The sequence below is a fragment of the Oceanibaculum nanhaiense genome, assembly GCF_002148795.1.
Classification (GTDB): Bacteria; Pseudomonadota; Alphaproteobacteria; order Oceanibaculales; family Oceanibaculaceae; genus Oceanibaculum; species Oceanibaculum nanhaiense.
Genome location: NZ_MPOB01000007.1, coordinates 1 through 57,184, shown reverse-complemented (window position 1 = coordinate 57,184; position 57,184 = coordinate 1). Strand labels below are relative to the sequence as shown.

Genomic DNA, 57,184 nt, shown 5'->3' with positions numbered 1-57,184 from the left:
GCCGCGACAGGTGCCGGCTGATCACCGTCTGGTTCGTCGGATTATCCTCCGCGACCAGAATCACCGCCTGCTCCGCCCGCGCCTCGTCCAGCGTCGGCGGCTGCATTTCCTCGGCCCCGGCCAACATGTGTCCGCGCGTCTGCAAGGCCGCCCGCCCCATGGCGGCAGCGACCGCATTCCACAGCCGGGCCCGCCGCAGCGGATGTAGCAGCGTGACCAGCAGGCCGCGCCGTTCCGCCTCCGAGATCGTCGAGAACAGCCGGCGGGAGGCCACCAGCGCCAGTCTGGGGCCAGCCTCGCCCGGCGCCCCCTGCAGCGCGCGGACAAGGGCGAAGCCCGGCATGTCCGGCAGCGCCGCCTCGATCAGCACCAGATCGGCCTGCGGGTCGGCGCCGGTCAGCGCCGCCAGCGCGGCCGCGCCATCCGGGTAAGCGTGCGGTGCCGGCGCCCCGGCGAACCGCATGTAGCCGGCGATGGCGGCGTTGAGCGGTGCCGGCAGGCCGACCAGTGCCAGCCGGGCGTCGGCGATATCCACTTCCGGCCGGGGTGCTGCCGCCTCAATGACCGGCATCGGCAGCTCGACCCAGAACACCGATCCCTTGCCGGCTTCGCTGTCCACGCCGATGCGCCCGCCCATCATTTCCGTCAGCCGGTGCGAGATCGACAGGCCAAGACCGGTGCCGCCGAACTTCCGTGCAGTCGAGCTGTCGGCCTGCATGAAGGGCTGGAACAGCCTGCCCTGCTGCTCCGGCGTCAGCCCGATGCCGCTATCAATGATTTCAAGCCGGACCGGCACGGTGTCACCGGCGGCCGGCACGGCGTCATCCGGCAGGGCCACGCGGATGACGACATATCCGTCCTCGGTGAATTTCACGGCATTGCCGCCGAGATTGAGCAGGATCTGGCGCAACCGCGTCGGATCGCTCTGCAGTCGGCCCGGCAGGCGCGGGTCGATATCGACGACAAGATGCAGCCCCTTCTCCTCCGCCCGCAACGCCAGCAGGTCGCCGACATCCTCGACGATCTCCGACAGGTCGATGGACAGCATCTCGATATCCAGCTTGCCAGCCTCGATCTTGGAGAAGTCCAGAATGTCGTTGATGATGCCGAGCAGGGCCGCCGAGGATTGCCGGATGATCGCACTCATCCCGCGCTGCTCGTCGGTCAGTGGCGTCTGGTCCAGCAATTCGGCCATCGACATGACGCCATTCATCGGCGTGCGGATTTCGTGGCTCATGGAAGCGAGGAATGTGGACTTGGCCTCGGTCGCCGCCTCGGCCTGGCGCCGCGCCACCTGCAGCTCGGCATTGGCCTCGGCCAGGGCCTGGCGCTGCGCCTCGATCCTGGCGGCAACGCGGCGGCGCCATTCGAAGGCGCCCAGCATGAGGAGGATCAGGGCCGATGCGGTGATCGGAATGGCGCTTTCCTGAACCACCTGCACGGTATATCCGCCGGGCGGCGGCGTCAGCTCCAGACTCCAGGGCGCGCGGGTCAGGTCGATCAGCCTGGTATCCTGCGCCAAGGGCCGGCTGTCAAACCAGAACCGGCCCCCGCCACGGGGCACCAGATTCAGATAGCCATAATCGACCGGGAACCCATTCAGCAGCCGCAGCAGATGATCCAGCGTGATATCCACCGCGACGATACCTTCGAAGCGTTCGTCGATATAGACCGGGCGGCCGATGGTGGCGACCGGCCCCCGGCCGCCATCATCCTCATAGACCGGCGTGAAATATTCGGCTCCCCACGGGTTGAGTGCCGGCGTTCCGAGCTGGAAATAGGGCTTCTCCAGATCCTCGTCGGCATAGGTCAGCTCAGCCGACGGCACCCAGGGATAGACGAACTCGAAACGGCTGGCCGAGACGTAATAGATCCACGGGATATTCGGCAGCCGTTCCGCCGCCAGCCGGAATACCGTGTGCAGCGACAACGCCATCTCGACTTCCGCCAGGAAACCGTCGCCCCGCCCTTCCAGCCCGCCAAGGCCGGTGAGGTTGCCGATATCCAGCGGATTGATGCCGCGCGACGACATGTCGAGATGATAGCGGCCATCCGGCTCCTCCCGGAGCCCCAGATAGAGATCGCTTGGCGGTGAGAAATCCGGCCGGCTGGCGCGGTAATCGATGGCCAGCTTCTGCATCAGCTCGACCAGCACCTTCGCCGTGCCGATCATATAATCGACACGCCCCCGCACCTGCACCGCCTGCTCGTTGATGCGCTGCTCCAGCCGCGCCCGTTCGGACTGGATGCTATAGGCCGCGAAGCCGACAGCCCCGGCCGCCACCACCAGATATCCGACCGCCAGCAGAAACCGCGCCACCCGCATGCCATCAACCTCTTCGTCCAGATGCTGCCGGTCGAAATAATGAATTTTACTAAAATCGAGTGTGGCGCGCGGCGTCAAGCGCCTTGCGAAAGCGATTCCCGCTTGACCGAAATCCATATTTGAGAAATTTTCTCTTATATGGACAGCACTCTCACCGATACCCACACCATCGAGGACCGGCTTGCGCAGCGCCTGCGCGCCCTGCGCGGCGAGCGCGGCTGGACACTGGACGAGACGGCCGCGCGCAGCGGCATCAGCCGTGCCACCCTGTCACGCCTGGAAAAGGCCGAGGTCAGCCCGACCGCCAGGGTGCTGGGGCAGCTCTGCGCCGCCTATGGCCTGACCCTGTCCCGGCTGATGCATCTGGTGGAGGCGGAGTTCGCCCCGCTGGTGCCGCGCGCGGGGCAGCCGGTCTGGCACGATGCGGAAAGCGGATTCCACCGGCGCTCGGTCTCGCCGCCGGCACAATCTCTGGCCGGCGAAGTGCTGGAAGGCAGGCTCGCCCCCGGCGCACGGATTGCCTATGACCGCCCGCCGCGTCCGGGGCTGGAACACCATATCGTGCTGCTGGAAGGGGTGCTGGCCGTCACGCTCGGCGAGCGCACCCACGATTTGCAACCCGGCGACTGTCTGCGCTACCAGCTGTTCGGGGCCAGCGTCTTCGCCACGCCGCCACACAGCGGCGCGCGCTATCTGATCTTTATTCTATGAGGGCACCCATGCTGGCCACCGGGCAGACCGAAATCTCCACCCTTTCAGCCGAGATTTTTGCAGACCGCCTGGGCGAACTGGCTGATCTGCTGCATGCCTGTGTTGCCGCCGGGGCCAGCATCAGCTTCGTGCAGCCCTTCGGGATCGGCGACAGTGAAGTCTTCTGGCGGCGCAAGGTACAGCCCGGCCTTGCCGATGGCAGCCGGGTCCTGTTCGTCGCCCGGCATGAGGGGCGTCTTGCCGGATCGGTGCAGCTCAATCTCGACACGCCGCCGAACCAGCCGCACCGGGCGGAGGTGAACAAGCTGATCGTCCACCCCGATTGCCGCCGCCTCGGCATCGCCCGGTCCCTGATGCTGGCGCTGGAGGAAGCGGCCCGCGCACGCGGCCGCAGCCTCATAACCCTGGACACCCGCACCGGCGACAAGGCGGAGCCGCTCTACACGGCGCTCGGCTACCGCACCGCTGGCATCATCCCGGGCTTTTCCCGCGATGTCGCCAGCGACCGGCTGGACGCGACCACGATCATGTACAAGCAGATCTGACGCCCCCCACCACGGTTGAGCCGATACGGGTCGATCCTGCGCTGATAGGGTCTAGTTTATCAACCGGTAGCCTGCCGACGCGTAGCGCACCGGCATCTCAGGACCGTAGAGGGAGGACAGCAATCTCATGGCTGAAAAGATCGGTTTCATCGGCCTTGGCGTGATGGGCAATGGCATGGCCCGCAACCTGCTGAAGGCGGGATTCGCGCTGACAATCTGGACTCGCGACGCGGCCAAGGCGGAAAGTTTCAAGGCACTGGGCGCCGCGATCGCCGACACGCCGAAGGCCCTGGCGGCGCAGTGCAAGCTGGTGATTTCCTGTGTCCCGGACGCCGCCGCCGTGCGCGGTGTCGCCCTTGGCGAGGACGGGCTGGCAGCGGATGGCTGGAAAGGCGGGCTGCTGGTCGATTGCTCGACCATCGCGCCGTTCGAGGCGCAGGAGATCGCCGCCGGGCTGAAAGATGCGGGGGCGGATTTCCTCGACGCGCCGATCAGCGGCGGCAAGAAGGGCGCGGATGAGGGCACGCTAACCATCATGATCGGCGGCGAGGAAGCCGTGGTGGAGCGCGCCCGGCCCGCCTTCGCGGCAATGGGCAAGAACATCCATCATGTCGGCCCGCAGGGCGCCGGACAGGCGCTGAAGGCCTGCAACCAGCTGATGGTCGCAATCAATCTGATGGGGGTGTGCGAGGCCGTCGGCATCGCCCGCGCCGCCGGCATCGACCCGAAGCTGATGCGCGAGGTGGTCTCCACCGGGACCGGACGCAGCGGCGTGCTGGAAGGCCACGGGCTGCGCTATCTGGAAGGCACGCTGCAAGGCGGATTCCGCGCCGCGCTGATGAAGAAGGATCTGGGAATCGCCACTGCGGTCGGCGCGCATTACGGGCGCTACCAGCCGGCGACCGGGCTCGCGCACCAGCTGATGACCGGTCTGTGCAATGCCGGCCATGCTGATCTCGACAATGCGGCGCTGGGACTGCTCTACGACATGCTGAACGGCGGACAGGAAGACCCGTCGTAACCGTGGCGACCGACGGCGGCTACTTCATGGTGCCGGTCAGGCGGTCCTTCAGCTTGTACCAGTTCATCATCACCGGCAGGAACCAGGGCTTGCCGTTATAGAAGGGGATACGGCGGAGCGTGTCGCTGTAGAAGGCAGAAGTTTCTTCCTTCTCCAGTACAAGGGCCGCCGCCTTCATGCCCATCCAGCGCGCCCAGACCACGCCGGAGCCGCAGAAGCCGGTGGCATAGACGACGCCGTCATGGACCGTCAGCTTCGGCAGCTGGTCCATCGGGAAGGCGACGAAGCCGAACCAGTGGTGTGACAGTTTCACATCGTTCAGTTCCGGGAAAATTTCGATCAGCCCCTGGCGCAGCCGCTCGCGCGCCGCATCGGCATCGCTGGCATAGCGCCGGCCGCCCAGCAGGATGCTTTTGCCATCGGGCGATGGCCGATAATAATAGCCGAGCTGGCGGGTCTCACCGTGCATCTGGCGCTTCGGCATCAGGCTCTGCATCAGGTTCGGGCTGAGCGGTTCCGTCGCGATCATTTCGGAAATCACCGGCACCAGCCGGCGGCGCAGCCAGGGTAGGCCCTTGTCGGTGTAGCCGTTGGTGGCAACGATGACATGCGCCGCCTGGATCCTGCCTTTCGGGGTCGTCACTTCGAACGCGCTGCCAATACAGCGGATATCGGTGACGCCGATGCCGCTATAGATGCCTGCCCCCGCAGCCTCGGCAACACGGCGCAGCTCGCGGTGCAGCTTGGCCGGGTGGATGCCGCCGATATCGGCGCGGCGCACGCCGCCATGATAGAGATCGGAGCCGATCTCATCATGCACGTCCTGGCGCTCGACAATGGTCGGCTCGATGCCGACATGCTCGTGCAGCAGCGCCATTTCCCGTTTCATCGTGTCCAGGATTTCCGGCCGCATCGCGCCACTGAAGCGCCCAGTCGGCTGGAAATCGCAGTCGAGCTTCTCGGCCTCGATGAAGTCATAGAGTTCCTGGCGCGCGACGACGCCTTCGGCATAGAACGCCTTTGCCTGCTCCAGACCGTATTTCTCGATCAGGCTGGAAAAGGAATGCCGGATATTGCCGCTGGTGATACCGCCATTGCGGCTGGACGCGCCATCGCCCGGGCGGTCGCGCTCCAGCACGACGACCTCGCGGCCGGCCCGCGCCAGCGGAATCGCGGCCCCCATGCCGGTATAGCCGCCGCCGACGATCACGATATCGGCCCTGGCAGGCGGCGCGCCGGTTGCCGCTTCCGCAGGCTCGGCCGCTTCCCACCAATAGGGCATGTCGTTTCGGGCGCTCATCATGGGCCTCATCCGGTCGGGAGATATGTGGCAGGGCCGTGCGGATGCACACGCCCGATCCGGGGAAGTCTGCTTAGACTTTCAGGCAGGTGCAACGCCCTTTTCAGGCATAGGCGTATGACCGTCAGATCATGGACTGGGGGCCGCTGCCGGCTTCCCGTTCAGCGACCGCCGTTCAGCGACTTCTCGTGATGGGCGATATGGTCGCCGATGAAGCTGGCGATGAAATAATAGCTGTGGTCGTAGCCGGGCTGCATCCGCAGCTCCAGCGGATGACCGAGGCGCGCCGCCGCCGCAGCGAAGATCTCCGGCTTCAGCTGTTTTGCCAGGAAATCGTCGGCCTCGCCCTGGTCGATCAGGATCGGCAGCCGCTCCTTTGCCCCTTCCAGCAGGGCCGTCGCGTCATAGGCCGCCCATTCTGCCTCGTCCTCGCCCAGATAGGCGGTGAACGCCTTGCGGCCCCAGGGCACCTGCGACGGCGCCACGATCGGCGAAAAGGCGGAAACCGCCGCGTAGCGGCCCGGATTGCGCAGCGCGATGACCAGCGCGCCGTGCCCGCCCATCGAATGCCCCATGATGCCGCGCCTGTCGCTCACCGGAAAATGCGCCTCGATCAGCGCCGGCAGTTCCTCGACGATATAATCATACATGCGGTAATGGGCGGACCAGGGGGCCTGCGTGGCGTTCAGATAGAACCCCGCCCCCTTGCCCAGATCATAGGCCGGGTCGTCGGCGACATCCCCGCCGCGCGGGCTGGTGTCCGGCACCACCAGAACGATTCCATGCTCGGCCGCATAGCGCTGCGCGCCGGCCTTGGTGATGAAGTTCTGCTCGGTGCAGGTCAGGCCCGACAGCCAGTAGATTGCCGGCAGCCGTGCCCCCTCGGCATGAGGCGGCACATAGACGGCGACAGTCATCTCACAGCCGAGCGTGCTGGACTCGTGCCGCCAGACGGTCTGCGTGCCGCCGCAGATGAGGTGGCTTTCGGTGAGTTCCATATCGTTTCCTTGGGCGCAGCCGGTCGGTTATGGGTTCAGTAGTGGACCACCGAGCGGATCGACTTGCCCTCATGCATCAGATCGAAGGCGTCGTTGATCTTCTCCAGCGCCATGGTGTGGGTGACGAAGGGGGCCAGCTCGATCTTGCCCTTCATCGCATCCTCGACCATGCCCGGCAGCTGGCTGCGGCCCTTCACCCCGCCGAAGGCGGTGCCCAGCCAGCGCCGGCCGGTCACCAGCTGGAACGGACGGGTGGAGATTTCCTGCCCGGCGCCGGCGACGCCGATGATGACCGACTGGCCCCAGCCGCGATGCGCGCATTCCAGCGCGGCGCGCATGACATTCACATTGCCGATGCATTCGAAAGAGTGATCGACGCCCCAGCCCGTCATCTCGACGATGACCTGCTGGATCGGCTTGTCGTGGTCCTTCGGATTGACGCAGTCGGTGGCGCCGAACTGCTTCGCCAGCTCGAACTTGCCCGGATTGGTGTCGATGGCGATGATCCGCCCCGCCTTGGCCTGGCGCGCGCCCTGAATGACCGCGAGGCCGATGCCGCCCAGCCCGAACACCGCGACCGAATCGCCTTCCTGCACCTTGGCGGTGTTGTGCACCGCGCCGATGCCGGTGGTCACGCCGCAGCCCAGCAGGCAGACCTGCTCGTGATTGGCCTCCGGGTTGATCTTCGCCAGCGACACCTCGGCCACGACCGTGTACTCGCTGAAGGTGGAGCAGCCCATATAGTGATAGACCGGCTCGCCCTTATAGGAGAACCGCGTGGTGCCATCAGGCATGACGCCCTTGCCCTGCGTCGCGCGCACCGCGACGCACAGATTGGTCTTGCCCGAGGTGCAGAATTCGCATTTCCCGCATTCGGCGGTATAGAGCGGGATCACATGGTCGCCCGGCTTCACCGAGGTGACACCCTCCCCGACTTCCAACACGATGCCAGCGCCCTCATGCCCCAGCACGCAGGGAAAGAGGCCTTCCGGATCCTCGCCCGACAGGGTGAAGGCGTCGGTATGGCATACGCCGGTATGGCTGACCTGGATCAGCACCTCGCCCGCCTTAGGCGGGGCGACGTCGATCTCGACGATTTCGAGCGGCTTTCCGGGACCGAAGGCAACGGCGGCGCGGGATTTCATGATGCGGTCTCCATTCACTGGCTTCATTTATTGGCTGTCTGACAGAACGGCTCTCGTCAAGGGCGGGCGCGGCCTCACTTCAGGTAACTCCTGACGAGGGAGAGAAGTTCACTCCCCCGGGCTTCCGGTCCCTCCCCGGAATCGGGGAATTCCTCGCGAATATAGGTTTCCAGAACCTCGGCCATCAGCCCGTTGATGGCGCCGCGCACGGCCGCGATCTGCTGCAGCACCGGCCCGCAATCCGCCCCGGAATCGAGCGCGCGCTCGAGCGCCTCACATTGCCCGCGAATGCGGCGGACGCGGACCAGCACGCGCTTCTTGTCTTCCGGATCGTTCGGCATGACCGCTTCACAGGCCCCTCTATATACTCCGGTATAGTATATGGCACAGGCCGTCCGGCACAAGGGCCTCAAGGCATAGTGCCTGCCGGAGAGGGCCACGCCCCGGACAGACGAACGCCGCCAAGACATTGCATTGGCGGCATTTATTGGTTTCTGGACAGGATTTGCGATTGCCGCCCGGCGCTGTTTCGGCCGGCCCTATTTACTCGCCGCTGCCATATAGGCGCGCCAGCCCCCGAAATGGGAGATATCGGTTGCGCCCTTCAGCCCTTCAGCCTCGACAATGAAGCCTTTCGGCGTGGTGCCGTCGGCCAGTTGTGTGGTGCCGATACCCAGCGGCGATGGCACACCGGCGACGAAGCTGCCGAAAGCCCCGGCGGGCAGGGCCCAGACCTCGGTGTCGATGGCAACGCCCTCGCCCGCGGCCACACGCATCAGTCCAGGGCGGAAGGGCGGGCCGCCTGCGAGCGCGAAAAGCCGGTAATCGGGTTTCGTCGCAACAGCGCGCAGGAAACGGGCCTGGCGGCTGATCAGCTCGTGGTTCAGCGCCATGCCCGACAGATGCGCACCGACCACCATGATTTCGATCTCGTCCGGCCCGGCGGCGGGCGCGGCTTCCGCCGGCGATGGAACCGGGGTGTTTGTCGCCCCGATAGCGATCCCGGCCGCCGCATGGAGCTTGGCGCCAAACGCCGAAATCAGAGCATCGCGCCCCTGCGGGGCGATCAGCGTAACGCCTGAGGGGAAACCATCCGCCCGCCAGCGCGACGGCACCGCGATGGCGCACAAATCCAGCAGATTGACGAAATTCGTGTAGGTGCCCAGCTCGCTGTTCGGGCCGATGGGATCGGCATCCAGATCGGCGCGGGTGCGGGGGCGCGGATAGGTCGGCACGATCAGAACATCGATATCGCGCCAGAGACGTTCGGCCTTCCGGGCCAGTTCCTTCAGCCGGTACATGCCCGCGAAGGCATCCGCCGCCGAATAGTTCACCGCCCCGCCGATGATCTTCAGCGTGGTCGGATGCAGCGCCCCCGGCATCTTTTCGATGATGGGGCGGATCGCCTGGTAGCGCTCGGCCACCCAGGGACCGGAATAGAGCAGGTTTGCCACATCGAACAGCGGCGTCATATCGACCGGCACAGGAGAAACCGCGACGAGCCCCCTCACATCCTCCAGCGCGGCATCGAACGCCGCCTCGGACAGCGCATCGCCGGCAAATTTGCGGCTGGCGGCATCGGGAATGCCGACGCGCAGGCCGCCAGGTACTGCCGAGGGTTTCAGGGCCATCGGGATGTCGCGCGACCAGGGGTCAGCAGGGTTATAACCGCCCATCACGCGATAGACTGCCTCGGCATCGCCGACCGTGCCGGCAAAGATCGAAATCGTGTCGAGCGTCTGGCAGGCCGGCACCATGCCGTGATCGGAAATGACCCCCAGAGACGGTTTCAGCCCAACGATATTGTTCAGCCCGGCCGGTACCCTGCCGGACCCCGCGGTGTCGGTGCCCAGCGAAAAACTGACGAGCCCATGGCCCACCACGACCCCCGAACCGCCGCTCGACCCGCCCGGAACATAGGCCTCGTCAATCGAATTGCGCGGCACCGGCCAGGGTGTGCGCACCCCGACAAGGCCGGTCGCGAACTGGTCCAGATTGGTCTTGCCGATCAGGATCGCCCCGGCATCGAGAAGATTCTGCACCGAAAAGGCGGTTTCAGCCGGGGTATATTCGAACGCCGGGCAGGCCGCCGTCGTCGGCACGCCGGCCACGTCGATATTGTCCTTGATCGCGAAGGGAATGCCCCAGAGCGGTCTGGCGGGGTCGAAGACGCCAAGCGCCGTGGCGGCCGCTTTCGCCTCCTCCTCCGGAATCAGGGTGATGAAGATGCCCGGATCGTTGATCCCGGCCAGTTTCGCATGAATGCCGGCGACGAGGTCCGCCGGGCTCAGCCCCTTCGCATAGGCCGCGTGCAGCGACGCGATCGTGGGAAATTCATTCAGCATCCGGCACCTCTTCAGGCCTCAATCACAAGCAGCTTGTCGCCCGTGGCAACCGTACGGCCGGAGCGTGCATGAATTCTGGCCACCTTGCCCGAAGACGGGGCGGCAATGTGAATTTCCGTCTTCATCGCCTCCAGGATGACGACTGTCTCGCCAGCCACAACGGCCTGGCCTTCGTCAACCAGCACCTTCCAGACCGACCCGTGGATCTCGGCCAGAACCAGTTCGCCGGCCACAGCGTCCTCCTCCTCCGGCCCGTCTTCGTCGAGGGTCTGGATGTCCGCTTCCTCGTTCCAGCGGGCCACCTCGACGGTAAAGGCCTCCTGCTGTTTGGCCTTGAAGGCGGCGATGCTGTCCCCCTCGGCCTCCAGAAAGGCGTGATAGGCACCAAGGTCGAATTCCTCGGTCTCGATCCGGACCGCGGCGCGCCCCTCGCGGAAATCGTCGCGCAGAGTATCAAGCTCGGCCTCGCTGACCTCGTAGAACCGCACCTGGTCGAAAAACCGCAGCAGCCACGGTTCGCCGGCAGTGAATACCGGGTTCCTGGTGAACTTGTTCCAGATCGGCACGGTGCGCCCGATCAGCTGATAGCCGCCGGGGCTGTCCATGCCGTAGATGCACATATAGACCCCGCCGATACCGACCGTGCCTTCGGCGGTGAAGGTGCGGGCGGGGTTGTATTTCGACGTCAGCAGGCGGTGGCGCGGATCGATCGGCACCGCACAGGGCGCGCCCAGATAGACATCGCCCAGCCCCAGCACCATGTAGCTGGCCTCATAGGCGATCCGCTTCACCGCCTCGCGTGACGGCAGCCCGTTGATACGCTGGATGAAATCCACATTGTTCGGCATCCAGGGGGCGTTCGCGCGCACGGTTTCGCGGTAGCGGGTCTGTGCGTCAAGGGTGGCCGAATCCTCGAATGCCATCGGCAGATGCAGGATTCGGGTCATGATCTTCATCGACGCGATTTCTGGCAGCAGATTCTCGATCTTCAGCAGCCGCTCGACCAGGGTTTTCTGATGGATCAGCCGACTGTCGTAGTTGACCTGCAGCGAGCGCACGCCGGGCGACAGCTCCAGGATGCCAAGGATCGGATCTTCCTTCAGCGCCTCCATCAGCGCATGGACACGGAAACGGTAGCGCAGATCCAGCTCGTTCGGCCCGTATTCCAGAAGAATATATTTGTCGCCCGCCTGCCGGTAGGCCACCGCCGGGCGGTCGCCCTGGGCGGGCAGTTCGGCGATCACCGTGGCCGAGACGGTGGCCGCCGGCTCCAGCCGAACCGGAAGACGGCCGGGCAGTGCGGCCAGCGGCGCAAGCCCGTCAATGGCGGCATCCTGCGCCTGTTCAAGGGCGAGCGCGTCGTCGAACGCCATGGGCACAAACCGGATAGTGTCGCCGGGTTTGGCCTGGCCGATTTTCCACAACTCGGCCTTCGCGATGGTGGCGGGGCAGACGAAACCGCCAAGGCTCGGCCCGTCCCGGGTCAGGATCACCGGCATGTCGCCGGTGAAGTTGATCGCGCCGATGGCGTATTCGGTGTCATGGATGTTCGAGGGGTGCAGGCCCGCCTCGCCGCCGTCCGACCGCGCCCAGGACGGCTTCGGCCCGATCAGCCGAATGCCCAGCCGGTTCGAGTTGTAATGCACCTCCCAGTCGGTGGCGAAGAACATCTCGATGGCGTCGGCGGTGAAGAAATCGGGGGCGCCGTGGGGGCCGTACAGCACGCCGACCTCCCAGTGCCGGCCATAGGCGGGTATCAGTTCAGCCGGCGCCGGCCCCGCGGGCAGCGGCGTCGATGTGCCCAGCGGCACCACATCCCCCTTTTGCAGCACACGACCGCCATGGCCGCCGAACTTGCCCAGCACGAAGGTCGAACGGCTGCCGAGATAGAGCGGCACATCGAGCCCACCCGCGATGGCCAGATAGGTACGGCACCCGCTCTCCGCCTTGCCGATGGACAGCAGCTGGCCGGCCTTTACCGCGACCGGTGCCCACCACGCAACGGGCTCGCCATCCAGCGTCGCCTCGGCGCTGGCGCCGGTCAGGGCGATGGTCGTGGCGGCATGGAATTTCAGCACCGGGCCGGACAGGGTACATTCGATACCCGCCGCGTCCGCCGCATTGCCGACGATCCGGTTCGCAAGACGGAAGGCATAATCATCCATCGGCCCCGATGGCGGCACGCCGATATGCCAGAGCTCCGTGCGCCCCGGATAATCCTGGATCGTGGTGAAGGTGCCGGGGGCAACCACCTCGACCGCCCTGGGTGCATAGTCCAGTTGCCCCAGCGCCCGGGTCGAAACCTTGCCCGAGACAAAGAACCCGGCCTCCGCAATCGCCCGCAGATAGCCGAGATTGGTGGCGATCCCGCCGATCCGAGAGGCATCCAGCGCGCGTTTCAGCTTTTCGATCGCGGCCTCACGGGTAGCGCCATGGACGATCAGCTTGGCGATCATCGGATCGTAGAAGGGCGAGACGATTGCGCCGGTCGATACCCAGCCATCAAGGCGGACATCATCGGGGAAGATGACTTCGGTCAGTTCCCCCGCCGAGGGCTGGAAGCCGTGAAGCGGATCTTCGGCATAGACGCGCACCTCGATGGCATGGCCTTCGGGATCGGGCAGCCGGGTCATGTCAGGGGGCGTGCCGGCAGCGGCAAGGATCATCCATTCCACCAGATCGATGCCCAGCACAGCCTCGGTCACCGGATGCTCGACCTGAAGCCGGGTGTTGACCTCCAGGAAATAAAACGCATCGCGGGCGCGGTCATAGATGAACTCGACCGTACCCGCCGACTGGTAGCCGACGCTGGCGCCAAGGCTCTGCGCGGCTTCCATCATCCTGCTGCGCGTGGCGGCCGGCAGATCGGGGGCCGGGGTTTCCTCGACCACCTTCTGGTTGCGCCGCTGCAGCGAACAGTCGCGCTCCCCCAGCGCCACCACATGACCCTTGCCGTCGCCGAAAATCTGCACCTCGACATGGCGGCCCTCATCGATGCAGTGCTCCAGGAAAACCCCGGCATCGTTGAAGAAATTCAGCGCCTGGCGCTGCACGGTCTCGAAGGCCTGCGCCAGCGCGGCCGCATCGCCACAGCGCGTCATGCCGATCCCGCCGCCACCCGCCGTCGATTTCAGCATGACCGGATATCCGACCTGTGCGGCCGCCGCCAGCGCCTCATCCAGGTTGCCCAGAAGGCCGGTGCCCGGCACCAGCGGCACGCCCGCCGCCTCGGCCAGTTCGCGCGAGGTGTGTTTCAGGCCGAACCGGCGGATCTGGTCCGGAGTCGGCCCGACAAAGACGATGCCCGCTTTCGCGCAATCCTCGGCAAAACCGGCATTTTCCGACAGAAAGCCATAGCCGGGAATAATCGCCTCGGCGCCATGCGCGCGCGCGGCGGCGATGATCAGATCGGCGCGCAGATAGGTATCGGCAACCTTGTCGCCCGGCAGGCGGACCGCGACATCAGCCAGCGCCACATGAAGCGCCCCGTGATCGGGATCGGAATGCACCGCGACCGAGCGGATGCCCATGGCGCTGAGCGTGCGGATGATCCGGGCCGCGATCTCCCCCCGGTTGGCAACAAGGACAGTCTTGAACATGGCGCATGCCCCCGCTGTTCGCCGGACAGCGGCACGGGTGCCGGTTAGCGGAGGCCAGTATGCGGAGGCTCTCGCTGGCCGGATCGGGCATTGCTTGTCGGCATGATGGCGCTTTTTAAAAATCTGCCATGTTGCACCCTGTGACAAAATTGCTAAGAATTCACATATGCGGTTCCTAAAATGAACCGCTTATCGAAAAGTATTTATAAATGAAGCATTTGTACGATTTTCAGCTGATCGAAGCCGTAGCACGCACCGGGTCGATGCGGCGGGCAGCGGAGGATCTGAACCTGACCGGATCGGCCCTGAACCGCCGCATCCGACGGTTCGAGGCGGATTTCGGTTTCGATATTTTCGAGCGCCTGCCCGGCGGCGTGCGCCTCAATCCCGCCGGCGAACTGCTTTTGCAGCATTATCGCGGCACCCGCTCCGATCTGGCCCGCGTACGCTCGCAGGTTGCCGATCTTTCCGGCGAGCGGCGCGGCCATGTCTCAATCGCCTGTTCGCAGGCGCTGACGCCCTATTTCCTGCCCGAACAGATCGCCCGCTACCGCGCCCAGCATCCCGGCGTGACCTTTGCCGTGAAGGTCGGCGATCGTGACCAGGCCGAAGAACAGCTGGCAACCTTCGCCAGCGACCTGGCACTCGTGTTCGAGCCTGTCTATCTGGTCGATTTCAAGGTTATCCAGTGCGTCCCGCAACGGATTCACGCGATCCTCGCCGCCGATGATCCCCTGGCTGCAAAGCCCGAATTGCGGCTGCGCGATGTGTTGGCGCGGCCCTATGTGCTGCCCTCCGCCCGCTATGGCGTTCGCCACCTGCTGGAACTGGCCGCGCGGAAAAGACAGTGGAATCTGACGCCGGTCGTCGAATCCGACAGTTTCGACCTGATCCGCCACTATGCCCTGCACGAACGCGCGATCGGGTTTCAGATTCCCATCGGGCTGCGGCCTTCGGAAGACAATCGCCTTGTGTTCCGTCCCCTAGCGGAGAGTGACGTGCCGGCGGGAGACCTGTTTCTCGGCCAGAAACAGGGACGGACACTGCCCGTCGCCTCCGCCCGGTTTTCCATGCAGATCGCCGGCGCGATTGCGGAGATTTCCGGGTAGCCGGTGCCGGGACCAGCGAGCCCGCCCTTCCCGGCTGCACGCCGATCCGCTTCACCTTCAACGTGATGCGCCCCCGCCACCGCGCGCCCTCACGGCTGGCGGAGGCCTATCTGGGTCCTCTGCACAAAGCCATAGGGCGGAGGGCGGATACGCGGGGATGCCGAAGCGGACGGCAGCCTGATCGAGCTGAACCTGCCGGCATAGGCCATCCGCGCCCCCGGATCCCCCAGGAGCCGTATGAGCGCTCGACCTTGCTCAGGCGCGTTGCCTTCGGGGCTGCGTTTCACGCTGCCCCTCCGACCGAACCGTCATGTTCATTCACCGACCCCACGGAGAGTTGCGGGGGCGTAAAACCACCGAGAGTTGCGGCTGGTTGAATCGTCTACCCTTCAGATTGCCACCCGTAGAAGGCGGTGTCGATGTCAGCTATGGGGCCACATAGCGTCGTCGGGACGGCATTTCCCAGTTCGAGCGTCGCCGATCGGACAACCACCAGTGCGACGCTCGAACTGGGAATCGCGGCAAGCGCGACCATGACAAAAAGCAGGGACAGCGAGTTGGCAAGGGTCATGAACAGGCGGTCAAATCTGAAGGCAATCGATGCTTGCTCGGACATTACGTCGGCGCGCATCGAATCCCCAAATCTTCGTCGATCGACTTCGTAGCCAGACATCGGGCGCGCTACCGTCCGACAGGCTGCACCACCGCACCCTCGAGGGACATGCACAGGACGCTCCGGTTGCGATAGGCTTCGTCGACCTTGCCAAGGGAAGAGGATCCGATGGAACAAACAACTCGAACCAGGATCATCGGCGCGGCGGAGGCTCTGTTCTACGAGCATGGTCTGCGCAGTGTGAGCGTGGATGCGATCGCGGAACGCGCCGGCGTCACGAAACGTACGCTCTACTATCATTTTGCCAGCAAGGACGAACTGATCGCCGCCTATCTGGCCGCGCGGGACGCTCCCACGGTTGAACGATATCGCGACTGGCTCGGCGACGACGACCGGTCATTGCCCGATCGGATCACGGCGATGTTCTCCGCTTTGGCGGCGTTCGCCAAGCGCCCCAGATGGCAAGGCTGCGGGTTCACCCGCGCGGCGGTGGAACTCGCCGGTCAGCCCGGACACCCGGCCGTCGTGATGGCGGCGGATCACAAGAAACGCTTCGAAAGCTGGCTGACGGAGGAGCTGCGCGTTAGCGGTGTTTCAGACCCGGTCCTCGTCGGGAGGCAGGTGATGATCCTGCTGGAAGGAGCGATCGCCCTGATGCTGATTCACCGTGATGCCTCCTACGCGATGGCGGCTGGCAAGGCCGCGGCCGCTCTCGTGGCCGACGGGTTTCCGGGGACGCTCGAACGGGCTGCGCCGGCCGAGGCGCGGATGGCCTGACGCGGATCATGTATACTCACTAGTGAGTTTTCTATCCTCGCTGCGCCTCTATCGTGAAGCGCCACGCACGAGGAGGAAGCCCTTGCCAGACCCCCATGCCGGATCCTGGACGCCGGCGCTCATCCTGTCGCTTGTCGCCGCCGGCACCATTCTCTCCCTATCCATGGGCCTAAGACAGAGCCTTGGCCTGTTCATGGAGCCGATGGTTCGCGGCACCGGCATTACCGTCGCGACATTCGGCTTCGCCATGGCGCTCCAGAACCTGGCCTGGGGCATCGGACAGCCCTTCATGGGAGCCCTGTGCGACCGCTTCGGCGGGCGCATCGTCGTCGTCATCGCGTCGGCGCTGTATTGTGCGGGCCTTTATCTGATAACGACGGGCAGCCACATCGGGCTCTATCTTGGAGGAGGCCTGCTGATCGGGCTCGCGGTCGCGGGAACCTCGCACGGCGTGCTTGTCGGTATCGTGTCGCGTGTCGCCACGCCGGCTGTGCGCGCGACGGCCATCTCCATCCTCGCCGCGGTCGGCTCGCTCGGCACCTTCGTCATCGCGCCGGTCGCGCAGACGACGATCGATGGCTGGTCCTGGCAGGTGTCGCTTGGCGGGCTGGCGCTGCTTGCCGCATCGATGGCGGCGGTGACGCTGCTGTTCCGGCGGGGCAAGGTCGAAACCCCCGCAACGGCGCCTTCGCAACAGGTCGATGCCCGTCGCGCGATTGCGGAAGGGCTTGCCAACCGGACATTCGTCATCACGACCGTGGCTTTCTTCGCTTGCGGCTTCCAGCTCATATTCATCGCGACCCATCTGCCGAACTTCGTCGGCATCTGCGGACTGCCGCCCTCCGTCGGCGCACAGGCGATCGCGCTGATCGGCATCTGCAACGCCGTTGGCACCCTCGTTGCCGGCTATCTCTGCCAGCGTTGGGGCAACCGGAACGTGCTGGCGCTGATCTACCTGTTGCGGACCGCGTCCATTGCCGTCTTCTTCGCCTTGCCTGTCAGCATCGAGACGACACTGCTCTTCGCCGCGGCGATGGGTTTCCTCTGGCTGAGCGTCGTTCCTCCTGTCAGCGGCCTGATCAACGGCCTGTTCGGTCCGGCCAATTTCGGCACCCTGTTCGGCGTGATGTTCCTCAGTCATCAGGTCGGCGCCTTTCTCGGCGCGTGGCTCGGCGGCTTGAGCTATCAGTGGAGCGGCAGCTACTCGATCGGCTGGATCTCTCTTGTCATCGTGGGAACGCTCGCCGCGCTGCTGCAACTCACCGCGGATGGCGACAGGGAACCCCGCCTGCAAACTCAGTAGGCCGGGACCTCGGCGGCACCGCACTGTAACGCTACCGGCAAGCCGGAGCCCCGCCATGCGAGGCAAGCGGTCATCATAGGGTCTCAAAACCGCAGCTTTATGGTCACGCCGACGGGTCCTGCCCGCACCGAACTCGGCCTGGCCGAGGCGGCTGTTTGCCTGGGCGACTGTCGTCAGGAGAAATGCATGGCAGTCATCCCGAAGATTCAGAAATTTCATATTGCTATGTACGCTGGACATATGGGATTTAAAATCAATCTCAGCAGGATAGACGGTTCGGTGGAGAGTAATGTCGGGTGGCATCGTCGAATCCTTGCGCGTGGAGGATCTGTCCTACTCCTATGGGACAGGCTCTCTTGCGCGGGTTGTGCTGAAGAAAGTTTCCTTTTCGGTCAGTGAAGGCGAGGTGATCATCATCACCGGCCCTTCCGGATCGGGCAAAACCACCTTGTTGACGATCATCGGGGCGATGCGGCCGTTCCGCGAAGGCAGTGTGCAATTCCAGGGGCATGATCTGGCCGGCATGACCGAATCGCGGCTGCTCGATGTCCGCCAGCGCATCGGCTTTGTGTTTCAGCGCCATAACCTGCTGAAATCGCTGCCGGTGATCGAGAATGTCGAATCGGGTCTGCATCTGTTGCCGGAAACCGACAAGGAGATGAACCGCATGCGGGCCGAGGCGATGCTGGAAGCTGTCGGTCTGGGCGGCCGGGGTGCTGATTACCCCGAAAACCTGTCTGGCGGGCAGCAGCAGCGCGTTGCCGTGGCACGCGCCCTGGTTCGCATGCCCGATATGATAATAGCCGACGAGCCGACCGCGGCACTGGATGCCGAATCCGGCCGCAAGGTGATGGATGTGGTGCGTCATGTCGCCACCCAGCTTGGCTGCACAGTGCTGATCTCGACCCATGATGAACGCATCTTCGATGTTGCCGATCGGCGGCTGCATATCGAAGACGGCATGCTCCAGGCGGCTCATTGACATGCTCCGCCGATACAAACGCCATGGCGCGGTTTTCTTTGCCGCCCTGCTGATCGGCCTGCCTCTACTCCTGCTGGCGGGGCAGGATGCCGGCTCCCTCGCGACCGCCGCACCCGCCACCATGCAGGCTGGCGACCCCGTCGCCGTCATAGCGCGGGGACGGATAGAGCCGGTGGAGAGAGTGCATGTCGTCAGCGGGCCGTCCCTTGGCGGCACCATCGCCGAGCTGCGGGTCAAGGAAGGCCAGCGGGTCAAACGCCGCGACATCCTCGCCATCCTTGATACTTACGACACGCGTACGGCTTCCGTGATTGTCGCGGAAAAGAGCTTCGCCCTGGCCGAGCTGGAGCTGCAGCAGGTCCGCTGGGGGGCGAAGCAAGCCGATATCGAGGCGCAGAAAGCCCTGGTGGCCATGCGTGCGGCGGAGCTGAAGCGCGCGGAACGCCAGGTGGAACGCGGCCGTTCCCTGGTCGCCCGCGAGATCATCTCGGACGACACCAACGAACTGCGGTCCCTGGAGATGCAGCGCGCGCGCGAAAACCTGCGCCAGGCGGAAGCCAGCCTGCGGGCGCTGACCGAAGTGCGTGCCATCGACGAGCAGATTGCCATGGCTTCCATCGAACTGGCCGCGGCGGAACTGGCGCGCGCCAGGGCGGAACAGGACCAGGATATCATCCGTGCGCCCATCGGCGGCACGATATTGACCCTCACCGCCCGGCCCGGCGCGGCGATAGATGCCGAAGGCCTTCTCAGCATGGCCGATACCGATCATCTGATGGTCGTGGCCGAGATCGATGCGACGGATGCTCGCCTGGTTCGCCCCGGCCAGTCGGTCACCATCTCTTCCGATGTCCTGGCGGCACCGGTAACCGGAAAGGTCGCGCGGATCGCCAACCGGGTCTATCGCAGCGAAAGGCCGACCACCGACGTCCTGGCGGGCCGCGACGCCCGTATCGTCGAAGCCGAGATCGAGGTGGATCCGGCAAAGGCCCTGCCTCCGCTGATCGGGGCGGAAATGACAGTACGAATTCAGCTCACCGATTTCTGATGCGCATCGCCACGGCGTTCTCCACCCGCTTGGCCATCCGCCAATTGCGTCATATCGGGCTGCGGCTGTTCGGCACCTTCTCCGGCATCTGTGTCGCCATCGTGCTGGTCTTCGCGCAAGCCGGCTTCATGAACGCCCTGGTCGGCAGCGCGCTGAACCTGCCCCGTGCGCTGCAGGCCGACCTGTTTATCACCGGCCCGCAATTCGAAACCATGGCCTATTCGCCACCCTGGTTCGCGCGCTCCCTTATGGATAAAGCGCTTGCCGTACCGGGCGTTGCCGATGCCAGGCCGTTCTATGCGATTATTTCGCAAGCGCGTAATCCCTATGACGGCACGGCCATGTCCGCCCGGTTCATCGCTTTCGATCCCAGCCGGCCGGTGCTGGATCTGCCGGAGGTGATGCAGGCGCTGCCCTATCTGAAGCTGCCGGACGCCGCCCTGCTCGACAGCCGCTCGCGGCGCAAATTCATCCCGATCATCGATCGGCTGGAAAATGGCGGGGAACAGCGCCTGTACCTGCAAAGCCCCGGCGCCACACTGGCACCGGAGATGCGCGTGATCGGCCTGTACGGGCTTGGCCCGGACTTTACGATCGATGGCAGCTTCATCTTCAGCGACCTGAATTATTACCGGCTGTTCCAGCTGCCGCTCGACCGGTTGTCGCTCGGTTTGCTGACCATAGAACCGGGGGCGGACTTGCTTGGCGTGCGCAATGCCGTCGCGGCGGCCCTGGGCGATCGGGCAAAGGTGTTCACCCATGCCGAATTCATCGCCGGGGAACGGGATTATTTCATCTTCCAGACGCCGATTGGCATCATTCTCGGCTTCGGCCTGGCCGTCGGCATCTTCATCGGTGCGGTCTTCGTCATGCAGGCGCTCTACAGCATCATCGATATGAACATCTCCGAATATGCCGTGCTGCGCGCTATGGGGTATCGGGATATGTTCTTCATCGCGCTGGTGCTGCAAATCGCGGTGCTCATCGGCGTCGGCGCCTTTATCCCCTCCATCGGCATCACCGCGCTGATCTACGAGTTGGTCGGCGATGCGACGAGACTGCGTTTCACCCTGTCGCTCGATATTGTCGGCACGGTATTCCTGGCGACGATCGTCATGGGGTCTGTCGCCGTGCTGTTCGCCGTCCGCAAGCTTCGGCGCAACAATCCGCTCGATCTGTTCGGTTAACGTCTGTTCGCTCTCGTCATCGACAGCACGCTGTGCGGATGCGGTCCGGCCCAGATCAAGATCGGGGCTCTGGTCAGCGATGCACAGAGAGGCAGGAAGCTGAATTGGAAACACTCACGCGTCTCGAACCCAGCTTTGTAAAAATGATGTTCAAGCCCGGCTGTGCATGTGGCGGTCGATGGCGAGATCGAACAGTGCGCGATCCCGTAAACGGCCTTCCCGGTCCAGAAAGAAACGGATTTGCCATACCTGCCTGGGCTTCAGGGGGCGCTTGGCGCCCACCTGCCTGCCGGCGTTCCATGTCTTCCGGTTTCGTGCCGCAGGGCCGTATTGTGAATGTCCCATCACCGTTCTCCTTCGGCCACCATGGCCGACAGGAGAACAGGTGATAACAACCGGTCAGGCGTAGAAGGCCTGGTCGATGTCGGCAGTGGCGGGACTGTCAGCAGACTGGCTAATTTCAACATCAAGCCTAGGCGAACAGACGTCCTTAACCTGGTGAACTGCTCGCTTCTTTCCTCTTCTCGTACATCCTTTGTGCATGCACGCGCTACAGGTGGCGTTCGCATTTCCGGTTCCACGACCGTCGGGACTGAACGCCTATGCCCGCCCCCTATCCGGCTCGACGAAGAATTCCAGCCCCACCAGCCGTTCCAGCAGCATCACCATTAGCAGCGTGAACAGCACCAGCGTGGTGGAGATCGCCGCCACCACCGGCGTACCGCTTTCCTGGATGAAGGAATAGATCTGCACCGGCAGGGTGGTGACATGCGGGCCGACCAGGAACATCGTCACCGTCACCTCGTCGAAGGACAGGATGAAGCTGAACAGCAGCGCGGTGATGAGGCCGGGCCTAACCAGCGGGAAGGTCACCCGCCAGAAGGTCTCCCACGGTCGCGCGCCGAGGCTCATCGACGCCTCCTCCATGGCGCTGTCCAGCTTGCGCAGGCTGACCGAGATCGGCCGGTAGGCATAAGGCAGCGTCATAATGCAGTGCGCCAGCAGCAGGCCGGCGAAGCTGCCATAGACATGGAACATCGACACCAGCGCCAGCATCGCCACGCCCAGTGCGGCATGCGGAAACAGGATCGGCGTCAGCACCGCGGTCTCGAAGATGCTGGAAAACCGGGACCGCCGCCGGGCGACGACCAGCGCCGCCAGAAAGGCCGCCATCGAACTGATCACGGCGCCGGCCGCGGCCAGCAGCAGGCTGGTGGCGAAGCCCTGCATCCAGCGCGCATCGGACAGGAACTCCACATACCAGCGCAGCGACAGCGCGCCCGGCGGAAAGCGGATATAGCCGGCATCGCTGAAGGACGCGGCGATGACGATGATGATCGGGGCCGGCAGGAACAGCAGCAGGCTCCACAAGCCAACCTGGCTCCAGCGGATCGCGGTCATGGTTGTTTCCTTTCGCTGCCCGTCGCCGCCGACAGGCGCCGTTCCAGCGTCTGCACCGGCAGGATCACCGCCAGCCCGGCCAGCAGCAGCAGGAAGGCCAGCATCGAGCCTTTCGGGAAATTGAAGGTCTGGATCACCTCCTGATACATCTGCGTGCCCATCATCCGGTCCTGCACGCCGCCCAGCAGGATCGGCGTGACGATGGCGCCGGTGGACATCAGATAGACCAGCATCGCGCCGGAGACGACGCCCGGCAGCGACAGCGGCAGGGTCACCCGCCAGAAGGTGTAGAGCGGCCGACCGCCCAGGCTCATGCTGGCTTCCTCCAGCTTGCGGTCGAGATGCAGCAGCACCGACAGGATCGAGATGATCATGAACGGCACCAGCACATGCACCAGGCCGATAACCACGCCGGTGGTGTTGAACATCAGCCGCATCGGCGATTCGATCACCCCGACCCAGCCGAGGAACTCGTTGATCAGCCCGCGCGGCCCCAGGATCACGATCCAGCCATAGGTGCGCACCACGATGCTGACCAGCCAGGGCAGGATCACCAGGATCATCAGGTGGTTGCGGTTGCCCTTGTAGCGCCAGATGCCGAAGGCGATGGGATAACCGAGCAGGATCGAGAAGAACGTCACCAGAAAAGACACGCCAATCGTGCGCAGATAGATCTCGATATAGTCCGGCCGGGAAAAGAACTCCTGGTACAGCGCCAGCGTGAACCCGTCCCTGCCGGTGAAGGAGGTCGCCACCATCTGCACCACGCTGATGGCGAACAGCGCCAGCAGCAGCACGGCGGGCGCCAGCAGCAGCGCCTGCGACAGCGGCAGGCGGCGGCGCGGGCTCCCGGCAGCGGGGGCGGAGACCGGTATCGTGGTGGATCGGGACATCGCCATTTTCCTTACAGCCGCAGGAAACGCTTGGCGTTGCCGTATAGCCACTTGCGGCGCACATCCTCTTCCAGCGGCAGCGCCTCGATCTCGCGGACGGTGCGCTCAAGCGGCATCAGCGGATAGGCGGAGCCGAAGATGATGCGGTCCTGCAGGATGGTGCGGCCATATTGCAGCAGCGGCTCATAGCCCGACCCGGCAACCGCCAGATATTTCGGCCGCACCGCGACCAGCCCGATATGCACATTGGCATGCCGCCAGGCGACGCCGATCAGCTCGTGCACCCAGGGGAAGCCCGGTGGCGCGGCACACACCCGCAGCTCCGGGAAATGCACCATCACCTCGTCCAGCAGTGCCGGGCGGCCGAACTCCATCAGCGTCGAGGTGGCGAAATTGATGCTGCAATGCAGGTTCACCGGGATATCCAGCTCGATGCATTTGGCATAGAGCGGGTACATCTTCTTGTCGTTGATCGCCAGCTTGTGTTCGAAACATTGCAGATTGAGGCCGCGCAGCCCCAGCTCGCGCACCGCATGGTCCAGCTCGCGGACGGCAATCATCCCCTTGTTGGGATCGACGCCGGCAAAACCGACAAAGCGCGGTCCCTGCTCGCGACAGAAGGCGGCGACATCCTCGTTGGAGATGCGCCAGCCGAAGGTGGTCTCGAGGTCGCGCGCCTTCACCACGATATGTTCGGCCCCCAGCGCATCATAGGCGGCCAGATACTCCTCGAAGCTGTCCTGTCGGGCGGCCGCCTTCTCGCTGGACTGATAGACCGTGCGATAGCGCTGCAGGTGCGTGGTGGCGGTCTGCGCGAAGGCCGGGACCGGCGGCCGGCTGCCATAATCGATGATCATGCCGAACCCCCCGAGGCACCCGCTGCCCCGGCCAGCGCCGGCCAGTTCCCCTGCCAGGGCATCAGCGCCTGCAGGGCGGCGGCCACGGCGACGAGCCGCTGTTCGGCATGCCACGGCCCGACGATCTGCAACCCGATGGGCAGCCCGTCGCGGGTGAAGCCGCACGGGACCGACATCGCCGGATTGCCGCTGGGGTTGAACGGGATGGTGTAGCAGTACCAGGTCCGCCGCAGCGGTCCCAGCGGCTTGCCGTCGATCACCAGCGGTTCGTCGGCGCGCTGTGTCGCCGGCGGCGGCGGGGCGGCGATTGTCGGCGTGACCAGAATATCAGCATGGTCAAAGATCGCCTGCACCCGGCGATACAGCGCGGTGCGCTCCGGCAGGGCCTTCTGCAAGGTTCCGATGTCCTGCGCCAGCCCCTCCTCCAGCGCCGAAACCATGGTCGGGTCCATCCTGTCGCGCCATTTCTCAAGCACCTGGCCAAACCGGGCGGCCTGATAGCCGCGCATCAGCACCAGGGCGGACTCCAGGCTCCAATCCAGACTCGCCGGCTTGTCCACCAGTCGGGCGCCGGCATCGGTCATCGCCCCGACCGCTTTCGCGGTGTGCGCCTCGATATCGGGGTCGAGATAGTCGTTCACCATGCGCGGCATCCAGCGGATTTTCAGCCCCTTGAGGATGGAAAGCGGGTCGCCAGCAAGGGACAGCGGCGTGGCCGATCCCCCCAGCGACCAGGGGTCGCGCGCGTCCGGGCCGGCCATGACATTGTGCAGCAGCACCGTGTCTTCCACGGTGCGGGCCATCGAGCCGAGGCAGGTGAGATTGCCGAATAGGTCCGGCGAGGTTTCGTGCGGCACCCCGCCGACGGTCGGCTTCAGCCCGACGATGCCGCAACAGGCGGCGGGAATGCGCCCGGAGCCGGCACCATCGGTGCTGACGGCCAGCGGCCCGAAGCCCATCGCCACACCGACCGCCGCACCGCCGCTGGAACCGCCGCAGGTGCGGTCCAGCGCCCAGGGGTTGCGGGTGATGCCATGCATCGGGCTGTCGGTCAGCACCTTGTGGCCCAGTTCCGGCGTGGTGGTCTTGCCGAGAATGATGCCGCCGGCCTTGCGGATGCGGGCGACCGCCTCGGCATCCTGCGCCGGCACGTTGTCGGCGAAGATGTAGGAGGCCAGCGCCGTGCGCATCCCGGCGGTCGGCACCAGATCCTTCACCGTCACCGGGAGGCCGTGCAGCGCCCCCAGATCGTCACCGCGCGCGACCGCCGTATCGGCAGCATCGGCGGCCTTCAGCGCGCCTTCGGCATCGACCAGCGCGAAGGCATTGGTGTCGCCGTTCAACCGCTCGATCCGGTCCAACGTCGCCGACACCAGCTCCCGCGAGGACAGTGCCTTGCCACGGATCGCCGCCGCCAGTTCGGTCGCGGGCTTCTGCCAGAATTCCGTCATGTCTTCCTCCCCCTTGTCAGTCAGCGCCAGCAGCCATCGACGCGGTCATAGGCACCGACACGCAGATCGGCCTTCGCCTTGATCAGCTCGCCCTTGGCGATCTTCTCCGACGGCGTGCGCGGCAAGTTTTCCGTAAATTCCACGTAACGCGGTACCTTGAAGGCCGCCAGGTTCAGGTCGCAATGGCGCAGGATGGCCTGCAGCATTGCATCGTCCTGGCTTTGTCCGGGCTGCAGGACGATGTAGGCCTTCACCTCCTGCCCGCGCATATCGTCGGGGACCGGCACCACGGCGGCGTCCATCACCGCCGGCAGGTTCTTCAGCACCGCCTCGACCTCGCGCGCGGCGACATTCTCGCCGGCGCGGCGCACCATGTCCTTCAGCCGGCCCACGATGTAGAAATAGCCGCGCTCGTCCTGGCGGAAGAGATCGCCGGTGCGGAACCAATCGCCGAAATAGGAGTCACGGTTGGCTTCCGGCTTCTTGTAGTAGCCCTGCATCAGCCCCTTGCCGCGCACCACCAGCTCGCCGATCTCGCCCTGCGGCACATCCGTGCCATTTTCATCGACGATCCGGCATTCGCGGAACGCCGTCGGCTTGCCACAGGAACCGGAGCCGACCATTTCCGTCGCCTCCAGCGGCACGAACAGCGTCGGCCCAACCTCGGTCATGCCGAAGGCCTCCATCGCCGGCGCGTTGAAACGCTGGCGCAGATCGGCGTGGATTTCCTTGCGCACGCCATAGATGTTGGCGCGGCGCAGGCAGATATCGGCGTCACGCGGGCTGGGTGGCTGCTTGTAGACCACTTCCGGAAACAGGCAGAAATGGATGCGGTGCTCGGCCAGCCATCCGGCGAAGCGGCTGGCGCTCTGCCGGTTGGCGACAAAAAGTGTGCCGCGCTGGTGGAAGGCCAGCAACAGCAGCCATTGCGGGTCGAGATAGAAGAACGGCGTGGAGGCCAGAACGCGCTCCAGCCGCTTGCCGTCGCGCATCCCGTTCACCTTGCCGGCGCTCAGCCAGTACCGGTGGCTCAGCATGCAGCCCTTGGGGAAGCCCGTGGTGCCGGAGGTGTACTGGATGTTCAGCAGATCGTCGTGACCGGGCGCATAGTCCAGGGACAGCACCGGGGAATGGCCCGCCGCGATCTCCTCCCACCGCCGGTAGGGGCCGGCATCCTCCGCCCCCAGCAGCGCGATGCGCCCGGCCGGCAGGGCGAGCACCTGCTCCTCGCTGTCCAGATCCGGCGATAGCAACTCCCGGTAATCGGCATGGAGGATCAGGAACGCCGCCTCCGAATCATTCACGATGTAGCGCAGCTCGCGCCCGGTGTAGCGGACATTGACCGGCGCCATGACGGCGCCCAGCTTCGCCACCGCCAGCCAGATCGTCGGCATGGCCGGGATGTTGGGCAGCATCGCCGCGACATGCGTGCCTCTGGTCACTCCCCAGGCGCGCAGTGCGTTGGCCGTGCGGTTCACCTCTGCGGCAAGCTCGCTGTAGGTGGTGACGATGCCGGCCTCGAAGAAATTCCAGGCGGGCTTGTCGCCGACCTCCGCGGCCGCCTCGTCGAGCAGGGCGCCGACATTGGCGGGCAGAGGATCGGCCTCGATCGCCTTGCGGCGTTCCTCCGGCGTCATGCGCGACAGGCGGTCGATGAAGGTCTCTATGGGCAAGCGAAGAGTGCTCATGGTGGCGGTTCTGTCCATGAAAGAGAGAATTCAGTTCGGAAGCGGCTGGCCCCGGCGCCGAAAGACGGCAGCGCCGGGGCCCAGGCTCAGCGCGCTTCGGCGATGAGCTTTTCCAGCGTGTTGATGCGGTCGGTCTGGTTGTCGGCGATGAAGGCCCAGTCCGGCTGATAGAGCCTGGTCATCAGCTCGGCCAGGGTCATGCCCATCTGCTCCTCGGCTTCGGCCGGCAGCTTCGCCTTCGCGTTCAGCGGCAGATAGCCGCCGAGCACGGAACCGCGCAGCTGCGGCTCCGCCTTGGAGACGTAGTTCATGAATTGCTTCGTCGCCGCCATGTCCTTCGCATTCTTCGGCATGACCAGCAGATAGGGGATCATCAGCGCGCCCTCTTCCGGCACGACCATGGTGACGTTCTTCGCCCCTTGCTGACGCAGGTGCCAGACCCGGCCGGAATAGTATGGCCCGGCGACGATTTCGCCGCGCGTCAGCAGCCCGTTCATATGGGCGATGGAGCTGTAGGTGGTCAGGGCGTTCGGGACGATCTTGCGCAGGAGGTCGAGGCCCGGACCGGCATTCTTTTCATCGCCGCCCATCGCCTTCGACAGGATCGGCAGATCGTAGGAGGACAGATAGATCGGCCGGGTGATCGCCAGCTTGCCCTTCCATTTGGCGTCGCCAAGATTGGCCCAGGACTTGAAGTCCGCCGGCTTCGCCTCGTCGGTGTTCACGGCGATGCCGTAATACATGAAATAGGGGCTGACGCCGGCCAGCTTGCCGTCGGCATTCTTCATCAGGTAGCGCGGATTGGTGTCCGCCGTGTCCGGCAGCTCCGCCGGGTCCAGCAGTTCCACCATGCCGTCGCGCATCAAATTGGCGCCCTGCGGATAGGTCACCATGACGGCGTTATATTGCGGGTTGCCCGCCTGCGCGCGCAGCTGCGCCTCCGGCGTCGGTACCGGCACGATCTTCACATTAATGCCGGTCTCCTTGGTGAAGGGTTCGGCGAAGGCGGTTTCCCACACCTTCTCGACGCCGCCACCCCAGGTGGCGATCAACAGGTCGGTCGCCTGAACAGGCCTGGCTGCCATGACCGCGACAGCCGCAAGCGCGACGAGCGCCGGCATGGAGCGGACCGGCAGGGACCGGAAAGGACGTTTCGGCATGACGCTTCTCCCTTGGTTGTGTTGATGCAGTGCGACGTCAGTAACCGCGCAGGGCGGCAAGTGCCGGATTAGCCGGAGCGTCCGGTATCGTTTCGGATCGCTCTTCCGGCGGCATGACCATGGCATCGAGCGGCACCACGACCGCGCGTTCCGGCACCCAGCCGAAAACTGTCCGCTGGCCGGGCTGCAGGGCGGCAACGCCCGCGTCGGAATCCGCCATGACCGCGACATAGCTCTCGCCATCGGCCTCCAGCGTGTAGCGCGTGCTGGCGCCGATATAGCTGCGCTCCACGACCGTGCCCTCGAAGGTCAGGGCCAGCCCGTCCTGCGTTCCGGCCTTCACCAGATGCTCTGGCCGGATCGACAAGCCGACACGGGTTCCCGTCGGCAGGTGGTGCCTAGAGGAATCTGGAGCAGCTGCGGCAACGACACGGTCCAATCTGTCGAGGCGAATCTGCATGCCGCCGGGGCCGCTCGCGACGACACGGCCGGTCAGGAAGTTGGTGTCGCCGACGAACTGCGCCACGAAGGGCGTGCGCGGCCGGGCATAGACGTCTTCCGGCGTGCCCAGCTGCTCGACCTGCCCGCCCTGCATCACGGCGATGCGGTCGGACATGGTCAGCGCTTCCTCCTGGTCGTGGGTGACGAACACGAAGGTCGTGCCGACGCGCTGCTGGATGCGCTTCAGCTCCTGCTGCAACTGGCGGCGGAGTTTCAAATCCAGCGCGCCCAGCGGCTCATCGAGCAACAGCACCTTGGGACGAATGACAAGGGCGCGGGCCAGCGCCACGCGCTGGCGCTGGCCGCCGGAAAGCTCATGCACCCGGCGGTCTTCCAGCCCGGTCAGATCGACCAGAGCCAGCACCTCGGCAATTTGCCGGTGGATTTCCGCGCGCGCCATGCGCCGGATGCGCAGGCCATAGGCAAGGTTCTCGCCGACGGACAGGTGCGGGAACAGCGCCAGATTCTGAAAGACGATGCCGATGGGACGCTCGTAGGGCGGCACCTCGTTCATGCGCCGGCCGGCGATGCGAATCTCGCCCTCGCTCGGCGTCTCGAAGCCGGCGACCATGCGCAGCAGGGTGGTCTTGCCGCAACCGCTGGGGCCCAGCAGCGTCAGGAATTCGCCGACCCGGACCCGGATCGTCACATCCCGCACCGCATGATGCACGCCGAACCGCTTATGGACCCGGTCTATTTCCAGAATCGACGAATTGGTTATGTTTATATCCGACAAGGGTAGCTCCGGCATTCCCGTTCAGGATTCGCTTATTCCGGAGGTTTTTGGCTTCCTCTGGATAACTCGACCAAGGGAAGCACCCTCTTATTGGCATTTCAAATTGCTAATGATCACATTTTCATAAACAAATGTTATGTACTTTGCCCCAGGAGCCTTGCCGCATGCCGCTGTCCCACCGCCAGCTCGACGCCTTCCGCATGTTCATGGAAACCGGCTCCGTCACCGCCGCCGCCGAAAGGCTGCGCGTCTCGCAGCCGGCGGTGAGCAAGAGCCTGGTCGGGCTGGAATACGATCTCGGCCTCACCCTGTTCACGCGGGCCAGGAAACGCCTCGTCCCGACGCATGACGCGCAGCTCCTCTACCGCGAGGTGGAGCGGCTGTTTTCGTCATTGAACGACATCGAAAGCTTCGCGCGCGACCTGCGCTACCTGAAGTCGGGGGAGTTGCACATCGCCTCCGCCGCGTCGCTTGGCCATACGCTGGTCGCCGATTCGATCGCCAGCTTCGCCGTGGAGCATCACAAGGCGCGGATCGTCTTCAATGTCAGCACGACAGTCAGCCAGATCGTCATCAATCAGCAGGTCGATCTGGGCTTCTCGCTGATTCAGGTGCAGCATCCAGCATTGCTGAACGAACCGCTGTTCCACGCAAGGGGCGTGTGCGTGGTGCCGAAGGGCCACCGCCTCGCGGGGCGGGAGGCCATCACCGCCGAGGATTTGCGCGACGAGCAGTTCATCTCGTTCATTCGCGACAGCCGCATGCGGCACATCATCGACGCGACCTTCGAGCAGCAGCGCATCTCACGCTACCAACAATACGAAGTGTTCACCTCGGTGGAGGCCTGCGCCCTGGTCTCGCGCGGGCTGGGGGTCAGCATCGTGGAGCCGCTGGGCGTCGCCTACGCCCAGTGGCCGGATTTGTGGGTTGCCCGCTTCGACCCCGCCATCCGCTTTACCTTCAACGTGATGCGCCCCCGCGACCGGGCGCCCTCGAGGCTGGCGGAGGCCTATCTGGGGCATCTGAACAAGGCCATAGGGCGGATACGCAAGAACGCCGAGACCAGCGACGGCAAGATCGAGCTGAACCTGCCGGCATAGGCCAACCGCGCCTTCGGTCAAATCACCGGCAGCGGGGGCGCGAATCCACCGAGGGTGGTGATCAATGGCGATGCTATGGGCAATCCCGACCAATCACCGGTCAGCGCCGACGGTGGGACGCAAGCTCCGCCAGCAGGATGACGAGGCAGCACAATCCCATCAGGATTACCGAGGCCGCCGCCGCCGCCGGGAAGTCGGAGCCGGTCTCGGAAATCTTGCTGTAGAGGACCAGCGGCAGGATGGCGACCTGCGTGCCCACCAGCGCCAGCGCAGTGCCGTAAGCACCGATGGCGACAGCGGCGACCACCGAATAGGTCGTTACCAGTGCCGGCAGGATCTGCGGCAGCATGACCTCCAGCACCGCGCGAAACCGGCTCGCCCCGAGCGATTCCGCCGCCTGCATCTGTGCATAGTCAAAATTCGCCAGCACCGGCAGCATCAGCATGACGACGCGCGGGATCAGGTAATAGGCATAGGCGAAGCCGAGGCCGGCAGGGGAAAAGATCAAGCCGCCAATGGTGGCAGGATCGCCGCCCAGCGCCGCCAGCGACAGGGTGACGACACCAGAACGGCCGAATACCAGGATGAACCCATAGGCGACGATCAGCCCGGAAAAGGTGAGCGGCAGGGAAATCACCAGCAGCATCGGCACCCGGCGGCTTTCCGGCAGGCTGACCAGATGGCGTGCGACCAGCGTGCCGATAAGTAGGGAAAAGAGCGGCGCCAGCGTGCCCAGCACCAGCGTGCCGCGCAGCCCGGCCCAGAAGGCCGGATCGTCGAACACGCGCCGATAGGCGGCGATCCCTTCGGACGCGCTTTCCAGCACGACCACGCCCAGCGGCAGCACGAAGAAGAAAAGGAAGAAGACAGCGCCCGGCAGGGCAAACCCGCCGAGAAGTGCTCTGGAACGCATGCCTTCTTCCTCTCAAGTCACTCAGGAAACGATACTTACTGGCCGAGTACGGCCTTGGCCCAGGCGGCGTCCACTTCGGCCTTTTTCGCCTTGGCCTTGGCGACATCCACCGGCTTCAGCTGCGGTGCCGCCGGCAGCTGGGCAGCAACCGAGTCGGACAGCTTCACACCCGGCACGGACGGCCGCACATAGCCTTCCGCGAAGGTCGCCTGGCCGGCATCCGTCATGATGTAGTTCAGCCACAGCTTGCCGGCGTTCGGGTTCGGGCCGCCCTTCACCAGGCTGATGGCGTAGGGCGCAGCGGCCGAAGCCTCCTTCGGCATGATGACCGCGACATCGTCGCCCATGCCGTCCTTGTACTTGGCCTTCAGCCCGTCATTTTCGTAACCGATCCAGATCGGGATCTCGCCCTTCAGGAACTGCGCATAGGGCGTGGTGCCGACGGTACGCAGCACGCTGCCGGCCTTGTGCAGCTTTGCCAGATACTCAATGCCGGGGGTCACATTATCCATGCTGCCGCCATTGGCGAAGGCGGCACCGAACACCACCACCTGGCCCTGGCCGGTCGAGCGCGGGTCGAGATAGACGACCGAATTCTTGTATTCCGGCTTCGTCAGGTCGGCCCAGGATTGCGGCACATTCTTCACCAGCTTGGTGTTCACCAGGAAGGCGATGTTCAGCGTGTGGATGGTGAACCACTGGCCCGACGGGTGACGGAAGGGTTCCGGCAGCTTGTCGAAATTCACCGGCTTGAAATCGGCGACGACGCCCTTCTCCGCGGCATCCAGGGCGGAGCCGGCGAAGTAATAGGCGGTGTCGGCCTGCGGCCGGTTGCGCGCCTTGTCCAGTGCCACAACGGTGGCCGCCGAGCCGAGATCGTTATAGACCATCTCGACGCCGGGATAGCGCTTCGTGAAGGCCTTGAACTGCGCAGCCCAGTTGGCCCAGGTCGGGCCGGTGTCGAAGGACACGACCAGCCCTTCCTTCTGCGCGGCCTCGTAGAGCGCCTTCTCACCCTGATAGAGTTCAGGCCCGTCGAACGCGCTGGCGGCGAACGGCAGGGCAGCGAGGCTGACGGCAAGCGCCGCGCCCCGGAACCAGGTCTTCGTCATGTCGAACCTCTTGCGGTTGGTATGTCGGGAGGCAGGAGCCGGATGGCCTCCGGCGGGATCGAGACGCGGGAGAAGGCGCCCCGAAACGCGGTTTCGCCGAGGATCGCGCCGGCAGGCGTCGCGTAATCGTAGCGGCGGATAGATCCCAGGAACCGGTCGCGGCCGATCTGGCCGGAAAACAGGTTGGGCAGATCGCTGCCGGTCTCACCATCCGGCAACGGGCGCACCCTCTCCGGCCGCACCAGCACAGTGACGGCAGCGCCCGGCGCATGGCCGGCGGCATCGCAGGCCAGCACCCCCAGAGCTGTCTCAACCGTGCGGGCGTCGCGCACCCTGCCCGGCCACAGATTGGCGAGGCCGACAAAGGCGGCGACCCGGGCGTCGGCGGGCTGGTCATAGAGCGTGCGCGGGCTGGCGACCTGCAGCAGCCTTCCCTCCATCATCACCGCCACGCGGTCGGCGATGGACAACGCCTCCTCTTGGTCGTGGGTCACATGCAGCGTGGCGACACCGGCCAATTGCTGCACGCGGCGAATCTCGTCGCGCATCTCCGCACGCAGCGCCGCGTCCAGCGCCGATAGCGGCTCGTCCAGCAGCAGGCCGCTCGGCTGGAACACCAGCGCACGGGCCAGCGCCACACGCTGCTGCTGGCCGCCGGACAGCGAGGCGACGGCCCGGTCCTCGAAGCCGGCAAGGCCGACCGCGGCCAGCCCGGCCACCGCCCGGCGCAGCCGCTCCGTACGGCCCACACCCCTGATTTTCAACGGATAGGCGACATTCTCCGCCACGCTCATATGCGGGAACAGCGCGTAATTCTGGAACACGACGCCAAGATTGCGCCGGTTGGCCGGGACCGCCGCCATATCAGCGCCGCCGACGGATATCCGCCCGCTCCCCGGCAAGAGAAAACCGGCGATCAGCTTCAGCAGCGTGCTCTTGCCCGATCCGGACGGGCCGATGACCGCCAGCAGCTCGCCATCCCCGACATGAAGATCAATGTCGGAGACACCGGCTCCGCCGGCATACCGGTAGCTCACCTGGTCGAGTGTGAGGGCCATATCCGCCTCCTAACCCGCACGGCCGAGACGGGCGCTGGCGCCGCTGGCCGCCGAGGCGAGTGCTGCGAGCAGCAACAGCACCACGGTGGCCGCGCAGGCAAAGCCGGTCGCGCCGTAAAACGCCTGCAGCAGCACGATGGGATAGGTGCGGTCCAGGAAGCCCGCGACCAGGTTGGACAGCTGGAACTCGCCAACCGACAGCGCCGCCACCACGATCAGGCCGGACAGCAGGCTGTGCCGCAGGGACGGCAGCACGATGTCGAAGAAACGCTGCGGGAAGGAGGCGCCGAGGCTCATCGCCGCGCGCTCGTGCCCGTCGATATCCATATGCGCCATATCGGCGACCAGCGTATTCAGCAGATAGGGCATGGTCAGCACGACATGGCCGGCGATCAGCAGCCAGATACTGCCAAGCCAGGGCAGCGTGTTACTGGAGAACACCAGGATGAAACCGAAAGCCAGCACCAGCTCCGGAACCACGATGGGCATCAGCGAGACCATCCGCACGGCAAGCCCGATGCCGCGCTGCCGGGCGGCGTGCAGGGCATAGGCCAGCGGCACGCCGATCAGCGCGTCGATGACGCAGGTCGCCAGCACCACCTGCAGGCTGGTCAGGAAGGCGCGGCGGAAACTGGGGTCGTTATAGACTTCCTCATACCAGCGGGTCGTCAGGCCGGTCGGGAACAGCGTGTTGGTCCAGCTCTCGCCGAAGGAGCCGACCGCCAGCATGACGATCGGCGCCGCGAGATAAATCAGGTAAAGCGCGGTGACAATCCGCATCTGCCATGCCCCTCTGGCCCCGAAACCCCGCTGGCCCTGGGGCCACGGGGTGGGTGCCCGTTATCGGTCAATATACGACCGAAAACTTACATAGCAGGTATTGCTGACCGTTTTATGACACTGCGCTTGCGGCTTTGGGTCAGTTTGAGGCGTCAGTATCGCCGGCGCATCATCGGTCGAGCCGCAGAAGCCGATGGCAGGCGCGGTCCAGCGCCTCTTCCACACTGGCGCAGGCAATCGCGCCGGGGACTGCGGGGGCGTCGCCCAGGGTCAGCACCAGACGGTCGAAATGCAGGCCATAGGCCATCTCGGACAGGGTGCCATAGCCGCCGCCGACGGCGATCAGCACCTCGGCGGCGCGGGCGATGATGGCGTTGCGCGCCGGGCCGATGCCGGTCGCCAGCGGAATGGCGACATAGGGGTTGGCGGCGCTCCATTCCTCGTCCGGCACCAGGCCGATGGGCAGGCCGCCGGCCTCCAGACAGCCCTTGCACACGGCCTCCATCACGCCGCCCTTGCCACCGCAGAGCAGCTGCAGGCCCAGCGCGCCGATGCCCTTGCCAAGCGCTTCGGCGGTCGCCTGCTCTTCCGGCTTCGCATCACGCGGACCAATCACAGCGGCCGGGACGCGGCGCATCAGCCCGGCGCGCGCCAGCAGGGCGACGGCATCACGGGGGGCGACGGCAACCGCGTCCGCCGGCATACCGGACGCCTGCGGTGTCCAGCACAGTTTCCAGGGGTCGAAACACCCGGCATCGCCGTACAGGGCTTTCGCGGAGTCGCTGTAGAAGAGAGAAATCGGCACGTCAGTCTCCGGTGGCTGGTTCGCTTGGTTGCGAAAGAATGTAAAATTATGTAAGGAATATTCCAATATCTTCCTTACACCATGGAAGCATCCAAGGGGAATCATGCCACTATCGGGCCAGAACCTGACCTTGCCACCGCCATGGGGTGCCCTGGGCGGCGATGCCGATAGTGCCGGCGGCACCGCCGCGCGGCAGAAGGCGATCCTGGAGATCGTCGGCCAGAGCGGCTACGCCACCATCGAGAGCCTGGCCGCGCATTTCGGCGTTTCCGCCCAGACCATCCGGCGCGACATCATCACGCTGGATGAGCAGAAGCTGCTGCAGCGTTTCCGCGGCGGGGCGGGCGCGCGGGAAAATACGGTGCGGCTCGGCTACACCGAGAAGCGTGCCCGCAACCAGGAGGCCAAGGCGGCCATCGGCCGGCACGCGGCGGCGCATATCAACCACGGCGACAGCCTGTTCCTTGATGTCGGCACGACGGTGGAGGCGGTAACACAGGTCATTGCCGGCCTGTCCGGCCTGCGCGTGGTGACCACCAGCCTGGCCAGCGCCATGATCCTGGCCGAATGGCCGGAGATCGAGGTGGTGGTCGCCGGCGGCACGCTGCGCGGCGCCGACGGCTCACTGATCGGCGCTGCCACGGTAGAGACGATCCGCCAGTTCCGCTTCGATCATGCCGTACTGGGTTTTTCCGGCATCGATGATGACGGCGCACCGATGGATTTCGACCTCGCCAAGATCGCCGTGAAACGCGCCGCACTGGAACGGGCGGGGCAGTGCATCCTGGTCGGCGATCACAGCAAGTTCGCCCGGCCTGCCCTGGCCCGCATCTGCGAACCGGCGGAGATCGGGCTGCTGGTCACCGACCGTACGGTCGAGGCACCAATGCTGGAAAAGCTGCACAAGGCCGGCGTGAGAACGGAAGTCGCCGCGACATAGGTGCGGCAAAGAAGTAGCGGTGTACTGCGTCGTGGCCGCAGCCTTCCACCGCCGGACTGCCTCCCTTCCGGTGTAAGTATTGCCTTCATCCTTGACGATAGCGGCCCCGGATCGGCGGGTCAGAATGGCAATCGCGCGTTTTCCTTGACCTCCCTCATGACGAAGAAGGTCCGGGTATTCCGGACGCCAGGGAGGCCGATCAAGGTCTCACCCTGCAGTTTGTTGAAATCGGCTATGTCGCGGGCGCGGATTTTGAGGAAATAATCAAACTCACCCGCCACCAGAATGCAGTCGAGGATATCCTTCACCTTCAGCACGGCCGCTTCGAAGGCGTAGCGGCTGTCCGGCGTGGAGCGGTCGAGCATGACTCCGATCATCACGAGAGCGCCCAGCCCGACCGAGGCGGGTGCGACCTCCGCCCTGACCCCGGTGATGTGACCTTCATCGAACAGTCGCCGCGTCCGCCGGTAACAGGTGGCGGCACTGACACCCACGCGCGTTGCAAGCTCGGCATTCGTCAGCCGGCCATCTGCATGGAGCGCACGCAGGATCTTCATGTCGATGCGGTCCAGATTGCTGATGGAAGATTCTTTCATTTTTCTCTACTTGATGAAGAAAAACTCTCATTTCTATTCAGAAAATCACTTCTAAAACAAATCAGAAAGCAAAACTAGAGAGCACCATTCGTATCGGGTTTTCTATATTTGGCGCCGCCCCAAGTGTTGGCCCCCGCAAGAAAGGACTGGCAACATGATCAAAACCATTCGTACCACTGCCGCCGCGGCGACCGCCGCCGGTTTCATAGGCTATGCACAAGCGGAGCCTTTGCAGCCCATTCCCGACCTCCAGACGGTTCGAAGCGTCGTGCTGGTGCATGGCGCATTCGCCGACGGGTCGGGATGGCGCGGCGTTTATGAAGAGCTGGCGTCGCGCGGTTACAGCGTCACCATCGTGCAGAATCCGCTCACATCGCTTGCCGACGATGTTGCGGCGACGAGACGGGCGCTGGACCGTCAGACCGGCCCGGCGATCCTGGTTGGTCACAGCTGGGGCGGAACCGTCATTACGGAAGCGGGTGTCCACGCGAATGTCGCCGGGCTGGTCTATGTCTCGGCGCTGTCGCCCGATGCCGGCGAGACGACGGCCCAGCAATATGCAGGCTTCACCACGCCGCCGGAATTCGTCATCGACGCCCATAGCGACGGCTTCGGCTTCGTGAAGCCGGAGCAGTTCAAGGCCGGCTTTGCCGCCGATGCCAGCGATGCGGACGCCGCGTTCCTGCGTGATTCCCAGGTTCCCATCGCCCTGTCGGCCTTCGAAACCAGGCTGGAGAACGCCGCCTGGAGGACGAAGCCGAGCTGGGCCGTTATCGCCACGCAGGACAAGGCGTTCGATCAGAAGATGCTGCAGGCGATGGCAAAACGCATCGGCGCGGCGGTGACCGAAGTGCCGGCGAGCCACGCAGTTTTCATGACACGGCCGCAGGAGGTTGCCGACGTGATCGACGGGGCCGCACGCAGCTTTTCTCTGGCAAAGGCGAACTGAGCAGGATCATCCCACCAGGCCTTACGCACGGCAGGGTCATCCCACCGCCGAAATGGTAGTGAATATATAGACTGCGGAGCAGGACAGCTGAGGGCCGCCCTGCTCCGTTGTCTGCCAGCAGCGAATCATCGGCAGCATTACGAGGCGCAAGTGACTGCCGGCGCCCTGCCTCAGATTGTGCGTCTATCCCCCAGCGCGCGGCTGAAAAATCTCCAGCACTGAGAAAGCATTCTTAGATGCCAGGGATAGAAGCTATGGACCTCAAGGCAATCGGGTTGGAATATCTGCGGCGAGAGGCGTTGGCATAACTGCTATCCTGATCCACCTCACCGAGAAGACAGGCACGTAGCCAAACGATACTCCGGAGCCCACTGATGACCGACCATACTCACTATCTTCCACCCAAAGTCTGGACCTGGGACCAGGCGAGCGGCGGCGCCTTCGCCAGCATCAACCGCCCCATCGCCGGTGCGACGAAAGAACATGCGCTTCCCGTCGGCAAGCATCCTTTCCAGCTTTATTCGCTCGGCACGCCGAACGGACAGAAGGTCACGATCATGTTCGAGGAATTGCTGGCAGCCGGCCACAAGGAGGCGGAGTATGACGCTTGGCTGATCCGGATTGGCGATGGCGAGCAGTTCGGCTCGGGCTTCGTCGAGATCAACCCGAACTCCAAGATTCCGGCCCTGCTGGACCGCAGCGGCGCAACCCCGATCCGGGTGTTCGAATCCGGCGCGATCCTGATGTATCTCGCCGAAAAATTCGGTGCGTTCCTGCCGACGGAGCCGGCGGCGCGGGCCGAGACGCTCTCCTGGCTGTTCTGGCAGATGGGCTCAGCGCCCTTCCTGGGTGGCGGCTTCGGCCATTTTTATGCCTATGCACCGGCCAAGCTTGAATACCCGATCAACCGCTACGCCATGGAGACGAAGCGCCAGCTCGACGTGCTCGACCGGCGGCTTGCCGACAATGAATTCATCGCGGGCGATCACTATTCCATCGCCGACATGGCGATCTGGCCCTGGTATGGCGGCCTCGTGAAGGGCTGGCTGTACGACGCGGCGGAATTCCTCGCGGTCCAGGAGTACACGCATGTCAACCGCTGGGCCGACCAGGTCTTCGCGCGACCCGCCGTCGCGCGCGGCCGCAAGGTGAACCGAACTTCCGGTGATCCGTCGAGCCAGTTGCACGAGCGGCACGACGCCAGCGATTTCGACACCCGAACCCAGGATAAACTCAGCGCAACAAACCCATAAACATCGCCGGCAGGCGCGCCCTGATCCCAGCATGACTCCCGCGACATCGAAGGAAATAGCCCCACCTCTGCGCGCCTGGCTGTCGCAAGCGGGGCTTAGATTGCCATGGTAGGGGATAAATTTCAGGAGCGGTCACGACGCTGATGCATTCACCGCAGGCCCGCCCGGTAAGCCTGTGTGCTTACCTCTTTCTTGCCCGTTGGCCGTCTTGCCCCGAGCCCCGGACACGCGAACGCCGCCAAGCTGTTGCATTGGAGGTCTTTTATTTGGTTGCGGGGGCGTGATTTACCGCTTGTTCGCCTTGCTCAGGCGCGTTGCCTCCGGCCGCACCGGCTGGTTAATTCACCGACCCCGGCGAGCAACAAAAAAGCCTCCCGGGTGGGAGGCTGTTTTGTTGGTTGCGGGGGCCCGCAACGTCTTTTGTTATAACTTGGGGTCTGTTGCGGCTTTTGCGCCCGGAAACGATGTCGAGGATGTTCATCGCCTCGCCGCGTAAGGTGGCGTTGACCTCGCCGCGCTTGTCGCCGGGCTCAAGCACCACTTCGTCGACCAGCGCACGGAACGCCTCGGCGGCCTGATCGCGCAGTTCGGGATCGGCCAGAGCCTCGCTCAACTGCGTCACCTTGGCCTTGTAGATTTCGGCGATGTTGGGGTGGATGTCCGGGACATCCTCGGGCGCCTGTTCCATGCGCGCCAGGACATCCGCCTTCTGGCGTTCCAGTTCCTCCATCCGATCCTTCATGGCCGGCTGATACATGCCGTCCTCAATCGCTGCCATGATGCCGGCGATACCGCGTTCGATCTTCTCCAGCGCCTTACGGTCAAGCTCCACCTGCGCCCGGCGTTCACGGTTCTGACTGTTCAGCGCTTCGGCATAGGCGCGCACGGCCTTGGCGACCCGCTCGGCCGAAACCAGCCGTTCGGTAAGGCCGGACAGAATACGCTGCTCGATGTCATCGCGACGGATGGTATGGCCGTTGTCGCAGGTACCCCGCCGATAACGATTGAGACAGCCATAGCGGTCACGGGTGATGATGCCGTAATTGCCGCCGCAGCAGCCGCATTTGAGTAGGCCGGAGAACAGAAAGGCGGGGCGGCGCAGCTCGTTGACGTGCTTGGCACGATAAGCGCGCACGCCTTTGGTGACATTCTCGAACTGCCTGGAAATCTCCTCCTGCCGCCGCCGCGCCGCCTGCCACAGGTCTTCGTCGACGATGCGCAGTTCCTGCACCTCGGTCCTGATCCATTCGGCCTCCGGGTTGACGCGCGAGACGCGCTTTCCCGTCGCCGGGTTCTTGATGTAGCGGAGCCGGTTCCAGACCAGCACACCGGCATAGAGCTCGTTGTTGACGATGCCGGTGCCCCGGCAGACATGGCCGCGAATGGTGGTGTCTCCCCAAGCCTTGCCATTGGGACCGGGAATACCGTCGCGGTTGAGATCGGCGGCGATGGCCTTGGGGCTCTTGCCGGCGGCGAATTCGCGAAAGATGCGGCGGACGATCTCGGCCTCGGCCTCGTTGATCTTCCGTTCGCCGCGCACCTGCTCGCCATCGCCGTTGAGCCGCTTCACGACGTCATAGCCGTAGCAGAGGCCGCCGCCCGCCTTTCCCTTCTCGACGCGGCCGCGCAGACCGCGGTGGGTCTTGGCGGCGAGGTCTTTCAGGAACAGGGCGTTCATGGTTCCCTTGAGACCGACATGCAGCTCCGAGATCTCGCCCTCGGCAAGCGTCACGAGCGTCACGCCCGCGAATTTGAAATGCTTGTAGAGGATGGCGACATCGGCCTGGTCGCGGCTGATGCGGTCCAGCGCTTCCGCCAGCACGATCTCGAATTTGCCCGCCTGCGCGTCCTGCAAGAGCGCCTGAATACCCGGCCGCAAGGTGACGCTTGCGCCCGAAATGGCGGCGTCCTTGTAGACCCCCACCACTTTCCACTTCTCCCGCGCCGCCTGATCCCGGCAAATGCGGAACTGGTCCTCGATGGAGGAAACGCTCTGATTGTCCGAGGAATAGCGGGCGTATAGCGAAACGCGGGTCATAAGACTTTCCTTTCTCTCAAGGGCGGATTTCACCCGTCCGGTTCCCGCCCCTCTTCCTTTGGTCAGTTGTCGTTGGCCGCCCGCTTCCGCCGCTCCCGCTCCCAGGCCCTGATGTGTTCGCAGGCGATGTGGCGGCCAATGGCCCGCGCGATGGTGTCCAAGTGCCGCTCCGCTTCTTCCCTCGCCAGTTGCTCTGGCCCATTATCGTTCGCCGGAGGCGGGATGACCGCGGCCGCCTGGTCCTCCTTTTCCTTCATGGGTCGAACCTTTCCAGTATTGATGCATACTGGATAAGGATCGCGCAAAAGCAGCCGAGTTCTTATGGCCGTTATATACCCTGGTCTTCTCCCACGCCTCCTTTAGGCAAACAGCGCCTTCAACATTTCTCCCTGCTCGGCATGCTTGGCTGGATTTTCTGCCTTGAGCCTGCGCAAGTTGAGAAGCTTCCACTGGATGGCGGGGAGCCGTTCGCCCTGGGGCAGGTCGATGAGAGCGAAATCCGGTTCGGCGTTGTGAAGCGACATCAGGAATGCCGCTGCGTTGTCGGTCAGACGCCTTCGGACATCCGTGATCAGGCGCGTTCGCGCCGTTTCGAGATCGGACAGCGCGATCTCTTCCCGCGTCATCCCAACGAATTCCTCAGTGTACAGTTCTTCTATCGGGATAGCCGGTGGCGCCAGCAGTTCGTGCGGCGGACGGCCGGACGCGCAGACATAGACCAGAAAGACCCGGAACAAATCGTCCGTCAGCCCCTCATTCTCATAGAGCAGGTGGACATCGTAGAGATCGCGCGGGTGCTGGCGGTCGAGGGCGGCATGCAGCTTGCCGGCAAAGAGGTCCTCGAAGGCGAGCACCGGCATCTCGGCGAAGCCAAAGGCCTCCTCCACCGCGTCCGAAACCCTCATCGGCACCGGCGACAGCACCGTTCCGCGCATGACAGGCGAGGTCTCGATCTTCACACTCGCCGCACCGCGAGAGGCCATGATGCGGGTTTCCAGGTTCCCGCCGCCAGCGATGCGCTGGAGCCGCACATCCCTGTTGCTGCGGCCGAATGAGTCCATGATCCGGTCGAGCGTGGCATCGATTTGCTGAAGAGAGACGGCGCGATCCTCGATCGGCACATAGGTCAGATCGATATCGACCGACAGACGCGGCATGTCCCGGTAGAAGAGATTGATGGCCGAACCGCCTTTGAGCGCAAAGACCTCCTCAGCCGCAATGGCCGGCAGGAGGCGCATCAGCAAGCGGACCTGCTCGACATAGCGTTCACGCATGGCTCGCGTCCTCGTCCCCATCCGCAGGCAGAAGCGTCTCGGGCACATAGATCCGGTAGACCGGGTGCAGTTTTCCGCCCTTCACCAGCGCGCGCGGGCCGGATCCGAAATCGATGGCGCTCTTGTCAAGATGCTTCACCCAGGCATGGGCATGCCGGTCGGCGAACACGAAGAACAGGCGCTTAACCTTGATGCTTCGGCAAGCGCGCAGCAGGGTCATCAGGCGCTTGGGACGCAGGTTCGTCAGCCCCTGAAAGATCATGTCCAGATTGTCGAAGGTCGCGTGGGCTGGCAGCTCGTCGAGCGCTTCGAGGATGGCGCGCTCGGGGGACGAAACCTTGAGCGGCCAGCGCCAGGGGCTCACGGTCGGGCCATGTCCCGCCCCCACCCCCGGCGCGCTCTCGAATTGGTGCTCGGCATTCTCGACGCCGGCAAGGTCGTCACCGAACAGGACGCGCGAGCGAACGACGAACTGTGCCTTGCCCGGAAGGCGGGCCAGCCAGGAGGGAACTTCGCCATAGAGATAGACACGCTCCCCGCCGCCAAGCGGCAGATAGTGAGCGAGCCCATGGAAGCCGAGCGCGCTCAAGCCACCCAGATGGACGTCATGTTCCATGATCCATTGGATCGACAGCAGCGGGAGCTGCCAGTCGGTCTCCGGTCGGACAAGCGGGCGCCCTGCCTGATCGGTATGAGGCAGCGGCCGGCGGTAGACCCCGCGTACCACCCGCTCCAGCCAGCCCCGCTCGGCGTAATCGTGGATGGACTTGGGATCGATGCCGAAGCGCTTCAGCCATGCGGCGTCGACCAGGAAGCCGGGAGGAACGCGCTCCAGAAAGGGCTTCAGCCTTGGTGTTCTTTGATGGCTCATAACCATCAAATTCGCACATTTTGAAAATATGCGCAACTTTCATTTCCTATATATCCCCTTTTGATGGTCCATAACCATCAAAAAATGGAGACTTCAAAATTCTCTATGCCATTGCCGTCCGGGACGGGCGCACCGGCAGGAACGACCACGGACGCACCCCTTTTCGAGAGCCCGGCAGGACGATGATACGAATCCTCGGCACATACGCTTATGGTCCGAGGATTCGTAACAATCTCCCCTGCAGGAAGGCTCGCCTTGCCTTCCGCGACATCCACACGACCGCGAAGGGCGCGACTTCCGAATTCATGGGCAAAAGCCATCGCCGTCTGAAGTCTTTTGCGAACGATTTCGGAATAGAGCAAATCGGAGCAGTTCATCCCTCCCGCCGCCTGTTCCAGACGAGCTGCGCCCAGTCCCCCTCCTCGGAGGGGAACAGGGCGGCGGTGAAGGGTTCGGGAAGGCTCGGGTCGTCGAGACGGAGGCGGAGATAGTATTTCGGGTGATCACCCGTTGTCCGGGCATCCCAGGCGTCACCGATGCGGGCGTTGCCGACAAGGACTCGGAATGCCGGGGCGTTGTCATGGGTACGGTCGTCATTGGGGACGAGCCGGACTTTGGCGTCGATGGTGAGCGTGCGGATGGAACCGGTCCAGCCCCCGTCATTGGACAAAGTGAAGGTGCCGATTTGCATAGGTTACTCCTGGAATTGCGATGCGGATGAGACAGCGGGCGACGCCGCTTCGCTATCGCCCGCGCGGGGTGAGCGGGCGCGCCGCGCCGGTTTGTCGATGTTCGTCTCGGGCAACCCCTCCTTGCGCGCCTTGGCGAAGGCGCGGTCGCTGTCGAGGAAGGCCTCCAGCATGAAGGGAATGAGCTCGGCGACGGACTCGGCCTCGCCATAGGTGGCGCGGTAGAGGATCGCATAATCCCGTAGCGCCTGGTTCAGGTCGGCGCCGACGGTGATGGTGATCTTCGCCGGCGTGCGGTCGGGCAGTTTTCCGAGTTTCAGATTGGCCATGATCGATCCTCCTTTGCTAAAGCTTCGGTGGACAGGTTTCAGCCCTGGTAGCGGCGCAATACGAGATCCCTGTGGACGATGATCCTGAGCGGCCAGCCGGGACGGACGGTGATGGTCGGCTGGATGTTCAGGTTCTTCTCGGTGATGCGCTGGCCGGCCCGGTTGACGTTCTGCTGGGTGGATTCGCGGATCGCCCGGACCAGGTCGCTCTCGTCGCTGCCGAGGCTCAGCTCCGTGCCGACGCCGAGCAGGGTGGCAAGCGCGATGCCCTTGATGAGCCGCCAGTTGTGGTAGTCGACCTCGTCCTCGAGGCCGGCATAGCCGGCGGTGTCGGTGGCGGGCAGATTGTCGATCTCGATGGAGGAGCCGTCGGGCAGGATGATGCGCTGCCAGACAAGCAGCGCACGGGACTGGCCGAAGGCAATCACGCTGTCATAGGTGCCGATTAGGCGCGAGCCCTGCGGGATCAGCAGCGTGCGGCCGGTCACCGTGTCGTAGACGTTCTCGGTGACCTGGGCGGCGACGAGGCCCGGCAGGTCGGAATTGATGCCGGTGATCAGGCTCGCGGCGATCACACTGCCGGCCATCACCTGATGGGGCGAGACCGGGGTCTGCAGCGCATGCGGATTGTAGATGCCGCCAGTATCGCGCTGATTCAGGAAGTCGAGCTTGCGCTGCTGGTTGTTCTGGTCGCGTTCGGGATCGAGTGCCAGGCGGTCAGCGTCGGGCAAAACTATCTCCGTCGCTGCCATTTGCTGGGACTGGCCCGTCACTGCCGGCGTGTCCTGCCGCGGCCGGTTCTCGATCCGGAAGAAGACGCCGGCCTCCTTCGCCTGGATGGCCTGCTGGGCGAGGCGCTGCTCCTCGGCGGACAATTCCGATCCTCCCGGCGCGATGCCGAGCTGCCGCTGGCGTTCGAGGATCGGCCGGCCGAGATCGCCGGGCAGCGGCGGCCCGAGCTGCGGTGTCTCCGGCTTGACCTGGCTGTAATCGCCGGGCAACGCGGCAAGGCCGTCCGGGGTCGGTTTGCGTTCGGTGTTGTAGAGCTCCTCGGCCTGGTCCTGGATTCGCAGGGCCGGGCCTTGCAGCGCCATCATGGTCACGCCGAGGATGGCGCCGGAGCCGAGCGCGGCCACGCCGATGACAAGGCCGCGCCTGAAGCGTACGACGCGGCGGGGCGCGGCGCGCAGGTCCAGCTTGCCGGGATCGCGCTTGGACGAACCGGCAGGTTTTGGCGTGGGTGCGGCGGGATCCGTCATGGCCTCTCCCCCTACCGGTCCGTGCGCGAAAACAACGCGGTGCGCCGTGGCGTCTCGTCGGTCCGGGAAATCCGAACCACCTGCTGCGGCTTGGCGCCGAGGCGCAGTTCGGCGGCAGCGAAGAGGCGGTCGACGATGTAGTAGTTGCCGCGCATGCGGTAGTTGACGAGCTGGTTGCCGCCGTCGGCGCCCACCACGAAGAGCGGCGGCGCCTCGCCCTGGTCAATGCGGCGGGGGAACTCAATATAGACCTTGTGGCCGTCGTCGAAGGCGCGCAGCGGTTTCCAGGGCGGACTGTCGCCGGTGATGACGTAACGGAAGCGGATGTTCTCGAGCGCCACGTTCGAGGCGACCGGCAACGCCGCCTCGGCCGCTGTGTTCTGTCGGCGCAGGGCGAGAATCTGGTCGGACGGATAAGTCCAGGAGATCGCCGCCATGGCGGTCCTCTCGGTGCTTTCAAGCTGGAGGTGATAGGCGCGCCGGTCGGTGGTGATGACGAGATTGGTTTTGAGGTCCGGCGCGAAGGGCTTGACCAGCACATGGATGCGCTCGCTATCGTCCGTGCCGCTCACCGTGTCGCCGATCACCCAACGCACGGTGTCGCCGGCGGAGACGGAGGTGAGCTTTTCGCCGGGCTGCAAGGCAATGTCGCTGACGCGCTCGGGCGCCGCATAGAGACGGTAGAGCGCCCCTTCCGTATAGGGATAGACCTGGATGGCGTTGACATAGCCGTGCTTGGTCGGCTCCTGGGTCGCCGCCTTGTTGGCGTCCTCGACCCGCTCGGTCGGCGGGCGCTTGTCCTCGGTCACCTCGCCGGGCTCCGGCAGAAGCTGGCCCGGCAATGGCAGGACCTTCGGCACCTCGACGATCTTCACCGGCCTGGCCGGTTCCCTGTCGATGACGGCCGGCTTGAAGTCGTCGGAGTCGTAGCTGATCGTTGGCGGCAAAGGCTTTGTGGCGCAGGCGGACAAGGCCAGCGCCGACACGGTGATGACGAACATGTTCTTCTTCATTGAGAGGGCTCCTTGGGCAATTGCGGCGCAGTGGCGTCGAGTTCGCGCGACCAGTCGATGGCGTTGACGAAGACGCCGAGGGGGTTCTTGCGGAGCTGCTCGGCGGTGCGCGGGGTCTGGATCACGACCGTCAGGATCGCGGTCCAGCGCTCGGTGCGGGCCAGGCTACCGCGCTCGAAGACCTGCTCGGTCCACTTGACCTGGAAGGAGGCGTCAGAGGCCCGCACAACGCTCGTCACCTGGACCGAGACGCTGCGGGTGCCGATCGCGCTGAAGGGATCGTTCTTCTTAGCGTGGTCGTTCAGGAACAGCGCGGCGCGGTCGGTGGCGAAATCGTAGGCGGACAGCCAGTTCTGGCGCACCAGCACCGGATCGGTGGACACCGAACGGACGTTGGTGATGAAGCGGGCGAGGTGCCAGGCGATCTGGGCGTCGGCCGGCTGGTAGTTCTGGATTGCCGGCGCGACGGCGCGCGCCTCGCCGAACTTGTCGACCTCGACCACATAGGGCGCGACGCGGCTTTGCAGCGACTGCCAGAGCAAGCCGCCGGAAAGACCGACGGAAAGCGCCAGGCAGCCGAAGGCCATGACCCGCCAGTTTCTTGCCTGGATACGGGACGCGCCGATGCGCTCGTCCCAGAGCTGGGCGGCCCTCTGATAGGGAGTGACGGGCTCCGGCGTCGTGCCGTATCGTTGAATCGGTCGTCGGAAGAACATGGGTCAGTCGTCCTTGTCATTGAGGGAGGGATTGGCGCCGTTGCCGGGCCGGTCACCGTCCTTGATGGCTTGGGTGGCGGTCTGCCGATGCGCACGCGCCGCCTGTTCGGAGCGCAGGCGGTTCGCCCAATCCGGCGGGGAACTGGAGGGGATGCCCGCCGATGCGGCGCTTGCCTCCGACATGGAGGCGGTCGGTGTGCCGCCGGTGGCCGTCCAGGCGCCACGGCGTCCGGCATCGGCGCTTTCTTTCAGAGAGGAAGAGGCGCGACCCGCGACTTGGCGCGCGGCGTTTGTGGCGGCTCCGCCGGCAGCGCGCGCCATGCCACCAACACCGGCCGCGGCGCCTGCCATGCCCGACGTCCCGGAGGTCGCCTGTCCCAGTTGGTAGGCGGAAGAAGCGGCAGACCCCATCGCCGTGCCCGCGCGGATGGCGGAAAGACCGCCGCCAGCGGCCATGCGCGCCCCGGCAAGCGCCGCGCCACCGGCGAGCATGGTCGCGCCCACCGCAGCACCAGTTGCGCCGAGGGCGGCGCCGGCGCCGAGCTGCGGTGCTCCGGATACAAGACCCGAAGCGATGCCGGGGCCGAAGATGCCGAGACCGAGCAGCGCCAGGGCGCCCAGCACCTGCGACATGGCGGCGGCAAGGTCTGGTTCCTGACCCTGAAGGCCGTTGGTGAAGGAAGCGAACAGCGTCGAGCCGATGCCGACGATGACGGCGAGCACCATCACCTTGATGCCGGAGGAAATCACGTTGCCGAGAACCCGTTCGGCGAGGAACGACGTCTTGTTCCAGAGCGCGAAGGGCACCAGGACGAAACCGGCGAGCGTCGTCAGTTTGAACTCGAGCACCGTGATGAAGAGCTGGATCGCCAGAATGAAGAAGGCGATGAGGACCAGGAACCAGGCCAGCAGCAGGACGAAGACGGTGAGTGCGTTGCCGAAGATTTCCGGAAAGCCGACGAGATTGCCGACCTGATCGATTAGCGGATACGCCGCCTCATAACCGGTGGCGGCGATCTTGCCAGGTTTGAGCAGATCGTCGGCGGCGAGCGTGCCGGGCGCGGCCTGGATGCCGAGACCGGAGAAGGACCTGTAGATGATCTCGGCAAGGTTCTGGAAGTTGTTGAGGATCAGCGCGAAGACGCCGACATAGAGCACCTTCCGGATCAGGCGCCCGATGATGTTGTCCTCGCCGCCCAGAGCCCAGAACAGGCCTGCCAGCGTGATGTCGATGCCGATCAGGATGGTGGTGAGGAAGGCGACGTCACCCGACAGGAGTCCGAAGCCGCTGTCGATGTAGCGGCTGAAGGTCTCCATGAACCGGTCGATAATGCCGAGATCGTTCATCGCGCGCCGCCTCCCCGTCCGTCAGTTCCCGGAATAGGCGGAGCCGGACCCGAGGAACCTGCGCGTGGTCTCGCGCGCCGCTTCCTCCGCCTGCGCCTTGCGCGCGGCGTCTTCGGCCTCGGCCCGGTAATGGGCGGCCATCAGCGTCTGGATCTGCATCTGCTGCTTGGCTGAGAGGGCAATGAGCTGGTTGGCGGCCTGCTGCGCCTGCAGCGCCCCGACGGCGCCCTGGCTCCGATTGACGAGATCGGTGAGTAGCCCTTCGTCGGCGCGCACGTTCTCGACGATCTGCGATTGCACCCGCATGGTTTGGCGGAAAGCGTTCATGGCACTCTGCCAGCGCTCGCGCGCGGCAGTGGCGATATCGCTGGTGCTGACCGTGGCGTCGTACGAGCTTGGATATTGCTGCCGCCACTGGCCTTCGAGCTGCGTCAGGTCGAAGCTGAGGCCGTCGACCTGCATCATCAGCCCGTCGATACGGTTCAGCGCCCCCTGGAGTTGTCCGAGCGAGGAGAAATCCAGCCGCTGAAGGTTCTTTGCCATGTTCTGCAACATGACCGCCTGGTTCTGGAGCTGCTGGATCTGGTTGTTGATCTGCTCCAGCGCCCGCGCCGCCTGCAGGACATTCTGACCGTAGTTGGTGGCATCGAAGACCGGCCAGGCGGCATGGCCCGCCTGTGGCAAGCCGATAGCGAGCGACGCGGCGACGAGCGCCGCGAGAGACGTGCGTTTCATGGTGTTGGCTCCTGTGTTTGGGGAGAGAACCGGCCGATGATGTCAGCGGCCCAATCGAGGCCGCGCGCCCTCAGGAACTTGGCGGCGAAGGTCTCCCGGCCGTGCTCGGCCAGGATCGTGTCGATGAGCGTCTGCGCGGCGGAATCGGAGGCGCCGCAGAGCGCCAGCGCCACGGGACCGAGGCCCAGCTCGAACAGCCGGTTGCCGCGGCGCGATTGCAGGTAGTAGTGCCGTTTGGGCGTTGCCTGCGCGATCAGTTCGATCTGCCGATCGTTGAGACCGAAGCGCTCATAAGCGGCCCGTGCCTGCGGCTCGACGGCGCGGTCGTTGGGAAGGAAAATGCGCTGCGGGCAGGACTCGATGATGGCGGGTGCGATGGCGCTGTCGGCCACGTCCGCCAGCGACTGCGTCGCGAAGATCACCGAGACGTTCTTCTTGCGCAGGACCTTCAGCCATTCGCGGATGCGCGCAGCGAAGAGCGGATTGTCGAGATAGACCCAGGCCTCGTCGAGAACCAACAGGGTTGGATTGCCCGTGAACCGCTCCTCGAGACGGTGGAAGAGATAGGTCAGCACCGGCAGGACGACGCTGGCCTCGTGCATCAGTTCCTCGGTCTCGAAGCAGTGGACGTCGGACAGCGCCAGCCGATCGCCGGCAGCGTCGAGCAGCCGGCCGAAGGGGCCGTCGAGCGTATAGGGCTGGAGCGCGGCCTTGAGGGCGTTCGCCTGGACGAGGACGGACAGGCCGGTGAGCGTGCGCTCCTCGGCCGGCGCGGTGGCGAGGTTGCCCAGCGCCGACCAGACGGCCTCCTTCACTTCCGGGGTAACGGTGACATGCTCATGAGCGAGCAGCGCGCCGATCCATTCCGCCGCCCAGCTTCGCGTCGCCGGATCGTCGATGTCGCGGAGCGGCTGGAAGGCGAGCGCATTCGTGATGTCATCAGGGGCCGCACCCAGCGCATGATGCTCCCCACCCATGGCGAGCACGGCGGCGCGCGCCGAATTGCCCTTGTCGAAGATGTAGACCTGAGAGCCGGCATAGCGCCGGAATTGCAGTGCGATCAGCGACAAGAGTACCGACTTGCCTGCGCCGGTCGGACCCACGATCAGCATGTGGCCGACATCGCCCACATGGGTGGAGAGGCGGAACGGTGTGGAGCCGCTGGTTTCCGCATAGAGTAGCGGCGGGCCGTCGAGATGGGCATTGTGCGCCGGTCCGGCCCACACCGCCGAGAGCGGCATGAGATGGGCGAGGTTCAGTGTGTGGACGAGCGGCTGCCGGACATTGGCGTAGACATGGCCCGGCAGTGAACCGAGCCAGGCTTCGACGGCATTCACCGTTTCCCGAATGCAGGTGAAGCCGAGGCCGTTGACGATGCGCTCGACGGCGCGGACCTTTTCCTCCGCGGCCTCCCGGTCCTCGTCCCAGACGGTGATGCTCGTCGTCAGATAACCGAAACCGACATGATCACTGCCAAGCGCCTGCAAAGCGGCGTCTGCATCGAGCGCCTTGTTGTCGGCGTCGCTATCGACCAGTGCAGCAGGCTCGTTGGTCAGCACCTCGCGCAGGATGGCGGTGATCGACTTGCGCTTGGCAAACCACTGCCGGCGCAGGCGGGTGAGCACCTTCGTCGCCGCCATCTTATCGAGCGGGATGAAGCGCGTGCCCCAGCGATAGGCAAAGTCCTGATGGTTCAGTGCGTCGAGGATGCCGGGGCGGGTCGCGTTCGGAAAGCCGAGGATCGTCAGCGTCCGCAAGTGCCGGTCGCCGAGCATCGGCTCCAGGCCGCCGGTCAAGGGCGTATCGACCAGCACGCCATCAAGATACATCGGCGTTTCGGGCACGGCGACGGGATGGCGCTTCGTCGAAATCGCCCCGTGCAGAAAGGTCAGCGTCTCGGCATCGTCGAGCGCGCGGATCTCCGGCAGGAAGCCGCTGAGCAAATCCAGCACCCGCTCGGTCTCGTCCCGGAACCGGGCCAGTTCCTGCCGCCAGTTGCGGCCGCCGCCGTCCCCTTCCCCCTTCCGGTCGGAATCCAGCAGCGCATTCTCGGTGCGCGCCTGCGCGTCGGGCGGCGGCATGTAGAGAAGTGTGAGGTGAAAGCGGCTTTCGAAATGCCGGCCCTGCCCGTTCGCCGGGTCATCGCTCCACCGGGGCGATGACTGATCTGACTCACCTTCAAAGGCCGCGCGGCGTTCCTCATCGACGAGCCATGAGGCCGCATCCGGGAAGTTGGACCGCGGATAATCCTGCGCCTCAAGCCGCTCCGCCTCGAAGAACAGCGCCCAGCCGGAGCCAAGGCGCTTCAGCGCATTGTTGGCCCGTGCGCCGAGCCCGACCAGTTCGGCCTCCGTCGCGCTTTCGAGATCGGGGCCGCGAAAGCGGAAGCTGCGCTGGAAACTGCCGTCCTTGTTGAGGACGATGCCGGGCGCGAGGAGCGCCGCCCAGGGCAGAAGATCGGCGAGCCGGTCGGCTCGCCCACGGTATTCGGCCAAGCTCAGCATCGCCACCACCCCCGTTGACGCAGTTGGCGGGCGAGCACGGACAGGAAGTCCGGATCGCGCCGAGCCGCAAAAACGCTGAGCGTATGCCCGGCGACGAACAGGCCGAGCCCGGCGATCCACTGCTGGAGACCGAGGCCGATGGCGGCCGCGAGCGTGCCGTTGAGGATGGCGACGGCGCGCGGCGCGCCGCCGAGCAGGATCGGCTCGGTCAGCGCGCGATGGACCGGGATTTCGAAGCCCTCGATGTGGCGAGCAGCATCCATCAGACGAGCGCCCCGCCGCCGAAGGAGAAGAAGGAGAGGAAGAAGCTCGACGCCGCGAAGGCGATGGACAGGCCGAAGACGATCTGGATCAGCCGCCGGAAGCCGCCCGAGGTCTCGCCGAAGGCGAGCGTCAGGCCGGTGATTATGATGATGATCACCGCGACGATCTTGGCCACCGGCCCCTGAACCGATTCCAGGATGCGCTGGAGCGGTTCTTCCCACGGCATGCCGGAGCCCGCCGCATAGGCCGGGGCCGTGAGCAGAAACGTGAGGGCGGTAGCCGACAGAAATCGGAGCTTTTTGCGCATGCGATGTCCTTTCATGAGAGCGATTGCAGTTGGGGCATGGAAAGCGTGGTCACCGCGTAATCGCCGTTGGCGTCGAGGCCGGTGACTTCGGCGATGGTCTCGATGCGGCGGGATGAGCCGCGCCCGGCGATGAACACCACGAGATCGATCGCCTCCGCGATCAGGCGACGCGGGATGACGGTGACGCTCTCCTGGACGAGTTGCTCAATCCGGTAGAGGGCGGCATGGGCGGAATTGGCATGCACGGTCGCGATGCCGCCGGGATGGCCGGTGTTCCAGGCCTTGAGCATGTCGAGCGCTTCGGCGCCCCGCACCTCGCCGACAATGATGCGGTCGGGGCGCAGGCGCAGGGTCGAGCGTACGAGATCGGCCAGAGATACGACGCCCGGCCGTGTGCGCAGCGCCACACAATCCTTCGCCGCGCATTGCAGCTCGCGCGTATCCTCGATGAGGATCACCCGCTCGTCGCAGTTGGCGATCTCAGCAAGCAGCGCATTGGCAAGCGTGGTCTTGCCCGAGGAGGTTCCACCCGCGACCAGTATGTTCTTCCGCTCCCGCACCGCCTGCCTGAGGGCTTCGGCTTGGATCGGGATCATGATCTGGGTGCGGACGTAATCAGTCAGGGTGAATATCTTCGCGGCGGGCTTGCGGATGGCGAAGCACGGCGCCAATGCGACCGGGGGCAGCACGCCCTCGAAGCGCTCGCCCGACGGCAGTTCGGCGCTGACGATGGGATTGTCCGCATGCACCTCGGTGCGGACATGGGAGGCCACCAGGCGGATGATCCGCTCGGTTTCGGAGGGGTAAATACGCAGGCCCGCATCGCCCCGCCCGTCGCCGAGCCGGTCGATCCAGAGTCTGCCGTCGGGGTTGACCATCACCTCGATCACGGCGGCATCGGACAGCGCCTCGGCAATTGCCGGCCCCATCGCCGTCTTCAGCATGGCGCGACGGCGTTCTTCGGCAGTCGTGCTCATGGGTTTTCCTCTCCGTCCCTGGGGCCGAGCGAGCGCTTGCCACCCGCGATCTGGCGGCCGACCTGCTCGACGAATTTCTGGTAACGCTCCTGCGCGACCGCCTGCGTCGCCTTGTCCGGGATCGGCGTGTGCGCGTTGAAGGTGAGATAGAGCCGCACGAAGAAGGCGAGGCTCTCAGTCAGGACATCGATGTCGCGCCGGATGAGGTTGTTCTCGCGCGTCAGCCGGTCGAGGCGGATCCTCAACGCCTCATCGATCGCATGGGCACCGCGGTGACGGATGTAATGGCGGATCGCGTCAGTGATGATCGCGGATTTGGAGGCGCCAGGCTTGGCCGCCAGCGCTTCCAGCTCGGCGCTCGTTTCCTCGTCGATGTAGATGTTGTGACGCGGCTTCATGCAGTGTTGCCCTGACGGTCTTGAAAAAGTCAGGACAAGGATCGCCGGATGCGCCGGAATCTCTTACGGCCTTTATGTACGACGGAATGCGATCACATGCGGATGCTTGCGCGGGATCAGAATCCTTCGAGGATATCTTTCTCCGGCCCCAGCGCTTCGTTGACGCCATAAACGCGCGCCGGCTTCGACAGCCGATCCAGGGCGCGCTTGTCGGCGACGACATCCGACTCGTCCGCATCGAGCCCCGGAAAATCCGGCTGCCCCGGCTCGACGGACTTCGCGGTATCTTCCTCCGCCAAGCCCGGGTGGCGCTGCTGCTGAAGCCCGCCCTCCTCGCCAAGGGAACCGCGCCTGGTACCGTCCTCGTCGGAAGGCATCAGGCGGTCGTCGGTATCGCGCACCTGGCCGCTCCAGTCGTCGGGGCGCGGTGCCGGTTTGTCCTCGTAGCCGCCTTCGGAAAGCTGTGGGGCCGGCAGGACACGCTGAGTGAAGTTCCGATCTTCGTAATAGCGGAGCTTCTTCGCCCGCATTGGCGGCAGGCCGGAGACCAGCACCAGCTCGTCCGCGGAGGGCAATTGCATTACCTCGCCGGGCGTAAGCAACGGACGCGCCGTCTCCTGCCGGCTGACCATCACATGCGACAGCCACGGCGCCAGCCGGTGGCCGGCATAGTTGCGCTGGGCGCGCAGTTCGGTCGCTGTGCCGAGGGCGTCGGAGATTCGCTTCGCCGTCCGCTCATCGTTTGACGAAAAGGCGATGCGAACATGGCAGTTGTCGAGAATGGCATTGTTCTCGCCATACGCCTTGGAAATCTGATTGAGGCTCTGAGCGATCAGATAGGCACGGATGCCGTACCCGGCCATGAAGGCCAATGCCGTTTCGAAGAAATCAAGCCGTCCCAGCGCCGGAAACTCGTCGAGCATCATTATGAGCTGATGCCTGCGGGTCTTCTTCGGGTCTCCTTCCAGCCGCTCGGTCAACCGCCGCCCGATCTGGTTCAACACCAGTCGCACCAACGGCTTGGTGCGCGAGATGTCGGATGGCGGGATGACGAGATAGAGCGAGACCGGATGTTCGGCATCCATGAGATCGGCGATGCGCCAGTCGCAGGCCGAGGTCGTCGCCGCGACGGTCGGGTCGCGATAGAGTCCGAGGAAGGACATGGCGGTGGAGAGCACACCCGAGCGCTCGTTCTCCGACTTGTTCAGCACCTCACGCGCGGCCGAAGCCACGACCGGATGGACCCTCGGGTTCTCCGGCGTGCCGAGATGGTTGGTCGCCATCATCCGCCGCAGCGTCGCCGCGAAGGACCGGCGCGGATCGGACAGGAAGGTGGCGACTCGCGCCAGCGTCTTCTCCTCCTCGGCATAAAGCACGTGCAGGATGGCGCCGACCAGCAAGGCGTGACTGGTCTTTTCCCAATGGTTCCGGCGCTCGAGCGCACCCTCGGGATCGACCAGGATATCGGCGATGTTCTGGACGTCGCGCACCTCGTCCGGCCCCTTGCGTACCTCCAGCAGCGGATTGTAGCGGGCCGACCGCAGGTCGGTCGGGTTGAATAGCAGGCAATGCGAAAATTTCGCGCGCCAGCCAGCGGTCAACTGCCAGTTTTCGCCCTTGATGTCGTGGATGACGGCCGAGCCGGTCCAGGTGAGAAGGGTCGGGACGACGAGGCCGACGCCCTTGCCCGAGCGCGTCGGCGCGAAGGCCATGACATGCTCCGGTCCGTCATGGCGAAGATACTGGTCGGCGAACCTACCGAGGAACACGCCTGCCGGACGGAACAGGCCGGCCTTGCGAATCTCGCGCGGCAAGGCCCAGCGCGAGGAGCCATAGGTGGTGACGAGCCTGCTCTGCCGCGCGCGCCACAGTGAGCCGATAATCGCCGCCGCACAGCCCATGAAGCCGCTGCCCGCCGCCAGCATCCCGGCCTTGTCGAATACCTCCGGCGCATAGGCCTCGTAGAAATACCACCACTCGAACAGCTTCCACGGCTGATAGACCGGCCAGCCGAACAGGACGAACCAGGGGCTGCCAAGCTGCGCCTGATAGCCCAACATGTCGGCGCACCACTGCGTCGCCGCCCATACGCCGAGGATGACGATGGCGAAGACGACGGCGATCTGGCCGATCAGGAGCTTGGTGGGGGTCATGGGCGTCGTTCCGCTGCTTGAGACAAACGGAACGATAATCGAGCGATGCGACAGAAGCGCTTATGGTCTTTATATACGATGGAATGCGATCGACGTTCTACGATCAGGACAACCACTTGGCATAATGAGTCGCCTGCCAAACGAAGTATGCCGCCGAGGCCATGTGCACAACTCCCACAATAGGATCGACGGAGGAAGACCCCGCCACTACGACCCGAAAGAGCAGCAGCGTGCAGGCCATGTGGAAATGCCGAAAGACGGTTCTAAGACATAGGCCCCTACAAGAACGACATCGGACAATTAAGTGGCTATGTTGGTACCCTCCGCGCCAACGGCAATGCCGGCATCGGCCTTTCTTCGAACCGACAGCAGGACAGCACCCTTGCTGCTCGACGGCGCCATGCGCGGTCGTGCGTTTCCGACCAAGTCGAACAGGTCCTGGGACCGACGCTCAGGCCCGGCGAAACTATCCTCATGGACCTGTCTGGACGCCCCCGTTGATGCAAGAAGAATCTTTTCGAAGAGTTCGGAGCGTAGTCGGGTGCTGACATGTGTCCGGCCTCTGTTGCGGCTATCACACGCTGCGGGCCCGTATGGGGATTTCGCGGATTGGGCCAATACAATCTGGCGCGCTCGAGGTGCGCATCCATGATCTGGTTTTCCCGATCCCGTCTTATTGACCGTGGCGCCTTACTCTCCGTTCGACCTTCTCACACTTTCGCAGCCCGCTAGAGGAGCGGACTAACCTGCTACGACCGGCGTTCGATAGGTTCCGCTTTTAGAGCAGAATTCGTTCATGCTGCATCGTATCCGGCGGCGGCGATGTAATTGGCACATTCCTGCACTGTGAAGGTTGGGATCAGGCTGCCGATCCTGTCCCACAGGCCGTCGATGGTGCGCTCGGCTGCCTTCCTGAGCATTGCCTTGAGCTTCGAGAAGTCCGGGCTGTAGGGCGGAAGAAACAGCAACGGCGCTCCCGCTGTTTCGATCATCTGGCGAGTCCGCGGACCCTTATGGCTGGACAGATTGATGGGGTTGTCTAATCGCTTCTGGGGCGTCAAGCATATTATTGCGTCGAGACGACGCTGCCGGGTGCATGGTTGTCTTC

Annotated in this window: 52 protein-coding genes (1 of these 52 cut by a window edge); 13 read left to right on the top strand and 39 right to left on the bottom strand. The window is 64.7% G+C overall.

The features are described from left to right. A protein-coding gene (locus BKM74_RS13525) for an ATP-binding protein (protein WP_176342536.1) crosses the window boundary here: on the bottom strand, nt 1-2,404 show its 5' portion. The gene continues 710 nt to the left of window position 1, outside the view; only the first 2,404 of its 3,114 coding nucleotides appear in the window; it begins with the start codon at nt 2,402-2,404; its stop codon lies beyond the left edge, outside the window. Between the two features lie 60 nt (nt 2,405-2,464). Here BKM74_RS13525 and BKM74_RS13520 point away from each other — a divergent pair, with 60 nt between their 5' ends. From BKM74_RS13520 to BKM74_RS13510, 3 genes are all read left to right on the top strand, one after another. Next, nucleotides 2,465-3,037 carry a helix-turn-helix domain-containing protein gene (locus tag BKM74_RS13520; RefSeq protein ID WP_086466238.1) on the top strand — a complete coding sequence of 191 codons (573 nt, stop codon included), beginning with the start codon at nt 2,465-2,467 and terminating at the stop codon, nt 3,035-3,037. Nucleotides 3,038-3,045: 8 nt separating this feature from the next. Further along, complete coding sequence (locus BKM74_RS13515) at nt 3,046-3,582, top strand: GNAT family N-acetyltransferase (RefSeq protein WP_086466237.1); 537 nt, start codon at nt 3,046-3,048, stop codon at nt 3,580-3,582. 127 nt (nt 3,583-3,709) lie between these two features. Further along, nucleotides 3,710-4,603 (top strand): NAD(P)-dependent oxidoreductase, encoded by an 894-nt coding sequence (locus BKM74_RS13510; protein WP_086466236.1) that lies wholly within the window; start codon nt 3,710-3,712, stop codon nt 4,601-4,603. 19 nt (nt 4,604-4,622) lie between these two features. Here the strand turns inward: BKM74_RS13510 and BKM74_RS13505 are convergent, their stop codons facing one another. From BKM74_RS13505 to uca, 6 genes are all read right to left on the bottom strand, one after another. After that, entirely contained in the window at nt 4,623-5,906 is a 1,284-nt protein-coding gene (locus BKM74_RS13505) for an NAD(P)/FAD-dependent oxidoreductase (protein ID WP_217895486.1), read from the bottom strand. 158 nt (nt 5,907-6,064) lie between these two features. Continuing rightward, a complete protein-coding gene (gene fghA, locus BKM74_RS13500; protein ID WP_086466234.1) occupies nt 6,065-6,901 on the bottom strand; it encodes an S-formylglutathione hydrolase in 837 nt (278 codons plus the stop codon). 35 nt (nt 6,902-6,936) lie between these two features. Beyond that, nucleotides 6,937-8,046 carry an S-(hydroxymethyl)glutathione dehydrogenase/class III alcohol dehydrogenase gene (locus tag BKM74_RS13495; RefSeq protein WP_086466233.1) on the bottom strand — a complete coding sequence of 370 codons (1,110 nt, stop codon included), beginning with the start codon at nt 8,044-8,046 and terminating at the stop codon, nt 6,937-6,939. A 74-nt stretch (nt 8,047-8,120) separates the two neighbouring features. Continuing rightward, the gene (locus tag BKM74_RS13490) at nt 8,121-8,387 is read right to left on the bottom strand and encodes a metal/formaldehyde-sensitive transcriptional repressor (RefSeq protein ID WP_086466232.1); all 267 of its coding nucleotides are present in this window, start codon (nt 8,385-8,387) and stop codon (nt 8,121-8,123) included. Nucleotides 8,388-8,585: 198 nt separating this feature from the next. After that, a complete protein-coding gene (gene atzF, locus BKM74_RS13485; RefSeq protein WP_086466231.1) occupies nt 8,586-10,391 on the bottom strand; it encodes an allophanate hydrolase in 1,806 nt (601 codons plus the stop codon). Nucleotides 10,392-10,402: 11 nt separating this feature from the next. Then, the gene (gene uca, locus BKM74_RS13480; protein WP_086466230.1) at nt 10,403-13,990 is read right to left on the bottom strand and encodes an urea carboxylase; all 3,588 of its coding nucleotides are present in this window, start codon (nt 13,988-13,990) and stop codon (nt 10,403-10,405) included. Between the two features lie 209 nt (nt 13,991-14,199). Between uca and BKM74_RS13475 the strand changes: the two genes are divergently transcribed. Next, nucleotides 14,200-15,099, top strand: a complete 900-nt coding sequence (locus BKM74_RS13475) for a LysR family transcriptional regulator (protein ID WP_086466229.1) — start codon at nt 14,200-14,202, stop codon at nt 15,097-15,099. Nucleotides 15,100-15,481: 382 nt separating this feature from the next. Here the strand turns inward: BKM74_RS13475 and BKM74_RS13470 are convergent, their stop codons facing one another. After that, complete coding sequence (locus BKM74_RS13470) at nt 15,482-15,772, bottom strand: hypothetical protein (protein WP_140056087.1); 291 nt, start codon at nt 15,770-15,772, stop codon at nt 15,482-15,484. A 108-nt stretch (nt 15,773-15,880) separates the two neighbouring features. On the opposite strand from BKM74_RS13470, the gene BKM74_RS13465 reads away from it, so the two are divergent. The 5 genes from BKM74_RS13465 to BKM74_RS13445 all read left to right on the top strand — a co-directional run bounded on the left by BKM74_RS13465 (nt 15,881) and on the right by BKM74_RS13445 (nt 21,009). Beyond that, nucleotides 15,881-16,489, top strand: coding sequence for a TetR/AcrR family transcriptional regulator (locus tag BKM74_RS13465; RefSeq protein ID WP_086466227.1), 609 nt, complete (start codon nt 15,881-15,883; stop codon nt 16,487-16,489). A gap of 82 nt (nt 16,490-16,571) precedes the next feature. Beyond that, nucleotides 16,572-17,792, top strand: coding sequence for an MFS transporter (locus BKM74_RS13460; RefSeq protein WP_176342535.1), 1,221 nt, complete (start codon nt 16,572-16,574; stop codon nt 17,790-17,792). A 289-nt stretch (nt 17,793-18,081) separates the two neighbouring features. Next, a complete protein-coding gene (locus tag BKM74_RS13455; RefSeq protein ID WP_086466225.1) occupies nt 18,082-18,774 on the top strand; it encodes an ABC transporter ATP-binding protein in 693 nt (230 codons plus the stop codon). A 1-nt stretch (nt 18,775) separates the two neighbouring features. Further along, nucleotides 18,776-19,822 carry an HlyD family efflux transporter periplasmic adaptor subunit gene (locus BKM74_RS13450; RefSeq protein ID WP_176342534.1) on the top strand — a complete coding sequence of 349 codons (1,047 nt, stop codon included), beginning with the start codon at nt 18,776-18,778 and terminating at the stop codon, nt 19,820-19,822. Then, nucleotides 19,822-21,009, top strand: a complete 1,188-nt coding sequence (locus BKM74_RS13445) for an FtsX-like permease family protein (RefSeq protein WP_086466223.1) — start codon at nt 19,822-19,824, stop codon at nt 21,007-21,009. The genes BKM74_RS13450 and BKM74_RS13445 overlap by 1 nt, the downstream gene beginning before the upstream one ends. Before the next feature lie 600 nt (nt 21,010-21,609). On the opposite strand, the gene BKM74_RS13435 is transcribed toward BKM74_RS13445, so the two are convergent. From BKM74_RS13435 to BKM74_RS13405, 7 genes are all read right to left on the bottom strand, one after another. Further along, entirely contained in the window at nt 21,610-22,410 is an 801-nt protein-coding gene (locus BKM74_RS13435) for an ABC transporter permease (RefSeq protein ID WP_086466222.1), read from the bottom strand. After that, nucleotides 22,407-23,303, bottom strand: a complete 897-nt coding sequence (locus BKM74_RS13430) for an ABC transporter permease (RefSeq protein WP_086466221.1) — start codon at nt 23,301-23,303, stop codon at nt 22,407-22,409. Before BKM74_RS13430 ends, BKM74_RS13435 begins: the two co-directional genes overlap by 4 nt. A gap of 11 nt (nt 23,304-23,314) precedes the next feature. Further along, nucleotides 23,315-24,160, bottom strand: coding sequence for an amidohydrolase family protein (locus BKM74_RS13425; RefSeq protein WP_086466220.1), 846 nt, complete (start codon nt 24,158-24,160; stop codon nt 23,315-23,317). Further along, entirely contained in the window at nt 24,157-25,611 is a 1,455-nt protein-coding gene (locus BKM74_RS13420) for an amidase (RefSeq protein ID WP_086466219.1), read from the bottom strand. Before BKM74_RS13420 ends, BKM74_RS13425 begins: the two co-directional genes overlap by 4 nt. Before the next feature lie 20 nt (nt 25,612-25,631). Next, on the bottom strand, nt 25,632-27,299 hold the full coding sequence (locus BKM74_RS13415; RefSeq protein WP_086466342.1) for a class I adenylate-forming enzyme family protein: 1,668 nt from the start codon (nt 27,297-27,299) through the stop codon (nt 25,632-25,634). An 86-nt stretch (nt 27,300-27,385) separates the two neighbouring features. After that, a complete protein-coding gene (locus BKM74_RS13410) occupies nt 27,386-28,459 on the bottom strand; it encodes an extracellular solute-binding protein (protein ID WP_086466218.1) in 1,074 nt (357 codons plus the stop codon). A gap of 37 nt (nt 28,460-28,496) precedes the next feature. Then, on the bottom strand, nt 28,497-29,696 hold the full coding sequence (locus BKM74_RS13405) for an ABC transporter ATP-binding protein (RefSeq protein WP_086466341.1): 1,200 nt from the start codon (nt 29,694-29,696) through the stop codon (nt 28,497-28,499). Between the two features lie 164 nt (nt 29,697-29,860). Between BKM74_RS13405 and BKM74_RS13400 the strand changes: the two genes are divergently transcribed. Beyond that, nucleotides 29,861-30,796: a LysR substrate-binding domain-containing protein gene (locus tag BKM74_RS13400; protein ID WP_176342533.1), complete on the top strand. Its 936-nt coding sequence runs from the start codon at nt 29,861-29,863 to the stop codon at nt 30,794-30,796. A gap of 100 nt (nt 30,797-30,896) precedes the next feature. Here BKM74_RS13400 and BKM74_RS13395 read toward each other — a convergent pair whose 3' ends face one another. The 5 genes from BKM74_RS13395 to BKM74_RS13375 all read right to left on the bottom strand — a co-directional run bounded on the left by BKM74_RS13395 (nt 30,897) and on the right by BKM74_RS13375 (nt 35,464). Continuing rightward, a complete protein-coding gene (locus tag BKM74_RS13395; protein WP_086466216.1) occupies nt 30,897-31,709 on the bottom strand; it encodes an ABC transporter permease in 813 nt (270 codons plus the stop codon). 35 nt (nt 31,710-31,744) lie between these two features. After that, entirely contained in the window at nt 31,745-32,821 is a 1,077-nt protein-coding gene (locus BKM74_RS13390) for an extracellular solute-binding protein (RefSeq protein ID WP_086466215.1), read from the bottom strand. Beyond that, entirely contained in the window at nt 32,818-33,879 is a 1,062-nt protein-coding gene (locus BKM74_RS13385) for an ABC transporter ATP-binding protein (protein WP_086466214.1), read from the bottom strand. Before BKM74_RS13385 ends, BKM74_RS13390 begins: the two co-directional genes overlap by 4 nt. A gap of 9 nt (nt 33,880-33,888) precedes the next feature. Continuing rightward, nucleotides 33,889-34,659, bottom strand: a complete 771-nt coding sequence (locus tag BKM74_RS13380; protein ID WP_086466213.1) for an ABC transporter permease — start codon at nt 34,657-34,659, stop codon at nt 33,889-33,891. Nucleotides 34,660-34,828: 169 nt separating this feature from the next. Then, nucleotides 34,829-35,464: an SLOG cluster 4 domain-containing protein gene (locus BKM74_RS13375; protein WP_176342532.1), complete on the bottom strand. Its 636-nt coding sequence runs from the start codon at nt 35,462-35,464 to the stop codon at nt 34,829-34,831. A gap of 103 nt (nt 35,465-35,567) precedes the next feature. Between BKM74_RS13375 and BKM74_RS13370 the strand changes: the two genes are divergently transcribed. Beyond that, entirely contained in the window at nt 35,568-36,404 is an 837-nt protein-coding gene (locus tag BKM74_RS13370; protein ID WP_086466211.1) for a DeoR/GlpR family DNA-binding transcription regulator, read from the top strand. A gap of 119 nt (nt 36,405-36,523) precedes the next feature. Here BKM74_RS13370 and BKM74_RS13360 read toward each other — a convergent pair whose 3' ends face one another. After that, complete coding sequence (locus tag BKM74_RS13360; RefSeq protein ID WP_086466210.1) at nt 36,524-37,000, bottom strand: Lrp/AsnC ligand binding domain-containing protein; 477 nt, start codon at nt 36,998-37,000, stop codon at nt 36,524-36,526. A gap of 154 nt (nt 37,001-37,154) precedes the next feature. Here BKM74_RS13360 and BKM74_RS13355 point away from each other — a divergent pair, with 154 nt between their 5' ends. Both BKM74_RS13355 and yghU read left to right on the top strand, forming a co-directional pair. After that, complete coding sequence (locus BKM74_RS13355; protein ID WP_086466209.1) at nt 37,155-37,949, top strand: alpha/beta fold hydrolase; 795 nt, start codon at nt 37,155-37,157, stop codon at nt 37,947-37,949. 374 nt (nt 37,950-38,323) lie between these two features. Continuing rightward, nucleotides 38,324-39,202 carry a glutathione-dependent disulfide-bond oxidoreductase gene (gene yghU, locus BKM74_RS13350; RefSeq protein ID WP_086466208.1) on the top strand — a complete coding sequence of 293 codons (879 nt, stop codon included), beginning with the start codon at nt 38,324-38,326 and terminating at the stop codon, nt 39,200-39,202. Between the two features lie 337 nt (nt 39,203-39,539). Here the strand turns inward: yghU and BKM74_RS13345 are convergent, their stop codons facing one another. From BKM74_RS13345 to BKM74_RS19005, 18 genes are all read right to left on the bottom strand, one after another. Beyond that, a complete protein-coding gene (locus tag BKM74_RS13345; protein ID WP_086466207.1) occupies nt 39,540-41,240 on the bottom strand; it encodes a recombinase family protein in 1,701 nt (566 codons plus the stop codon). A gap of 62 nt (nt 41,241-41,302) precedes the next feature. Further along, nucleotides 41,303-41,497 (bottom strand): hypothetical protein, encoded by a 195-nt coding sequence (locus tag BKM74_RS13340; protein WP_086466206.1) that lies wholly within the window; start codon nt 41,495-41,497, stop codon nt 41,303-41,305. Nucleotides 41,498-41,599: 102 nt separating this feature from the next. Then, entirely contained in the window at nt 41,600-42,514 is a 915-nt protein-coding gene (locus BKM74_RS13335) for a nucleotidyl transferase AbiEii/AbiGii toxin family protein (protein WP_086466205.1), read from the bottom strand. After that, a complete protein-coding gene (locus BKM74_RS13330; RefSeq protein WP_086466204.1) occupies nt 42,507-43,385 on the bottom strand; it encodes a type IV toxin-antitoxin system AbiEi family antitoxin domain-containing protein in 879 nt (292 codons plus the stop codon). Before BKM74_RS13330 ends, BKM74_RS13335 begins: the two co-directional genes overlap by 8 nt. A 373-nt stretch (nt 43,386-43,758) precedes the next feature. Next, a complete protein-coding gene (locus BKM74_RS13325; RefSeq protein WP_086466203.1) occupies nt 43,759-44,076 on the bottom strand; it encodes a DUF736 domain-containing protein in 318 nt (105 codons plus the stop codon). Nucleotides 44,077-44,079: 3 nt separating this feature from the next. Further along, a complete protein-coding gene (locus BKM74_RS13320) occupies nt 44,080-44,403 on the bottom strand; it encodes a DUF2274 domain-containing protein (protein ID WP_086466202.1) in 324 nt (107 codons plus the stop codon). A 38-nt stretch (nt 44,404-44,441) separates the two neighbouring features. Continuing rightward, nucleotides 44,442-45,662 (bottom strand): TrbI/VirB10 family protein, encoded by a 1,221-nt coding sequence (locus BKM74_RS13315; protein ID WP_086466201.1) that lies wholly within the window; start codon nt 45,660-45,662, stop codon nt 44,442-44,444. Nucleotides 45,663-45,673: 11 nt separating this feature from the next. After that, a complete protein-coding gene (gene trbG / locus BKM74_RS13310; protein ID WP_217895485.1) occupies nt 45,674-46,675 on the bottom strand; it encodes a P-type conjugative transfer protein TrbG in 1,002 nt (333 codons plus the stop codon). Continuing rightward, nucleotides 46,672-47,391 carry a conjugal transfer protein TrbF gene (gene trbF, locus BKM74_RS13305; protein WP_086466199.1) on the bottom strand — a complete coding sequence of 240 codons (720 nt, stop codon included), beginning with the start codon at nt 47,389-47,391 and terminating at the stop codon, nt 46,672-46,674. Before trbF ends, trbG begins: the two co-directional genes overlap by 4 nt. 3 nt (nt 47,392-47,394) lie before the next feature. After that, nucleotides 47,395-48,738, bottom strand: a complete 1,344-nt coding sequence (gene trbL / locus BKM74_RS13300) for a P-type conjugative transfer protein TrbL (RefSeq protein WP_086466198.1) — start codon at nt 48,736-48,738, stop codon at nt 47,395-47,397. A 21-nt stretch (nt 48,739-48,759) separates the two neighbouring features. Further along, nucleotides 48,760-49,473, bottom strand: coding sequence for a P-type conjugative transfer protein TrbJ (gene trbJ / locus BKM74_RS13295; RefSeq protein WP_086466197.1), 714 nt, complete (start codon nt 49,471-49,473; stop codon nt 48,760-48,762). After that, nucleotides 49,470-51,977 carry a conjugal transfer protein TrbE gene (gene trbE, locus BKM74_RS13290; RefSeq protein WP_086466340.1) on the bottom strand — a complete coding sequence of 836 codons (2,508 nt, stop codon included), beginning with the start codon at nt 51,975-51,977 and terminating at the stop codon, nt 49,470-49,472. Before trbE ends, trbJ begins: the two co-directional genes overlap by 4 nt. After that, a complete protein-coding gene (locus BKM74_RS13285; RefSeq protein WP_086466196.1) occupies nt 51,971-52,240 on the bottom strand; it encodes a VirB3 family type IV secretion system protein in 270 nt (89 codons plus the stop codon). Before BKM74_RS13285 ends, trbE begins: the two co-directional genes overlap by 7 nt. Then, complete coding sequence (locus BKM74_RS13280; protein WP_085126703.1) at nt 52,240-52,548, bottom strand: TrbC/VirB2 family protein; 309 nt, start codon at nt 52,546-52,548, stop codon at nt 52,240-52,242. The genes BKM74_RS13285 and BKM74_RS13280 overlap by 1 nt, the downstream gene beginning before the upstream one ends. A gap of 11 nt (nt 52,549-52,559) precedes the next feature. Then, nucleotides 52,560-53,525 carry a P-type conjugative transfer ATPase TrbB gene (gene trbB / locus BKM74_RS13275; RefSeq protein ID WP_086466195.1) on the bottom strand — a complete coding sequence of 322 codons (966 nt, stop codon included), beginning with the start codon at nt 53,523-53,525 and terminating at the stop codon, nt 52,560-52,562. Then, nucleotides 53,522-53,923, bottom strand: a complete 402-nt coding sequence (locus BKM74_RS13270) for a ribbon-helix-helix domain-containing protein (protein WP_086466194.1) — start codon at nt 53,921-53,923, stop codon at nt 53,522-53,524. Before BKM74_RS13270 ends, trbB begins: the two co-directional genes overlap by 4 nt. Nucleotides 53,924-54,039: 116 nt before the next feature. Continuing rightward, nucleotides 54,040-56,076 (bottom strand): conjugal transfer protein TraG, encoded by a 2,037-nt coding sequence (locus tag BKM74_RS13265; RefSeq protein ID WP_086466193.1) that lies wholly within the window; start codon nt 56,074-56,076, stop codon nt 54,040-54,042. Between the two features lie 794 nt (nt 56,077-56,870). Further along, nucleotides 56,871-57,184: transposase (locus BKM74_RS19005; protein ID WP_407668696.1), on the bottom strand; the 314-nt coding region annotated here is incomplete at its 5' end.

Bases quoted from the DNA above. Each gene is read 5' to 3' on its own strand.
- uca (WP_086466230.1), bottom strand. From the start codon at position 13,990: ATGTTCAAGACTGTCCTTGTTGCCAACCGGGGGGAGATCGCGGCCCGG.
- BKM74_RS13320 (WP_086466202.1), bottom strand. From the start codon at position 44,403: ATGGCCAATCTGAAACTCGGAAAACTGCCCGACCGCACGCCGGCGAAG.
- BKM74_RS13510 (WP_086466236.1), top strand. From the start codon at position 3,710: ATGGCTGAAAAGATCGGTTTCATCGGCCTTGGCGTGATGGGCAATGGC.
- BKM74_RS13465 (WP_086466227.1), top strand. From the start codon at position 15,881: ATGGAACAAACAACTCGAACCAGGATCATCGGCGCGGCGGAGGCTCTG.
- BKM74_RS13520 (WP_086466238.1), top strand. From the start codon at position 2,465: ATGGACAGCACTCTCACCGATACCCACACCATCGAGGACCGGCTTGCG.
- BKM74_RS13270 (WP_086466194.1), bottom strand. From the start codon at position 53,923: ATGAAGCCGCGTCACAACATCTACATCGACGAGGAAACGAGCGCCGAG.
- BKM74_RS13455 (WP_086466225.1), top strand. From the start codon at position 18,082: ATGTCGGGTGGCATCGTCGAATCCTTGCGCGTGGAGGATCTGTCCTAC.
- trbF (WP_086466199.1), bottom strand. From the start codon at position 47,391: ATGTTCTTCCGACGACCGATTCAACGATACGGCACGACGCCGGAGCCC.
- BKM74_RS13420 (WP_086466219.1), bottom strand. From the start codon at position 25,611: ATGACGGAATTCTGGCAGAAGCCCGCGACCGAACTGGCGGCGGCGATC.
- BKM74_RS13400 (WP_176342533.1), top strand. From the start codon at position 29,861: ATGCCGCTGTCCCACCGCCAGCTCGACGCCTTCCGCATGTTCATGGAA.
- BKM74_RS13315 (WP_086466201.1), bottom strand. From the start codon at position 45,662: ATGACGGATCCCGCCGCACCCACGCCAAAACCTGCCGGTTCGTCCAAG.
- trbB (WP_086466195.1), bottom strand. From the start codon at position 53,525: ATGAGCACGACTGCCGAAGAACGCCGTCGCGCCATGCTGAAGACGGCG.
- yghU (WP_086466208.1), top strand. From the start codon at position 38,324: ATGACCGACCATACTCACTATCTTCCACCCAAAGTCTGGACCTGGGAC.
- BKM74_RS13360 (WP_086466210.1), bottom strand. From the start codon at position 37,000: ATGAAAGAATCTTCCATCAGCAATCTGGACCGCATCGACATGAAGATC.
- BKM74_RS13345 (WP_086466207.1), bottom strand. From the start codon at position 41,240: ATGACCCGCGTTTCGCTATACGCCCGCTATTCCTCGGACAATCAGAGC.
- fghA (WP_086466234.1), bottom strand. From the start codon at position 6,901: ATGGAACTCACCGAAAGCCACCTCATCTGCGGCGGCACGCAGACCGTC.
- BKM74_RS13340 (WP_086466206.1), bottom strand. From the start codon at position 41,497: ATGAAGGAAAAGGAGGACCAGGCGGCCGCGGTCATCCCGCCTCCGGCG.
- atzF (WP_086466231.1), bottom strand. From the start codon at position 10,391: ATGCTGAATGAATTTCCCACGATCGCGTCGCTGCACGCGGCCTATGCG.
- BKM74_RS13430 (WP_086466221.1), bottom strand. From the start codon at position 23,303: ATGTCCCGATCCACCACGATACCGGTCTCCGCCCCCGCTGCCGGGAGC.
- BKM74_RS13415 (WP_086466342.1), bottom strand. From the start codon at position 27,299: ATGAGCACTCTTCGCTTGCCCATAGAGACCTTCATCGACCGCCTGTCG.
- BKM74_RS13490 (WP_086466232.1), bottom strand. From the start codon at position 8,387: ATGCCGAACGATCCGGAAGACAAGAAGCGCGTGCTGGTCCGCGTCCGC.
- BKM74_RS13285 (WP_086466196.1), bottom strand. From the start codon at position 52,240: ATGGATGCTGCTCGCCACATCGAGGGCTTCGAAATCCCGGTCCATCGC.
- BKM74_RS13425 (WP_086466220.1), bottom strand. From the start codon at position 24,160: ATGATCATCGATTATGGCAGCCGGCCGCCGGTCCCGGCCTTCGCGCAG.
- trbE (WP_086466340.1), bottom strand. From the start codon at position 51,977: ATGCTGAGCTTGGCCGAATACCGTGGGCGAGCCGACCGGCTCGCCGAT.
- BKM74_RS13355 (WP_086466209.1), top strand. From the start codon at position 37,155: ATGATCAAAACCATTCGTACCACTGCCGCCGCGGCGACCGCCGCCGGT.
- BKM74_RS13495 (WP_086466233.1), bottom strand. From the start codon at position 8,046: ATGAAATCCCGCGCCGCCGTTGCCTTCGGTCCCGGAAAGCCGCTCGAA.
- BKM74_RS13435 (WP_086466222.1), bottom strand. From the start codon at position 22,410: ATGACCGCGATCCGCTGGAGCCAGGTTGGCTTGTGGAGCCTGCTGCTG.
- BKM74_RS13380 (WP_086466213.1), bottom strand. From the start codon at position 34,659: ATGCGGATTGTCACCGCGCTTTACCTGATTTATCTCGCGGCGCCGATC.
- BKM74_RS13390 (WP_086466215.1), bottom strand. From the start codon at position 32,821: ATGACGAAGACCTGGTTCCGGGGCGCGGCGCTTGCCGTCAGCCTCGCT.
- BKM74_RS13280 (WP_085126703.1), bottom strand. From the start codon at position 52,548: ATGCGCAAAAAGCTCCGATTTCTGTCGGCTACCGCCCTCACGTTTCTG.
- trbG (WP_217895485.1), bottom strand. From the start codon at position 46,675: ATGAAGAAGAACATGTTCGTCATCACCGTGTCGGCGCTGGCCTTGTCC.
- BKM74_RS13385 (WP_086466214.1), bottom strand. From the start codon at position 33,879: ATGGCCCTCACACTCGACCAGGTGAGCTACCGGTATGCCGGCGGAGCC.
- BKM74_RS13330 (WP_086466204.1), bottom strand. From the start codon at position 43,385: ATGAGCCATCAAAGAACACCAAGGCTGAAGCCCTTTCTGGAGCGCGTT.
- trbJ (WP_086466197.1), bottom strand. From the start codon at position 49,473: ATGAAACGCACGTCTCTCGCGGCGCTCGTCGCCGCGTCGCTCGCTATC.
- BKM74_RS13265 (WP_086466193.1), bottom strand. From the start codon at position 56,076: ATGACCCCCACCAAGCTCCTGATCGGCCAGATCGCCGTCGTCTTCGCC.
- BKM74_RS13445 (WP_086466223.1), top strand. From the start codon at position 19,822: ATGCGCATCGCCACGGCGTTCTCCACCCGCTTGGCCATCCGCCAATTG.
- BKM74_RS13470 (WP_140056087.1), bottom strand. From the start codon at position 15,772: ATGTCTGGCTACGAAGTCGATCGACGAAGATTTGGGGATTCGATGCGC.
- BKM74_RS13335 (WP_086466205.1), bottom strand. From the start codon at position 42,514: ATGCGTGAACGCTATGTCGAGCAGGTCCGCTTGCTGATGCGCCTCCTG.
- BKM74_RS13515 (WP_086466237.1), top strand. From the start codon at position 3,046: ATGCTGGCCACCGGGCAGACCGAAATCTCCACCCTTTCAGCCGAGATT.
- BKM74_RS13325 (WP_086466203.1), bottom strand. From the start codon at position 44,076: ATGCAAATCGGCACCTTCACTTTGTCCAATGACGGGGGCTGGACCGGT.
- BKM74_RS13370 (WP_086466211.1), top strand. From the start codon at position 35,568: ATGCCACTATCGGGCCAGAACCTGACCTTGCCACCGCCATGGGGTGCC.
- BKM74_RS13395 (WP_086466216.1), bottom strand. From the start codon at position 31,709: ATGCGTTCCAGAGCACTTCTCGGCGGGTTTGCCCTGCCGGGCGCTGTC.
- BKM74_RS13450 (WP_176342534.1), top strand. From the start codon at position 18,776: ATGCTCCGCCGATACAAACGCCATGGCGCGGTTTTCTTTGCCGCCCTG.
- BKM74_RS13475 (WP_086466229.1), top strand. From the start codon at position 14,200: ATGAAGCATTTGTACGATTTTCAGCTGATCGAAGCCGTAGCACGCACC.
- BKM74_RS13505 (WP_217895486.1), bottom strand. From the start codon at position 5,906: ATGATGAGCGCCCGAAACGACATGCCCTATTGGTGGGAAGCGGCCGAG.
- BKM74_RS13410 (WP_086466218.1), bottom strand. From the start codon at position 28,459: ATGCCGAAACGTCCTTTCCGGTCCCTGCCGGTCCGCTCCATGCCGGCG.
- trbL (WP_086466198.1), bottom strand. From the start codon at position 48,738: ATGAACGATCTCGGCATTATCGACCGGTTCATGGAGACCTTCAGCCGC.